Below are 55,240 nucleotides of genomic sequence, written 5' to 3'. Positions count from 1 at the left end.
GTGCGTTCCGCCTGGCGTTTGGCTCCGGCGACTTCCGCCGCGACACCGGCATGGCGAACACCCAGGAGGCCATGGCCTACCCGCGCGCCAAGCTCGTCGTGGCCAGCCGGGTGGGCAACCTGCCGGGCCCCATCGACGGGCCCACGGTCGGGACCAACCACCCGATCCTGCGCGAGCAGACCGGCGTCACGGTGATGATGGGCATGACCGGAAAGCTCTGCCTGGCTATCGACCAGACCAGCGTCATCAACGAGGTCATCAGCCCCACGCCGTCGGACGTCGCCTGGGCCACCGACTTCATGGCCGACTTCGAGGCCAACGGCCGCGTCATCCGCGACGGCTCCGACCTGCCCCGCCTCGGCCGCGCAGAGAAGATCATGAAGCTCGCGGTAGCGTTTGGCGTGCAGCCCGCGCTGTAGGTGCCATCAGCATTACCAGGGGCCCCGTGACCGATACCCGTTATCTGGTGCACGGGGTCTTTTGGGATGGACCGCCGGCCGTTTAGTGCCCACGCGGTCCGGGGCAGCCAGTGTGAGCCCTGCCAGCTGGCAGACGACACCCGGCTGATCCACGACTTCCCCGTGAGGGTGCCGTCATGACTGGGTAAACTGGCACGGTGCTGCACGAATTCTGGGTCACCGCACCCAAGTCCTATAAAATCCTGGTCTTCACCGCAATGGGCCTCATCGCCGCCGGCCTGATCCTCAACATCGTCGGCAACGTCACCGCCAACCAAGTGCTCATGATCGCGTCCCTGCCGGTGATCGGCCTGGGCCTTGTGCTGCACATGGTGGGTCTGGTGGTCCGCGGCCAGAGGGTCCGGAAGAACATCCCGAAATAGGGGACCTGCACGCCCGCCCCGATAGGCTTGAACCCATGACTATCAATCCGGACCTGCAGGGACGCAGCTACCCTGCCGCTGAGGTGTACGACGTTGGCCGCGAGAAAATCCGCGAGTTCGCCCGCGCCGTCAAGGCCACCCACCCCGCCCACTTCGATGTTGACGCCGCGCGGGGCCTGGGCCACCCCGACCTCGTGGCCCCGCCCACATTCGCGATCATCATCGCGCAGCGCGCCGACGCCCAGCTGATCGAGGATCCGGAGGCCGGCATCGACTTCTCCCGCGTTGTCCACGCGGACCAGCGTTTCACCCACCACCGCCCCATCTTTGCCGGCGACCGGCTCGTGGCGGAACTGCACGTCGACGGCGTGCGCGCCATGGGCGGCGGTGCCATGATCACCACGCGCAGCGAAATTTTCGCGCTCAAGGACGGGGACGGGCGCGAGCCGGTATCCACCACCAAGTCATCCATCCTGGTCCGCGGAGAGGGACAGTAGCCATGAGCCCCACATTCGAAGAACTCAGCGTCGGCCAGGACATCGGCAGCCGCAGCATCGAGGTTACCCGGCAGGACCTGGTCAAGTACGCCGGCGCATCGGGCGACTTCAACCCCATCCACTGGAACGAGGCCTTCGCCACGGGCGTGGAGCTTCCCGGCGTCATCGCCCACGGCATGTTCACCATGGGGGCCGCCGTGGAGCTGGTCAGCGACTGGGCCGGTGACCCGGCCGCCGTCGTCGACTACCAGACCCGCTTCACCAAGCCGGTGCTGGTTACCGACACCACGGGAACCGGCGACGCCGGTGCCGTGATCGACGTCAGCGGTGCCGTCGGCGCGCTGGATGCCGACGTGCGCACCGCACGCGTGGACCTCACCGTGGTGTTCGACGGGCAAAAGGTCCTGGTGAAGGCCCAGGCCCTCGTCCGGTTGGCGTGACGTGATGGTGACCCCTCCAATGCTCTCCGATCTGACCACGGCCGCCGTCGGCGGTCCCGCCGGCAAATACGTTGAGGCCCGCACCGAGGCTGAGATCATCGAGGCTGTGCGTGCCGCGGACGCCGCCGGTGAGCAGCTGCTGATCATCGGCGGCGGGTCCAACCTCCTGATTTCCGACGACGGGTTCCCCGGAACCGTCCTGAAAATCGCGTCGGAGGGGTTCACCGTCAACGCCGAGGACTCCTGCGGCGGTGTATCCGTGGTGGTGCAGGCCGGCCACAACTGGGATGCGCTGGTAAAGCACGCCGTGCTCCACGCCTGGTCCGGCATTGAAGCGCTGTCCGGGATCCCCGGCGCCACCGGGGCCACGCCCGTACAGAACGTCGGCGCGTACGGTGCGGACGTCTCGCAGACCATCGCCGCGGTCCGCACCTGGGACCGTGAGCGTAACGCCGTGAAGACCTTCACCAACTCGGAGCTGAAATTCGGGTACCGGGATTCGGTCCTCAAGCAGACCACCGTCAGCGGCTCTCCGCGTTACGTCGTGCTGACTGTCGAGTTTCAGCTGCCGCTGGGGCGCATGAGCGCGCCCATCCGCTATGCCGAGCTGGCGCGGGTTCTGGGCGTGGAGCAGGGCAAGCGCGCTTATTCGAACGACGTTCGCCGCGAGGTGCTGCGGCTGCGCGCCTCCAAGGGCATGGTGCTGGACCCGGCGGACCGCGACACCTACTCCACGGGCTCCTTCTTCACCAACCCGATCGTGCCGTCTTCCGTGGCGGACGGACTGCCCGAAAACGCTCCCCGGTACCCGGGCGGCTCCGACGGTGCGGTCAAACTGTCCGCGGCGTGGCTGATCGACAACGCCGGGTTCGGCAAGGGCTTCGGGCTGGAGGACGGGAGCGTCTCCGGCGGCCGGGCCTCGCTGTCCACGAAGCACACCCTGGCCATCACCAACCGCGGCTCGGCCAGCGCCACCGACATGGTGGCGATCGCGCGCGAGGTGCGTGCCGGCGTCGTCGGGCGTTTTGGCATCGAACTGCACCCCGAACCGCTCCTGATCGGACTCTCGCTCTAGTTCTGGCAGCGCCTGCTCCGGTACGGGCGCTCCATTAAGGGGAGCCCTAGGATGGGTGCATGGCAGCAGCGGTGAGGATCCGGGTTTCGCCCAGGGTGATGGGCCGGCTGAGGCTGGCGTCGCAGGGGCTGCTGGGACCCGGGTTCGACGGCGTGCCGGATGCCGTCCGGGCGATGACCGCGATGCAGGCGCAGGATCTCCAGTCAGCGCTGTGGGCCGTGGGTGTCCGGGTTCCCCGCGCAGGGCTGAGCGACGTCCGCCGGGCCCTGGAAGACGGTTCGGTGGTCCGGTCATGGCCCATGCGGGGCACGCTGCACCTGCTGGCGCCCGGGGATCTGCGCTGGATCCTGAACATCACCACGGCCCGGATGATCCAGGGCACGGCCGGTCGGCATCGGCAACTGGAAATCACCGGCAGCGACGTCGAGGCCTGCCGGGACGAAGCCCGCGGTCTGGTTGACGGCGGGAGGGCCGCCAGCCGGGAGGAACTGTTCGCGGCCTTCGAGGCGGCCGGGCAGCCCACCAAGGCGCAGCGCGGGATCCACCTGCTGTGGATGCTGTGCCAGAGCGCCTCACTGGTGCCCGGGCCGCTGGACGGCAACCAGCAGAAGTTCGTTGCGTTCGACCACTGGATCACAAAGTCCCGTGACCTGGGCCGTGAGGAGGGGATCGCCGAGCTGCTGCTGAGGTACCTGCGCGGCCACGGACCCGCCACGCTGCGTGACTTCGCGTGGTGGTCCAGCATTCCGCTGACCGAGGTGCGGCGGGCCCTGCCAGCGGTGAACAGGGAGTTGGTGGAGCTTGAGTACGATGGGGCTCAGTACTGGATGTCACCGGAGGTCGCGGCACTGCTGGACGAGGGCGTGCCGGGACAACGCTCGGTTCTTGCCCTGCCGGGATTCGACGAGTTCGTCCTCGGCTACACGGACCGGAGCATCGTGCTGCCGCCCGAGCATGCGCAGAAGATCGTTCCTGGCGGCAACGGCGTGTTCAAGAAGGCCGTCGTAGCCGGCGGCGAGGTGACCGGCACCTGGGCGAGGCTGGGGAGTGGGCGGAAGGCCGCCGTCGTACCCGTTCCCTTCGATGACTCGAAGCCCCTGGGGCCGGCGGCCCTGGCGGGTTTCCGCCGGGCAGCGGAACGGTATGAGCGCTTCCTCGTGTCCTGACAGGCTTCCGCCCCCTGGCCTCGACCGCCCGGGCCGAGACGCAAAACCGGCCCCGCTCCGCTTGAGTGGCCCGCGGGGAGCAGGGCCGGTCGTGCGGGGCGGGGCCGGTTGAGTGGCGCGAAGCTGGTTACAACGTGCCGGTGGCGATGTTGAGCATGCGGCGCAGCGGCTCGGCGGCACCCCAGAGGAGCTGGTCGCCAACGGTGAAGGCGCTGATGTACTGCGGGCCCATTTCGAGCTTGCGAATGCGTCCCACCGGAATGGTCAGGGTGCCCGAGGCAGCCACGGGAGTCAGGTCGGCCATCGAGGCTTCCTTGGAGTTGGGCACCACCTTGGCCCATTCGTTGTCCTCGTCGAGCAGCTTCTCGATCTCGGCGACGGAGAGGTCCTCGCGGAGCTTCAGGGTGAGCGCCTGCGAGTGGGAGCGCATGGCGCCGATCCGCACGCACAGGCCGTCCATGATCACGTGGTTGTCATCCGAGGTGCCGAGGATCTTGTTCGTCTCGACGCCTGCCTTCCACTCCTCCTTGGACTGGCCGTTGCCGAGGTCGGCGTCGATCCACGGGATAAGGGAACCAGCCAGCGGCACACCGAACTGGGTGGCGTCGATGTCGCTCCGCTGGTGGGCCAGCACCTTGCGGTCGATGTCCAGGATGGCCGACGCCGGGTCATCCAGTTCCGTGCTGACCTCGGCGTTGAGTGTGCCGAACTGGCTAAGCAGCTCGCGCATGTGCCGCGCGCCACCGCCGGAAGCCGCCTGGTAAGTCATGGACGTGCCCCACTCGACGAGGCCGTTCTTGAAGAGGCCGCCGAGGCCCATCAGCATGCAGGACACGGTGCAGTTGCCGCCGACGAAGTCCTTGGTGCCGTTGACGAGCCCCTTGTCGATGACGTCGCGGTTAATCGGGTCCAGGACGATGATGGAGTCGTCGTTCATGCGCAGGGTGGAGGCGGCGTCGATCCAGAGGCCGTCCCAGCCGCGGCTGCGCAGTTCGCCGTGGACCTGCTTGGTGTAATCCCCGCCCTGGGCGGTGACAATAATGGGCAGCTTCGCCAGCGTGTCGACGTCGAACGCGTCCTCGAGCTTGCCTGTGCCTTCAGCAAACGAAGGCGCGGCACCTCCTGCGTTTGAGGTGGAGAAAAATACGGGGTTGATGTTGGCGAAGTCGCCCTCTTCCTGCATGCGCTGCATCAGGACGGAGCCGACCATGCCACGCCAACCGACCAGTCCAACGGACGGAGTAGCTGCTGTAGTCATTGAGTCAGTTTATCTTTGGATTCGGCGGGCCGCAGTCGGTTACGTCACTGCCGCGACGGCAGCCGGCCCAAGGACCTCAGTGAAGCGGCCAGACGGACTCAGTCCCTCGCAGAGTTACGCCTGGTGGGCAGCTCGATGGTTTTGCCGCTCTGCGTTCGGAGGCGCGCTGCCTTGCGCTCTTTGAAGTAGTAGGCCCAGGCTGTGGGAACGATCCAGAGGCCGAAGGCAACAGCGAACACAATCTGGCCCCAATTGGGCTCCTCCGTGCCGTCGACGACCAACTTGACGAGGAGCACGGCTACCACGGTCATGATCAGCGTGATCAGGATGCTGAGGAAGAGCAGGCCGCCAGCCGAGTTAACGGGTTTGACAACACTGCCGACGTCCCCCTTGTAAACTCCGTACTCCTCGACGGTGAGACCTTGACGTGCTGCCTCGGCCTCCACTTGGCGTGCGTAGTAGCCCTTCCTGCGACCCCGTTGGCGCTGGTTTTCCGGCTGGCTCATGCCGTGGCCTCACCGCGGGTAGCGAGAATACGGCCCAACAGCCCTGCGCCATCCAATCCGGTGGTTTCGACCACATCCTGTGTGGGATCCGGAACTTTGCCAACTGCCCAGCCACCGGCGTCGGGCCTGATGAGAAGGTGATCCTCACCGTCGATCGTCCGCACTCGGATGAAGGCCGTCCCCTCCGGGTGGTTGCGGACGTGTTCTTCAATAATGGAAAGCTCGGCCTCGGCGCCGCGGACTGCCGGGTCCTGGGCGAACACAAACCAAGTCTCAAGCGTTCTCGGCTGGAGTAGCAGGGAGACATTGTCGGACTCGAGGTGGACCACCGTATCGGTGTATTCCGCGGTAATCAGGCTTATTTCCGTCCACCGGTCCGCTTTGGCCAGCGCGTACGCCACAGCAACAGCAGGTCCTTCCAGTTCGAGGTCTTCACCGATGCTGGCGAAGCCTCGGGCGAGCAGCGATGACGCGCCAGCCACGCAAAGGCGCTCAGTGGCTAATTCCCTTTCCAGCCGAAGCACCTCAGCCGACTTCTTGGCGGCCGGCGTCCCGAACATCCTGAGCATGTAGGCGATCTCGGCAAAGCCGAAGCCAATGGCTGAGTCGCTGGCCGTTTCCTCTTGCATTGTGGTGGTCATCCTTCAGCTCTCTTTGTCCCGCACTAGCCGATTCCGAGGAATTTGGCTGCGCTCTTGCCCATGTCGGCGAGGTTCTTGCCGGTTTGCACTGCAAACGCTGCGCTTTCGGTGGCCGTCTTGGCTACGACTTTGCCGGTGTCCTCCAAAGCGCCGTTTACGAAACTCTTGACGGCAGGTATTTCGTAGATCGCGATGCCCGCGCTTGCCACCTGGCAGACGGTTCCCGCGGGAGGCGGGAGGAAGCAGGCTACGCCCAAGGCGGTCTTCGTCCCTGACCAGATGGCGTCGCCGGTTTTGCCTTCCGCGATGTACCTGGCGGTGTCAAGGCCGTTGAGCCCAACGCCCAGCCACCCCACCCCGCGGCCGAGTCCACCCTTGCCCAAGGCCTCCAGGACAGGGCCTTTTCCTTTGAAAAGCAAGGGGGCCTCCTCGAAGAAACTCCTAAAATTACTGAGGGGCGGGAAGTACTTGAAGAGGTTCTTGGCGCCCAGGAGATCCGAGCCAGAGTCAAGGAGGTTGTAGGTGATACTTTGGCCCGGGAGGGCTTTCCATGCGGCAGCGTCCTTAAGGACCTCAGCTCCCTGGCGTCCCAGGACCGCGAGCCCAAAGACATTCTTCGGCAAGTCAAAGCCGGCCTTCAACTGGCTGCGAGCCCCCCAAAAGTCCCGGAACGGCGAACCCTTGGCCAGCCAGTCCGGCCCCCAGGGATTCTCCTTCGATCCGGATCCGGAACCGCCGGGCTCGCCCGCGCCGGTGCCTCCAGGAATTGGCCCACCGCCGGAGCCCGGGGCGGCGTCGCTGGCCTTCTCCTGCTCGTTGGCGTTGTCCAGTAGCTTGCGGGATTCGTCCTTGAGGGCGCGCACCGTCCGCTGGATAAGAGCCCTGTGGTTGCCGTTCCAGTCCGAACGGAACTGGGTGGCATCGTTGCCCTTCCAGGAAGGGTTGCTGTTGATCTGGTTGGTCAGTTGCAACGACGTCTGCATCAAATGGTCGGAGACATTCCCGAACTGCTGTGCGAGTGTGCGAAGTTGCGCGACGTCGGCGCCCCACAAATTACCTGTCACATCGTCCCCCAAAATCTGACCGTTCCAAACGGGCACGGTTGCTGCTAAGTCCAGCCATCACTCTAGTTCGCGCTTGAGTCCGCCGCGATGGGCAGCACTCCCCATCCGGACCCCGGACGCTACTGGCGGTCGGGCTCCTCCAGCAGCGCGCTCTTGCGGGCGCGCAGGGCAAAGAAGGCGCCGAAGGCAAACATCTGCGTCACCACCACCAGGACGATGATGCCGGCGATCTTGTTGCCGCCCAGGATCATCGTGAGCCCGACAATCGCGGACAGCAGGGCAAGCAGCGGCAGCAGCATGTAGCCGAGCACAAAGAGGGTTTCGGGTTTACGCAGCATGTTCTAACCTTCCGAGCGGTTCCACTTGGTGAACCGGTAGCGGGTGCCGTTGGCGCCCGTCAGCCAGCCGTCTGAGGGCACGGATGTGCCGGCCACCCAGTCGTCGCCGAGCTCCGGGGCGTACGTGTCGCCGTCGGCGTCCACATCGATGGTGGTGACCACAGCGACGTTGGCCAGGGCGGTGGACTCCTTGAAAATTTCACCGCCGCCGAGGATCCAGACCGCTTCGCAGCCTGGGGCGAACTGTGATTCCAGCAGGGCATCATCGAGGGATTTGACGACGACGGCGCCCTCCGCCTCGGGCGAGCTGCCCCAGTTCTCCTGCCGGGTGATGACGATGTTGGTTCGGTTGGGCAGCGGGCGGTACTTCGCCGGGAAAGACAGCCAGGTCTTGCGGCCCATGATGACGGGATGGCCCGTGGTGACCTTGGTGAAGTGTTTCAGGTCCTCGGGCAGGTTCCACGGCATGTCACCGTCTTTGCCGATGACACCGGCAGGCGTCTGGGCCCACACGAGTCCGATCCCGGACATCCCTGCGGCGATATCCTCGCTGAAAGCCTGCGCATCCATAGTGCCCCCCGTGCTCATACGGCGATCGGCGCCTTGATCGTGGGGTGGTGCCGGTAGCCCACCACTTCGAAGTCGTCCAGGGTGTAGTCGAAGATCGATTCCGGCTTGCGGGTGATCTTCAGCTGCGGGTACTCGTACGGTTCCCGTTCCAGCTGCTTCAGGACCTGGTCCATGTGGTTGTCGTAGATGTGCACATCGCCGCCGGTCCAGACGAATTCACCCGGTTCGAGACCAGCTTGCTGGGCCAGCATGCAGGTCAGCAGTGAGTAGGAAGCGATGTTGAACGGCACGCCCAGGAACATGTCCGCAGACCGCTGGTACAGCTGGCAGGAGAGCTTGCCGTCCGCGACGTAGAACTGGAAGAACGCGTGGCAGGGCGGCAGCGCCATGTCCTTGAGCTCACTCACGTTCCAGGCCGAGACGATGTGCCGGCGCGAGTCCGGGTTCGACTTCAGGCTCTCCACGAGCTCAGCGATCTGGTCGATGTGACCGCCGTCCGGCGTGGGCCAGCTGCGCCACTGGACGCCGTAGACCGGCCCGAGTTCGCCGTCGGCATCGGCCCACTCGTTCCAGATGGTCACGCCCTGGTCCTGCATCCACTTAACGTTGGAGTCGCCGCGGAGGAACCAGAGCAGCTCGACGGCAACGGACTTGAAGTGCACCCGCTTGGTGGTGATCAGCGGGAAGCTTTCGCCCAGATCAAAGCGAATTTGGCGGCCGAAAACGCTGCTGGTTCCGGTGCCGGTGCGGTCTGATTTGTGCGTGCCGTTGGCCATGACGTCGCGCAGAAGGTCTTCATAGGGCGTTGGGGTGCTCACCCGTCCAGTCTATTCGACTGGCCTATTCCAACGAGCCAGGGCCGGGGCGCCGCTGCAGACCAGCGCGCAGCAGCGCGAGAAGCTCCTCGTCGGGCAGTCCCGCCTTGGTTCCGGCCAGGATGAGACGCTCGACGGCGGCACCCAGTTCCGCTGCGGCCGCACCGGGGCCGGCGGTAATGGAATCGGCCCCTCCGGAGCCGGGCACACCGGTGTCCTGCCCACGGTATGTCGGGAGCCCGACGACGACGGTTCCGTTCCGGCGCCGGGTCTCGATCAGCCCGGCCTGTTCGAGTTCCTTGTACGCGCGGGCGACGGTCCCGGCGGCAAGCCCCAGGTCTGCCGCGAGGCTGCGGACTGCCGGCAGCCGCGTCCCGGCCATGAGCCCGCCCGCGGAGATCAGCGCGCTGATCTGCAGCCGGATCTGCTCGTATGGGGGAGTGGGGGAGCTCAGGTCCACCGAAATGCCCGCTGTCATCGCGCAGGTGCCACCGGTGCGTGCCGGGCGGCGGGTGCGCTCCTGGGGCCGAAAGCGGTCACGGGAATCAGGGAAAGCACCACGGCGGCTGCCACCAGCACGTACCCGGTGGCGGCCGCGGCTCCTTGCCACACTTCGGCCGGAACCGTCTGCGTTCCCAGCAGCGCACCCCATGCCCGGTGTGCCGCTATCAGCAGGCCACCCGCCTGTGCCAGCAGGAAGGCGGCCAGAATCCGCACGATCCTGTTGAGCGTGACGGCGCGCAGCGCCGCGTCCAGTCCGTCCTCCAAGGTGACGATGCCGCGGCGCCGGCGAACGGCTTGGATGGCGGGCACAGCCGTGACAGCGACGGCGGCAGTGGCCGCCGCCGTCGGTATCCAGCCCGGGATCACTGGCGTTCCGGACCGAAGTGCTGCTTCTCCGACGGCGGTCATCACCGTCACGACTGCCAGCAGCAGCAGGCCAATGATCGTGGCGGTGAGGAGGGCGGGCGCCACCGGCTGGACGGGCCAGCTCCGCACTGCAGAGGCGGCGCCGTAATTCCGTTCGAGGAGCAGCTCCCCGGCCAGGATGGCCAGCAGGACGCACCCGGCCATCACAGCCGAGATCACGGTGGCACGGGCCGGATTCGTGGAGCCCAGAAAGAACAGGACTGCCATCCCCGGCGCCACCGCGGCCAGTCCGAGGAGTGCGCCGAGCGACACGGTGAGCACTGCGGCCGGATGCTTCGCGCTACGGAGGTTCCGGACGCTCTTCCGGCCGGAAGACGAAGCCCGGCGGATTTGGGCTTTGCGGGGCCGGAGGCTTGCCAGCTGGGGCGGCTGCCACAGCCACATCACGAACAGCACCACGGGGGCCACCAGCCCGACGGGGTTGGTCCATGAGGTGGCAATTGCCGGCTCCGGACGGGACGCAAAGTTGCCGGCGATGGCCGCGAGCCCCGCGGCAATGGTGGAGACAGTCCGCAGCAGCCGGTTCATCGCGATCGTGCGGAGGAGGGCGTTGTCGCCGGCATCCAGGGCTTCCAGCTGCCGGCGGCGGGAAATCAGCCACAGCACCAGAACGGTACCGGCCGCGAGCAGAAGCAGCGCGGTAGCCAGGCAGGCGGCCAGTTCTGTGCCGGGAATCCGTCCGTCATCGAAGAAGCTGGGGCCGGTAGCGCCGTCCGGCGGAGTAGCAGGCGGCACCGGACGGTACGCCGGCTGCATGGCTGCCCATGTGACGGTTGCGGCGGAGGCGGCGAAAATGCCGAGCGTCGTCCAGGCGAGCTTCCAGGGCAGAAAGTCCCTGACCCGCCGGACGGAGAGGGTTGCCAGCCGGCGCGAACCACGTGGACCCGGATAGCTAAGCTGGCCCAGCGCATGGACACCGAGGCAACCGACTACCGGCCAGGCCAGCGCCTCCAGGATGTCCGCAGGCTGCTGGAGCGACGGCGTCTGCGGGCTGGAGGGGATGATGCCCGCGTTCGCTGCTCCCTGTAATGTGCTCGCCAGCCAGCCGATGACGCCCACCCAGAGCGCGTGGTCTGAAATGGACCTGGGCGAGGTGCCGCCGCCCGGCGCCCAGACAACCCAGCGCAATAACCCGTAAATCCCCATTGCAGCCAGCAGCGGTCCCAGCAGCGCCATGGGCGGCAGCTCAAACAGTATTGGCATCAGATCCCCCAATGATCCTCAAACGCCTGATCCCGAAACGCCTGATCCCGAAGCGCCTGATCCCGACCCGCTATCTTTGTATCAAGTATTTGATACAAAGATAGCGGGGTCAAGCGGGACACCTGGACGGCGGTGGAGACTCAGTCGTCAAAGGGTTTGAACTGCTCCACTGACACGATCCTGCTCTTACTGCCGTGCGCTACGTGACAGATGATCATTTCCCCCGGGGCGAGGTAGGGGTCCGCCACCGGCAGCAGGCCCTTAAGCCGCGGGGTCATGTAGCCGGCGAGCTGGCCCAGCACGGTGGGGAGGGCCGGCCGGTGCGTGCACAGCACCACTGCGCGCTGCTTGTCGAACAATGCGTCCACGACGGCAGCGGTCTTTTTGGGGTTGCGGGCATGCCGGTGCTCCGTCAGCGCATCCACGAGTTTCACCTTGGCGTCCGCTGACTTGACGTAGGGAGCGATGGTCGCCACGCAGCGCAGCCACGGGCTGCTGACTACCCGCATGGGCTTCCACGCCTTTAGCAGCCTGTGCACGGCCTGGGCCTGGCGGATGCCGGTGGCTGCCAGGGGCCGTTCGCCTTCTGCCTTGGTCCACGACGATCGCGGTTTGGCCTTGGCATGGCGCACGATGACGAGCGGCCAGGTCTGCAGTTCCTTGCGGGCGTGGGCCGCCGCCAAGTATTCCAGCGGCGCCCGGTCTGACGGGTTGGACAGCAGCGCGGCCGCACGCTCCGGTGCGCACCACATGACGCTGTCCACTTCCTTGCCGTCGGGCCGCAGGGAATTGCCGGTGACCTCAACGGCCCAGTAGTGCACAACCTTCAGCCCGGCGGAGACATGGTAGTGGATGGGCGGGAGGGGGATGCCCAGCGGCGCCACGAGGCCGATCTCCTCCTCCACCTCGCGGACCGCGCACTCGGGCACAGTTTCGCCGGGGTCGAGCTTGCCCTTGGGCCAGGACCAGTCGTCGTACCGGGGCCGGTGGATCAGGAGGACCTCCAGCTGGTCCTTCTTGACGCGCCAAGGCAGGGCGCCGGCGGCCGTGACGGCGACCGGCTCGCCCGGGTGGTCGGTCTGGTCCGCTATGGGTGAGTCGCTGCTCTTCAAAGGCCGGATTCCTACCGCCGGGCGACGGCGCGCTGCCGGGAGCGTGATGCCAGGAGCCAGGATTGGACGTCGTCCAGCTTCCTGCCGTCGTCGCCGATGTGGTGGCGGGTCCACTCGCCGTCGCTGTCCAGGTGCCAGCTGGACGTCTCGGGGTCCATGTACCGGCGCATCAGGTCCAGGACGTAGGCGGTATCTTCGCCCCCGGACAGCTGCACCAGCGCCTCCACCCGGCGGTCCAGGTTGCGGTGCATCATGTCCGCCGAGCCGATGTACACGACGGGGTCGCCTCCGTTGCTGAAGGCGAACACGCGCGAGTGTTCAAGGAAGCGGCCAAGGACGGAGCGGACCGTGATGTTCTCGCTCAGCCCGGGGATGCCGGGGCGCAGGGAGCAGATGCCGCGGACAATGACGTCCACCTTCACGCCTGCCTGGGAAGCGCGGTACAGGGAATCGATGATGGACTCATCCACCATGGAGTTCACCTTGATCTGCACCCGCGCGGGGATGCCGGCGCGGGCATTGCGGATTTCGGTTTCAATCCTGTCGATCAGTCCCGAACGCACGGACCGCGGGGCCACCAGGAGCCGCTTGAAGGTCGACTTGGGGGCGTACCCGGACAGCTGGTTGAACAGCTTGGACAGGTCCTCGCCCACCTGCTCGTTAGCGGTCAGGAGTCCGAGGTCCTCGTAGTAGCGCGCAGTCCGCGGGTGGTAGTTGCCGGTTCCTATGTGGCAGTAGCGGCGCAGCCCGTCCACCTCCTGGCGGACCACGAGGGAGAGCTTGCAGTGGGTCTTCAGGCCCACGATGCCGTAGACCACGTGGACGCCGGCCTGCTCCAGCTTGCGGGCCCATGAGATGTTCGCCTGCTCGTCGAAACGGGCCTTGATCTCCACGAGGGCCAGCACCTGCTTGCCCGCCTCGGCAGCATCGATCAGGGCGTCGACAATGGGGGAGTCGCCCGAGGTGCGGTACAGGGTCTGCTTGATAGCCTGCACCTTGGGGTCCGCCGCCGCCTGTTCCAGGAACGCCTGCACGGACGTGGAGAACGAATCATAGGGGTGGTGCAGCAGGATGTCGCGGCGGCGCATCGCGGCGAAGACGTTCGCGGCCTTGGACGTCTCGGACTCGTTCAGGTACCGCGAGGTGTGGGGCACGTGCTTGGGGTAATGCAGGTCCGCACGGTCGATGCCGCCGATCACGGACAAGCCGCGCAGGTCAAGAGGCGCCGGAACGGAGTAGACCTCGGACTCGTCCACGCCGAGCTCGCGGATCAGCAGTGCGCGGATGTTCGGGTTGATGTCGTTGGTGACCTCGAGCCGGACGGGCGGGCCGAACCGGCGGCGCAGCAGTTCCTTCTCAAGCGCCTGCAGGAGGTTCTCGGCGTCGTCCTCTTCCACCTCGACGTCCTCGTTGCGGGTCACACGGAAGGTGTGGTGCTCCAGGACCTCCATGCCGGCGAAAAGCTGGTCCAGGTGGACGGCGATGACTTCCTCGAGGGCGATGAACCGTGCCACGCGGCCGGGCACCGAGCCGGCCCGGGGGCCATCGATGGAGATCAGGCGGGGCAGCTGGTCCGGCACCTTGACGCGGGCGAACAGCTCCTTGTCACTGACCGGGTTCCGGACCACCACGGCCAGGTTCAGGGAAAGGCCCGAGATGTAGGGGAAGGGGTGGGCGGGGTCCACGGCCAGCGGGGTGAGGATCGGGAAGACCTTCTCCGCGAACATGGCGCTGAGCCGGTGCCGGGCTTCGTCGTCGAGCTCGTCCCAGTGCATGAGGTGGATGTGCTCATAGGCCAGGGCCGGCCGGATCTGCTCGGCGTAGACCTGGGCATGCCGCTGCTGCAGGCGGTGGGCTGCCTCGCCGATCTGTTCCAGGACCTGGACGGGGCTTAGCCCGGCCGGGGAGGGGACGGCCAGCCCGGTGGCGATGCGGCGCTTCAGGCCGGCCACGCGGACCATGAAGAATTCGTCGAGGTTGGAGGCGAAGATCGAGAGGAAGTTGACGCGCTCCAGCAGGTACAGATCGGGGTCTTCTGCCAATTCGAGAACCCGGGCGTTGAACGCTAGCCAGCTCAGCTCGCGGTCCAGGAACCGGTCCGGGCTGATCTCCCCGTCCGGCTCCAGGATGGCAGCGAACTCAGGGATATCGATCCGGTCCTGCGTGGCGCGGGAGGCCGGCACTTCGGAGGAGCCGAACCGGGCGCGCGCAGGGGCAGCCTTGATTTCGGTGGTGGCTGTTCCGGCGGATTCCGGTTGCATGCGCTCTCCTTGAGTACTGGCGGGTTTATTTTCAACCTTACAAGCATTCACGGGTCCGGGACCCGAAGATTTCGGGACGGCCGGACCAAGCGTCAAAGAGCCGGTTAACGCCCCTCAACCGGCCCGTACATCACGTCCATGTCCCAGCGTGTGAAGCCCAGTCGCCGGTACAGCGAGACAGCCGGAGTGTTGTCCGCATCCGTGTACAACATGACGGCGTGCAGGCCCTGCTGCTGGAGGTGCCGGATCCCGGCGATGGTCAGCGCCTTGCCCAGGCCCATGCCCTGGGCGGCCGGAGTAACGCCCACCACGTACACCTCGCCGATGGCAGGGTGTGTCCCGTGCCGTGGATGCACTTTGGTCCAGTGGTAGCCCAGGAGCCGCCCGTCCCGGCCCTCGGCCAGCAGGAAACCGGCGGGGTCGAACCAGGGTTCTTCCATCCGGGCCTGCAGGTCGGCCCTGGTCAGGGATCCTTGCTCCGGGTGGTGCGCGAACGCTTCACGGTTGGCCACGAGCCAGGCCTCTTCGTCCTGGCCCGGCACGAAGGCGCGGATCGAGACGCCGTCCGGAAGACCGACGTCGGGCAGGTCAGCGGCGGCGGTGGTGAGCCGCATCTTCCACAGTTCCCGAACCGGGCCATAGCCGTACCGGGCGGCCAGGTCCGCGGCGGCCTCATGGTTGCCGTGCGACCAGGCCCTGAGCCCGTCGAGACCGCGCGACGACTTGAGCGTGCTGGCCAGCCGGTCTGCCACGCCCTGGTTCCGATAGCTGGGGTGCACTGCGATTTCCAGCACGCCTGTCCCGTCCGGCTCCTCGACGACCACGGCGAAGCCGGCCAGGTCCTGTGCCGTGGCGGGGTCCGACCTCTCATCCGGGGCGTAGAGGGCAAGGGTCAGCAGCGTGTGCGGGCCTGTGTCAGCCGCGCGCATGGTCACGAGGGTCTGTTCGGAAATGGGCGGATTGCCGTCCGATTCCTCGGCGGCGGCGAGCAGGGCGCGGACATCCCGCAGCTGCTCTTCATCCACCCCGCCCTTGATGACAAGGACGGGCCAGTTCTCCGGGTGCGCAGGACTCATGCTGTAAGGCTATACGGACGCGACCCGCGCACGCCCGATTTGGAACAGGCCGTGGCGCCCCGTATAGTCGTTACCTCAGCCGGCATTCATGGCAGGTTGCGAGGGGGATCCACCACTGGGGTGGCCTCGATACGTTCGACCCGTATGTCCTCCACTCATAAGTAGAAACGCAGAATGGCCCGGCTCTGGTGAGCCGGGCCATTCTGTATTTCTGCTGAGGTTGTGCCGGGGTAGAGGCACTCTGCGGCCGCAGAGGGGGTCCGCCTGAGGCCTACGCCTCGGTGAGTTCGTCCTCCTGCTGGCGGATTAGCGTGAGCCGGTAGCCCACGTTGCGCACCGTGCTGATCAGGTTCTCGTGGTCGGCGCCCAGCTTGGCGCGCAGCCGCCGGACGTGGACGTCCACGGTCCGGGTGCCGCCGTAGTAGTCGTAGCCCCAGACTTCGGTGAGGAGCTGTTGCCGGGTGAATACCCGGCCGGGGTGCTGCGCCAGGTACTTCAGGAGTTCGAATTCTTTGAAGGTCAGGTTCAGTGCCGCACCGTTGACGCGCGCCGTGTAGCTCGCCTCGTCAATAACGACGCCGGCAGCCCGGATCTCGGAGGGAGCCTCGTCCTGCTCTGGTACAGCCCGGGCGACAGAGAGGCGGATTCGTGCCTCCACCTCGGCGGGGCCGGCCGAGTCGAGCACGATGTCATCGACGGCCCAGGCTGAGGAAACGGCCGCCATGCCGCCCTCGGTGAGGATCAGCACCAGAGGTGCGCTGAGTCCGGTGGCCTTCAGGAGTTGGGTCAGGGAGCGGGCGCCCACGAGGTCTTTGCGCGCGTCCAGGAGGACGATGTCGCAGGGATCTGTCTCGAGTAGGGCGGTGGGCTCGGCGGGAAGGATGTGCACCCGGTGGTTCAGGAGCTCCAGGGCAGGCAGAATGTCCACCGATGACCCGGTGCTGTTGGTCAGTAACAGGATGTGCGACATTATTCCTCCAAGGGGCTGTCCGCGCATCGTTGGGCGACTGAGCTGATGTCTGAGTATACCCAACGGCTCCCTGACGGACACGGATGAGGCGTACCCGCGCGCCTTGTTTACGACATATGGCGGTCACATAGGGCAGGATTGAAACCGTCAGGGGGCCGAGCCCCTGCCCGTCAACGGCACAGCCAGGATGAGGTCGCAGCAGATTTGAGTGCAGAGTCCGAGATGAGTACGCCACGGCCTGCCCCCGAGGTCAGCGCTCCTGTCGCTGCGGGCCGGACGCTCCAGTCATGGAGCATTGGAGTCGTTGGCCTGGCGGGCCTGGCCACGCTGGTGGCCAGCGTCTTCCGGACTCCGGACGTCCTCCTCGCGGTTGCCGTGCTTTTTGCCCTGGGGATCGGCGTCGGCTGGCCCCACTACCTGGGAATCCCGGCCAAGAAAACCCTCGCGGCCGTGATCGGACTGTCAGGGGCCGGCTCGGCCCTTGCTGCCACCTTCGCCGCCGCCCCGGGCTACCTCAACTGGACGCCCGGCTTCATTGCCCTGGGCGTCACCGCCGTGTTCCTTGTCCAGCTGGTCCGCGGCACCGGCCAGGCGCAGCGCCTCGAGTCGACACTCGGCTGCAGCGTGGGCGTCCTCCTCTCCTGCCTGGGCTCCGGATGGATCGCCAGCGCCCGGTTCAACGGTGTCAAGGAGATGGTGCTGGTGGCCGGCATCAGTGCCGCCGTCGCGCTGTTCGCCGGCCTCATCCGGTGGCCGGACCGGATCATTGCGCCCCTGGGCATCACCCTGGCCGGACTAGCCGGGCCGCTCGCCGGCCTGGTGTTCTCCGACATCGCCGTTTTGCCCGCGGCCGTGTTCGGTGTGGTGGTCGGGGCGGTCCTGGTCAGTTTCCGCCGGCTCGTGACTCTCCGGGGTGCTCCGCTGAACTTTCCGGCCGCTTTGGGAATGGGCCTGGCGCCGATTTCGGCGGTCGGATCGCTCGCCTACTTCATAGACAAACTACTCATCTCCTGACGGGTTAGGATGGCATCATGTCCGTACTTGCATTTGAAATCTTCTTCCTTGTCCTGCTCGGCGTTGCCAGCCTTTCCATGGCCTGGTTTGCCGGTTTTGTTGTCTACCGGCTGTTCAAAGGACAGCGGTAAACCCCTGCTCAGCAGTTTCGAGAGGTAGCGGCTGTGCCTATTGAAATTCCTACAGACCTGACCCCCGAACTGGTTCCCCTGTCCTGGCTCATCGGTGAGTGGGAGGGCCGTGGCCGGCTCGGGGCCGGTGATGAAAGTTCAGAGCACTTTCTGCAGCATGTTTCCTTCACCCACAACGGTCTGCCGTACCTGCAATACCGTGCGGAAAGCTGGCTGACCGACGAGGACGGCACCAAGCTCCGGCCGCTCACAGTTGAGACCGGATTTTGGGCCCTGGAGCGCAAACAGTTGGAGGCCGACAGCGGCCCCGGCCTGGTTCCCGGGGACATCGTGCCAGTGCTGAAAAGCGCCGACGAGGTTGAGGCCCTCCGCAACAAGGATGGCGGTTTCGACATCTCGGTGTCGATCAGCCACCCGGGTGGAATCTCGGAGCTGTACTACGGGCAGATCAAGGGTCCGCAGATCCAGCTCAGCACCGACATGGTGATGCGTGGCAGCCACTCCAAGGACTACAGTGCGGCCACCCGGATCTTCGGGCTGGTCGAGGGCAACCTGCTCTGGCGGTGGGACGTCGCTACCGGCAGCCCGTCGGGAAGCGCTGGGGCTGCGGAACCGGGCAATGGCCTGGAGGCACACGCCTCGGCGTTCCTTAATAAGGTCACCTGACCGCGGGGCCAACCCCGCTGCTCCGAAACCCTGTTCGGCGGCGCTCCTTTCGGCTACTTTGGCCTCAGGTCTCCATGCCTGAGTCCGCAGCAACCCGATGGAGTGTCCGATGGATGAGTCCCAGCCCCCGGCTGACTACAGCGACCTCAAAGCCCTGTACTTCAACGGCACGCTCAAGCGTTCGCCGGAGACGAGCAATACCGAGGGCCTGATCACAGTGAGCCGGCTGATCATGGAGAAGCAGGGCGTGGCCACCCGGGTCATCCGGACCGTCGACCACGACATCGCCAGCGGCGTGTACCCGGACATGCGCGAGCACGGCTGGGCAACCGATGAATGGCCGGAACTGTACCCGGCCGTCAGGGACGCGGACATCGTGGTGGTGGCCGGACCCATCTGGCTGGGGGACAACTCCTCGCAGACCAAGAAGCTCATCGAACGGCTCTACGCCCATTCGGGGCAGCTCAACGATAAGGGCCAGTGGGCCTTCTACCCGAAGGTGGGCGGCTGCCTGATCACCGGCAACGAGGACGGCATCAAGCACTGTTCCATGAACGTCCTCTACAGCCTGCAGCACATCGGCTTCAGCATCCCGCCGCAGGCCGACGCGGGCTGGATCGGCCCCGTCGGGCCGGGACCCAGCTACCTGGATGAGGGTTCGGGCGGTCCGGAGAGCGACTTTACGAACCGGAACACCACGTTCATGACGTGGAATCTCCTGCATCTGGCACGGACGCTCAAGGATGCCGGCGGAATTCCCGCCTATGGCAACCTTCCGGAAGAATGGAAGGCCGGAACCAAGTTTGGTTTCGAAAACCCGGAGTACCGCTAGGTGGCCGGAATACCCTCCCAGCCAAGGACGTTCCCCTTCATATGACTACCAAGAGCCCTCTGCTGTCGCGCCCTGGCGCCGTTGAAGCGGGCGGCGCCGACGCCGGCGTCGCGTCCCACTACGGCGAACCGCTGCGGGAGCAGCGCGCCCTCGCTGCCGGGACCGCCGTCGTCGATCTTTCCCACCGCGGCGTGGTGACGGTCACCGGACCGGACCGCCTGAGCTGGCTTAACACGCTGTCCTCCCAGCAGGTCACGAATCTCCAGCCCGGTGAGTCCAGCGAGCTGCTGCTCCTGAGTGTGCACGGCCGCATTGAATTCGACGCGCGCGTGGTGGACGACGGCGGGACCACCTGGCTGATCGTCGAGGCGGCCGAAGCGGGTCCCCTGGCCGAGTGGCTGACCAGGATGAAATTCATGCTCCGGGTCGAGGTGGCGGACGTGTCGGCCGGCTGGGCAGTGGTGGGATCCACCAAGGCCGTGCCTGAATGGGCTGGCCTGCAGGTGTGGCAGGACCCTTGGCCGCACGTCGGGGCGGGAGGGTACGCCTACTCCGTGGTCCCCGAGGACACGCACCCGGGCGCCGAACGCCCGTGGTTCGAATATCTGGTGCCCGCGGCGGAGCTCGAGCAGACGGTGGGGGACCGCAAGCTCGCGGGTGTCCTCTCCGCCGAAGCCCTGCGCGTGGCTGCCTGGCGTCCGCGGCTTGGCGCCGAAACGGACGACAAAACCATTCCGCATGAACTGGACCTGCTGCGCACCGCCGTGCACCTGGCCAAGGGCTGCTACAAAGGCCAGGAGACGATCGCGCGCGTGCACAACCTTGGCCACCCGCCGCGGCGCCTGGTGTTCCTGCAGCTCGACGGTTCCCAGCACACCTTGCCGGCCGCCGGCAGCGAGGTCCGGGTGGGGGAGCGCAAGGTTGGCGCCGTGACGTCTGTGGCGCAGCACTACGAGATGGGCCCCATCGCGCTGGCAGTCATCAAGCGTTCGGTCGCCCCGGATGAAATACTGACGGTAATGGACGGGGACGAACCGTACACAGCCGCGCAGGAAGTGATCGTGGCGCCCGACGCCGGCCAGGTGGTCGGAAGGCAGACAGGATTCCTGAGGGGGACCCACAAATGACAGACTCCACCGCGCCCGGGGACCAGGCTCCGCAGCAGCCGGATGAGGAAACCCTCGCCCTGGCGCATACCCTCTTCGATGCCGCCCGCAATGGCGAGACCGAGCTGCTGCGCAGCTACCTCAACGCCGGCGCGCCGGCCACGCTGACCAACTCCGCGGGCGACTCGCTGCTCATGCTCGCCGCGTACCACGGCTTTGCCGAGACCGTGCAACTGATCCTGCACCACGGCGGTGACGCCAACGCTGCCAACGACCGCGGGCAGACCCCGCTGGCCGGCGCCGTTTTCAAGGGCTACTCGGACGTCGCCCGGGTGCTGCTTGACGCGGGAGCAGATCCCGACGCCGGCACCCCCTCCGCGCGTGCCGCCGCCCAGATGTTCGCCCGCGCCGACATCCTGGAATTGCTGGGCTGAGCTTTTGGAGAACGTCAACAGGCCCTGGCCTGCACTCTGGTCCCTCGTCATCGGGTTCTTCATGATCCTGATCGACACCACGATCGTTTCGGTGGCAAACCCGCGCATCATGGAGGGGCTGGATACGGACATCAACGCCGTCATCTGGGTCACCAGCGCGTATCTGCTGGCCTATGCCGTGCCATTGCTGATCACCGGCAGGCTCGGCGACAGGTTCGGGCCCAAGCGGCTCTACCTGTCCGGGCTCGTCGTCTTCACGCTCGCGTCGCTCTGGTGCGGGCTCTCCGGCAACGTCCAGATGTTGATCGCTGCGCGCGTTCTCCAGGGACTCGGCGCAGCGCTGATGACCCCGCAGACCATGGCCGTGATCACGCGCATTTTCCCGCCGGACCGGCGCGGCGCTGCCATGGGGCTGTGGGGTGCCACTGCCGGCGTGGCCACGCTGGTGGGCCCGATCCTCGGTGGGGTGCTGGTGGACGGGTTTGGCTGGGAATGGATCTTCTTCATCAATGTCCCCATCGGGATCGTTGGCTTCATCCTCGCCTGGCGCCTGGTGCCGTCCCTGACCACCCACCCGCACAGGTTCGACATCCCCGGCGTGGTGCTGAGCGCCGTCGGGCTTTTCCTCCTCGTCTTTGGTCTTCAGGAAGGCGAAACCTACAACTGGGGAACCATAACCGGTCCGGTGACAGTCTGGGGCCTGATAATCAGCGGAATCGTAGTGCTGGCGCTATTCGTCGGTTGGCAGGCGGTTAATAAAGGTGAACCGCTGCTCCCGCTGGGTCTCTTCAAGGACCGCAATTTCTCGCTGGCCAACATCGGGATCACCACGGTGGGCTTCACGGTCACGGCCTTCGGCCTGCCGCTGATCTTCTACTACCAGATGGTACGCGGCATGACGCCGACGCAGTCGGCCCTCATGATGGTGCCGATGGCGCTGATTTCCGGCGGTCTGGCCCCCCTGGTGGGCAGGATCATCGATCGCGTGAACCCGAAATACATAACGTCCACCGGCCTGCTCCTCATGGCGGTGGCGCTGTTCTGGAATTCAGCACTCATGCATCCGGACACGCCGGTGTGGCTGTTCCTCCTGCCCAGCGCGGTGCTCGGCTTCGCGAACGCAGGCATCTGGGCGCCCCTGAGTTCAACGGCCACCCGCAACCTGCCGCCACGCCAGGCGGGTGCCGGCGCCGGCGTGTACAACACCACGCGGCAGATGGGTGCCGTCCTCGGCAGTGCCGCCATCGCCGTGCTGATGCAGGCCCGGCTTGCCGCGGAACTTCCGGCGGCACCGGGCGGGACGCCCGGGAGCGGTGGTGAAGCCGGCGGCCAGTTGCCTCCCGCCCTCCATGACGGCTTCTCGACGGCGATGGGCCAGTCGATCATGCTGCCCGCGGCGGTGATCGTGCTCGGCGCCGCGGTGGCCCTGTTCTTCGCCCGGCCCAAGGCGGTCCAGGGCTGGGGCGGGCAGCAGCCCGCCGCCGGTCAGGACGCGGAGGCGACAACGCGCTAGCGGCTTGGGGGCGGCTAGCCGAGCAGCACGCTGGTTTGGATGCCGCCGGTGGAAAAGCCCAGGCTGCGTGCCGTGGCCAGCGAGCCCTTGTTGCTGACGTCGGTGCGCCACTGCAGCGTCAGCCCCGCGGCCAGGGCTTCATGGGCGGCCACTGAGGCCGCGAGCGATCCCAGTCCGCGGCGGCGCCACTCCGGGGCAACGAGAACCCCCATGTTGGCCAGGATGCCTTCCCATTCGGAGTAGGCGCCGCAGGCAACCGGGGCGCGCTGCCCCTCGTCGTCGTGCATGAGGGTGTACCGGCTCTCGAGGTCGGAGAGGCCCACCTCGTTTACGTCATCCGGCGGGCAGAGGCCCTCAAGTTCGATGGCCTCAGGGTTGCCGTGCGACACCGTCAGCTCCTCCGCGGGCTGCAGCAGCGGCAGGTCGTCGGCGAAGAAGAGAGCCGCGGAGCCCTTGCCGTGGCCGCCGTGCCTGCGGGTGATGGTCAGCAGGGTGACGTGCTGGGCCATCTCCTCATCGGAAATGCCTGCCGCGGCATCCAATGCCCACTGCGGGCCCACCAGGGCCGAGCTGCCGAACAGCCGCACGAACTCGACCGAGTGCGCGGAGTCGTCAACCCTGGTGATCCGCTCGCCGGTTTCCAGCGCGCTGGCGAAAGCGCCGTCGTCGAGCCCCAGGCGGCGCGACCAGGCAAGCTGGATGATGGCGGCGGATCCGGGGTCAAGACTCATGATCCCAGCCTACCGATCCCTGCCGCCCATCAGGCGCGAACGTACAGTTGTGGCCCCTGACTCCGGAGAATCAGGGGCCACAACTGTACGTTCGCACTGAGAGAAGCAGCCGTGGTCCGGCTTAGCCGAAGAGGACCGCGGCCTCGTCATAGCGGTGCTGCGGAACGGTCTTGAGCTTGCCCAGTGCGGCTTCGAACGCCACGTGGTCAATGTCGGTGCCGCTCAGCGACACCATGGTGCCCCAGCGGCCTTCGACCACGGAGTCGACGGCGGCCATGCCCAGCCGGGTGGCCAGGACGCGGTCGAAAGCGGACGGGACGCCGCCGCGCTGGATGTGGCCCAGGATGGTGGCGCGGGTCTCGATGCCGGTCCTGGCTTCGATTTCCGGGGCCAGCTGGTCGGCGATCCCGCCCAGGCGCGGCCGGCCGAAGGTGTCCAGCCCGCGTTCGGAGTGCGGCGATTCCATGTGCTCCGGCACGAACCCCTCGGCTACCACCACCAGCGGCGCGCGGCCACGGTCATGGGCCTCGGTCACCCATTTGGTGATCTGCTCGATGCTGGTCTTCTGCTCCGGGATCAGGATGGCGTGTGCGCCCGAGGCCATGCCTGCGTGCAGGGCGATCCAGCCGACGTGGCGGCCCATGACCTCGGCGATCATGCAGCGGTGGTGGGATTCGCCGGTTGTCCGCAGCCGGTCGATGGCCTCGGTGGCAATCTGCACGGCCGTGTCGAAGCCGAAGGTGTAGTCCGTGGCGTCGAGGTCGTTGTCAACGGTCTTGGGGACGCCGACGATCTTCAGGCCGGCGTCGGTGAGGCGCTTGGCGGCCGCTAGGGTTCCTTCGCCGCCGATGGCGATGATGGCGTCGATCCCCAGCCGGTCCATGTGGGCTTTGATGACGTCCGGGCCGCCGCCGTTCTCGAACGGGTTGGTGCGGGACGTGCCCAGGATGGTGCCGCCCTGCTTGGCAATACCGCGGACAAGGGTACGGGGGATGGGGATGACGTCACCCTCAACCACTCCGCGCCAGCCGTCGAGGAACCCCACGAATTCGTGGCCGTGGATGGCAATGCCTTTGAGGACGGCGCCGCGGATAACCGCGTTAAGTCCGGGGCAGTCGCCGCCGCTGGTGAGGATTCCGATTTTCATTTTCTTGGCTCAAATCCTGGTTCGAAGGTTTTACGGGCAGAGCGCCACGCTGAGCTCAATTAGAGATTCTAGTGCGGAGTGTGGGGTAGGACACAAACGGTTACAGCCCCGGGGGTCCGGGGGCCGGGGCCCGGACACCGGGGCGGGTAAGGGCCGGGACGGCACAGTGCCCCCGTTCCGGTGGGAATGGGGGCACTGCATAAACGGACGACGGCGGCTGCTGGCGGGGCGTTCAATACCGGCCCGCGGTTGCTACCGGCCTGTGCCGCGCTTTTCGAGGAAGGACTCAAGCGCGATCGAGTTTTTCTGGTCCGGCAGGATCAGCCACGCCGCCAGGTAGAACACGACGGCCGGGCCCGGCAGCAGGCAAAAGATGAGGAAACCGATCCGGACGAATGCCACGTCCACGTTCAGCTTCTCGGCGATTCCGCCGCACACGCCGCCCAGCCAGCGCTGGGGTCCGCGCTTCAGGCCAATGCCCCTGACAATGCTGTAGAACTTTTCCATGGCTTAAGACTTCCCGTTTGTTGTGCTGTTGTCACGTTTCCGTGCCGAGAGCAGCCCGCCGATCACCAGCGCGGCCCCGGCCCCGATCATCAGGCCGATCAGCACATATGTCCCGTTCAGGACCACGATCCCCAGCTGGGAGACGGTGATCAGGACGGCCAGGGCGAGGACCACGAGTCCCCAGACGATGGTGCCCACCCGTGCGGGCGCTTCGGCGGGTTCATTGTTGCCCGCGGCGGGCGGTTTGGGTGCGGGGTTTGTTTGTGACGGATCAAAACTGCTCATGTCAGTTTCCTTCCTGGATGGTTACGTTGCTCACGGTGCCGTCGATCTGGAGGATCAGCCGGGCCCCGGGCTTGTCCGAGTTGTAGCTGCTTTGCCGGGAAGTGATGCCGCTTCGGCTGTCCGCGCCCTCGTTCAGGTTCCCCAGGGTCATGTCGGCCCGGACATCCACCGGCACGGTGCGCGGAATCACGACCGTCACATTGCTGGCTGTGGCGTCGAGGGGAATTACGACGTCGGTGCCCAGCGGCGGGTTGAGGTTCAGGCCGGTCAGGTCCGCAGTTCCGCGGCCTCCGGTGATCTGGAAGCCCTGGCGGGCCTGTTCGATGGTGGCCGGGTTCCAATCCGCATTCTGGAAGCGGAACCGGTCACCGTTGGGCACGGCGCTGAAGATGCCGCCGACTATGAGCGCCACCACGGCGAAGAACCCGAGAACACCCGAGGTCCTGCCGCGCATCCCAGCCAGCAGGATGCCCAGGCCAAGGACCGCTGCACCGGCTGCCCAGACCACGGCGTTGGCCGAGTCGCCGAGATCAATCAGGTTGCCGGCGTCGAGCGCCTTGAGCGTGCCGCCCGCCAGCAGCGCCAGTCCGGCGGTAATGGCCACTGCTGGCGCGCCCGGGCCGCTCGGCCGCGGCTTGGGTGCCGGCGTCGGGACCGGAGCGGGCCGGCGTGGCGGGATGCCGCCACCGTAACGGGCTGTGGAGCCGTACGGGGTTGCAGAGCTGTAGGACGGGATGGCGTCCGGAGTCGGCGGCACCGTGTAGGGCTGGGTGGGCGTATGGCTTCCGGCAGCGAAGGTGGACGCCTGGAACTGTGATGTGGAGGACGGAGATGCGGAGGATGCAGCCGCGGGTGCGCTGCCGGTGCCAGCGTAGCCGTAGGCCGACCGGCCGCCGGTGGTGCCGTTCATCGTTGCACCAGTGCGGTTCTTGTTGCGCTGGGTCAGGAAGTAGATGAGGTAGATGACGCCGCCGATCCAGAACAGCGCCCAGAAGAAGCCGAAGCCGTCGTGGCCCCATCCCCAGAAGCCGCCGCCCATGCCGGTGAGGCCGATGATCGAGGTGATGAGCGCCCCCGTCATGCCCGTGCTCCAGCGGCCGGCGCCCGCCTCCTGGGTGTGGATGCGGCCATCAGGCTCCGGCAGCAGAGCCCAGCCGAGGCCGTACAGGAGGACGCCGATCCCTGCGAACAGCGTCAGCACGATGAAGACGCCGCGCACGATCAGGGGATCGATGCCCATCCTTTCCGCGATGCCGCTCGAGACGCCGCCGATCCAGCGGTCACGTCCCCGGTGTATGCCGTGGCTTCGGATCCAGTCGAAGAAGTTCAGCGGCTGTGCGGCACGGCCGTAGCCGGGAGCGGAATACGCCGGAGCGCCGTTTGCGGGAGACGGGAAGAGCGGCTCCGTGGGATTCTCCGGCGCAGTGTGGCTTTCCGGTTCCGTGTTTTCCGCCGCGGTCTTTTCCGGCCCTGCGGGGAGTTCCGATTCCTGGCCGGTGCTGCCCTCGGACGGGGTGCCCGGCTGCTGGCCTTCATTGGGGTTGGGGTTCTGCGAGTTCATACTTCGATACTGCCGTTTATGCTGGTCAGTCCTCTATTGGGGAACACCCTGAGCTGTCCCTGACTTACCCCGGGTTCACCCTCACAACGGGACCCGGGAACCCTGATCCGTGTTTGGATTGATGCATGACCACAGCCCCTGTCCGCACACCTCTGGTCCGCAGCAGCGACCGCGTGATCGCCGGTGTCTGCTCCGGCCTGGCGGTCCATCTTGGCTGGCCGGTGCGCATGGTCCGGATCGGCATGGTGGTGGCTGCTTTCGCCGGCGGCGCAGGGCTCGCGTTCTACGCGTGGCTGTGGATCATGGTTCCCACCGCGGACGAGAACGCCAAGCGCAATGCCCGCCGGCCGGCGTCGCCCATTGCCCCCGCCGTGAGCCTGCCGCCCGTGAGCTTGCAGCCCGGACCGGCCGCCGCCGTCGTTCCTTTTCCTCCGTCCGTCCCTCCGCCCGTGGGGGAGTACGACGCCGGCACCGCCTCCCAGGCCCCCTCGCCTGCCGCCGCTCCCGGGTCCGGCACATGGTTCCGGATCCGGAGCATGCGCTACGGCAAGGAGATCCTCTTGGGCGCCGGGCTCCTGCTCGTCGCCGCGATCCTGATTGCCAGGCTGCTGGGCGTGGAGGTTCCCCTCGGCACACTGATCCCGGCGGCTGCGATACTCGGCGGTGCCGCAATCGCATGGATGCAGCTGGATGAAACCCGCCGGGCCGGACTGGTGGACAAGACCAAGGCGGACCAGGCCGGCGGCTGGGCCCGGCTGGCGGCGGGCCTCGCGCTGGTGGTGGCCGGGGTGCTGGTCATGGTCTCCGGGTCGGGCTCATGGCAGCAGACCTGGCTCGCGCTGCTTGCGTCTGTGGCCGTGCTGGGCGGGGTGGCGCTGGTGCTGCTGCCCTGGGGCCTGAAGTTCTGGCGGGACCTCGAGACCGAACGGGCCGGCCGCGTGCGGGAAACCGAGCGGGCCGAGATCGCCGCCCACCTGCACGACTCCGTGCTCCAGACCCTTGCCCTGATCCAGCGCCGGGCCGGCAACGAGCACGACGTCGTCCGTCTGGCCAGGGCGCAGGAGCGTGAGCTGCGGGGCTGGCTCTTCAAGGACCCAGCCCGAGACGCCGGCCAGCTCTCGGACCGGATCAAGGCCGCCGCCGCGGAGGTTGAGGACGGGCTCGGAAACGCCGTCGACGTCGTGACCGTGGGCGACACGGAGATGACCGAGGGCCATGAGGCGCTGGTCCAGGCAAGCCGCGAGGCCATGCTGAACGCTGCCCGTCACGGCGGTGGTCCCGTTTCCGTCTACCTCGAGGTGTCCGACGGCGGCGCGGAAGTCTTCGTCAAGGACCGCGGCCCGGGCTTCGAACTGAATTCGGTCCCGCACGACAGGCTGGGCGTCCGCGAATCCATCATTGGCCGCATGAAACGGCACGGCGGCAACGCCGCAATCAACAGCAGTCCGGACGGCACGGAGGTTCGGCTCAGGCTGCCGGCGGACGTCGCGGACAACGGGGAAGGAAAGTCATGAGTACATCAGCAGGGGCCGGCGCGGCGGGAAGAACCGTGCGGGTGGTGATCGTGGACGACCACGCAATTTTCAGGTCGGGCCTCAAAGCTGACTTGGACCCGAGCGTGGTGGTGGTCGGCGAGGCCGGCACCGTGGAGCAGGCCGTCGAAGTTATTGCCGCAGCACGGCCCGACGTCGTGCTGCTGGACGTGCACCTGCCGGGCGGGCGCGGCGGGGGAGGGCGGGAAGTCATCACCGGGTCCGCAGCGCTCCTGGGAACCACGCGTTTTCTTGCCCTGAGCGTCTCCGATGCGGCCGAGGACGTTGTGGCCGTCATCCGCGCCGGTGCCCGCGGCTATGTTACGAAGACCATTTCCGGTGCGGAGATCACCGACGCAGTATTCCGGGTTGCCGGCGGCGACGCTGTCTTCTCCCCGCGACTGGCAGGCTTCGTCCTGGACGCGTTCGGCACCGCCCCGGCCGACATTGCCGACGACGAACTGGACAGGCTCTCCGCCCGGGAACTCGAGGTGATGCGGCTGATCGCCCGCGGCTACAGCTACAAGGAAGTGGCCAAGGAGCTCTTCATTTCCATCAAGACCGTGGAAACCCACGTCTCGGCCGTGCTCCGGAAGCTGCAGCTGTCCAGCCGCCACGAACTGACCAAGTGGGCCGCCGAGCGCCGCCTCCTCTAGCCCAAACGCGTCCTCACGTCCTGCCGCCCAAAAGACAAACGCTCCCGCACCATTTTTGGTGCGGGAGCGTTTAAGGAATCTCTGCAGGATCTGATGGAGGGTTTGGGTTACTGCGCCTTGCCGAGGAAGTCCTGCAGGCGGCCGACGCCCGTGGCGAGGTCCTCGTCGCCCAGTGCGTAGGACAGGCGCAGGAAGCCGGACGGGCCGAACGCCTCACCGGGAACCACTGCGACTTCCACCTCATCCAGGATCAGTGCGGCCAGCGCGGCCGAGGTCTCCGGGCGGACCGTACCGTTCGCCGTCGGGAATTCCTTACCCAGCAGCGCGCGGACGTCCGCGTAGACGTAAAAGGCACCCTTCGGCGTCGGGCATTCAACGCCCTCAATCGCGTTAAGCCCGTCCACGATGGCCTTCCGGCGGCGGTCAAAGGCGACCTTCATCTCATCCACCGCGGTCAGCGGGCCGGAGACGGCTGCCAGGGCAGCGACCTGCGGGATGTTGGACACGTTGGAGGTGGCGTGCGACTGCAGGTTGGTGGCGGCCTTGATGACGTCGGCGGGCCCGATCATCCAGCCCACGCGCCAGCCGGTCATCGCGTAGGTCTTGGCCACTCCGTTGAGGATCACAACCTTGTCGCCCAGTTCAGGGGCGGCCGTGGCGATGGAGGTGAAGGGGACGCCGTCGTACGTCAGGTGCTCGTAGATCTCGTCGGTGACCACCCACAGGCCCTTGGCGGCGGCCCACTTCCCGATCTCGGCAACCTGCTCGGGTGAGTAGACGGAGCCGGTGGGGTTCGACGGCGACACGAACAGCAGGATCTTGGTTCGGTCCGTCACGGCTGCTTCGAGCTGATCCACGGTCACCAGGTAGTCCTGTTCCGGGCCGGCAAAGACCTCCACCGGGACGCCGCCGGCGAGGCGGATGGCCTCGGGATAGGTGGTCCAGAACGGTGTGGGCACGATCACTTCGTCGCCCGGATCCACGAGGGTGGCGAACGTGTTGTAGACGGCCTGCTTGCCGCCGTTGGTCACCAGCACCTGGGACGGGTCCGCCTTGTAGCCGGAGTCCCGGAACGTCTTTTCGGCGATTGCCTTCTTCAGCTCGGGAAGGCCGGCGGCGGGGGAGTAGCGGTGGTACTTCGGCTGGCTGGCGGCGTCGATGGCGGCCTGGACGATGTAGTCCGGAGTGGGGAAGTCGGGCTCGCCCGCACCGAAGCCAATCACCGGCCGGCCCGCCGCCTTCAGCGCCTTGGCCTTGGCGTCGACGGCCAGGGTGGCGGATTCGGCAATGGCGGAAATGCGTTGGGAAACGCGGGCGGCAGACATGGCGGGTCCGTTCTTCGCTTGCAGCTGGAGAGCTGAATGGTGGAATTCGACGGAATCTACTCTATGCTGTTCACCGGATCGTTCGAGGTGGAACGCGGATTTGTGACTGCGGTGCGGCGCGGATTCTGAAGCTGAAAAACGGTCCGAAATGAGGCTGGTTCGACGTAAGCGCAGTTGTTGCGTAGACTGGTTCTCCGGTGTTGAAAACACGGATGATGACTTGCGCCCCAGATGGCCTTGGGGAAGTGCGGCCTTCATCGGTTTTTGATCCATAGGGTAGTGGCGCAATTGGTAGCGCAGCGGTCTCCAAAACCGCAGGTTGCAGGTTCGAGTCCTGTCTGCCCTGCGCAGGCTGTTCCGGCGAAAAGCCGGAGCAAGCGCAGCAACCAAAGGTTCAGTTCAGAGCCGGGTAATCCGATTTGCGAGGATGAGTGAGGAACAGGTGACCGAAACAGCTGCAAGCAGCTCCAAGGGCCGCCCCGCAAAGAAGGCCGCCAAGGCCGGCTTCTTCGCTCGCATCGCACTCTTCGTCCGCCAGGTCATTGGCGAACTGAAGAAGGTCGTCGCCCCCACCCGCAAGGAACTGATCAATTACACGCTCGTGGTGCTCGTATTTGTGGTCATCATGATGGTGATCGTCACGCTGCTGGACCTCGCGTTCGGCACCGCGGTGGGCTGGGTCTTCGGCGGTACAGGCGCCCTAGACCGCTAAGGCGATCAGTCCGCAGACTGCGTGGACTCCCGGCCGGAATCGGCAAGGAGCTGCGGGGTGTGCGGAATTGAGCCATTTAACTAGGCAATTAAGCAATGAGGAAGCAGGAGACCAAGTGTCTGAGCAGGAGCTCGAGGTAACTGAGACTGAGCTGGATGAAACCCAGAACCCCGCGGCTGAGTCCGCTGAGGGCTCTGAGGTTGAGTCTGCTGCGCCCGATTCCGAAGGCGATGCCGAGTACGACGGCGACGTTGAGGCCGATGCTGACGCCGACGAGGAGACCGGCGCCGCTGACGCCGAGGCCGATACTGACGTCGACGACGAGACCGACGCTGACGACGTGACCGGAGAGGACGCCGAGGAAGGCGCCGAAGGGACCGACGTCTTGGCCGCTGCTGCCGCCCAGGCCACCGATCCCGCTGCAGAGTTCAAGTCCAAGCTGCGCCGCCAGGAGGGTGACTGGTACGTCATCCACTCCTACGCCGGCTACGAAAACCGCGTCAAGGCCAACCTTGAGACCCGCATCCAGACCCTGGACATGGAAGATTACATCTTCGAGATCCAGGTCCCGATGGAAGAAGTCGTTGAGATCAAGAACGCTCAGCGCAAGGTCATCAACCGCGTCCGCATCCCCGGCTACGTGCTGGTCCGCATGGACCTGACCGACGCCTCCTGGGGTGCCGTCCGCCACACCCCGGGCGTCACCGGCTTCGTGGGCAACGCCCACAACCCCGTGCCGCTGCGCCTCGATGAGGTCTTCTCCATGCTGGCGCCGGTGTTCGAAGAGGAGCAGGCAGAGAAGGGCAAGCCCGTCAAGCAGGCTGCCGCTCAGGTCGACGTCGACTTCGAGGTCGGCGAATCGGTCATCGTCAAGGAAGGCCCGTTCGAGACCCTTCCGGCCACCATCTCCGAGATCAAGGTGGATTCCCAGACCCTCGTGGTGCTGGTGTCCATCTTCGAACGCGAGACCCCGGTCACGCTGGCCTTCAACCAGGTCACCAAGATTTAACTGATCACCACAGATTTCGCTCCGGAACGGCCCGCTTTAGCAGTTCCGGAACGGCCGGCCGCCTCGCCATGGCGGTCAACCACCTGAGGCACGCTCCTGTGTCCCAGGACGCATTTGAGAGAAGGACCCTACATTGGCTCCCAAGAAGAAGGTCACCGGCCTCATCAAGCTGCAGATCCAGGCAGGTGCCGCTAACCCGGCTCCGCCGATCGGTCCTGCGCTTGGCCAGCACGGTGTCAACATCATGGAATTCTGCAAGGCGTACAACGCTGCGACGGAAGCCCAGCGCGGCAACGTTATTCCTGTTGAAATCACCGTCTACGAAGACCGTTCGTTCACGTTCATCACCAAGACCCCGCCGGCTGCAGAGCTCATCAAGAAGGCTGCAGGCGTTGCCAAGGGTTCGGCTACCCCGCACACCGTCAAGGTTGCCAAGCTGACCCAGGCACAGGTCAACGAGATCGCCACCACCAAGATGGAAGACCTCAACGCCACCAGCCTGGAAGGCGCAGCGAAGATCATCGCCGGCACCGCCCGTTCCATGGGTATCACCGTCGAGGGTTAATTCCCTCACCCGCCGGGAAACCGGCACCACTGAAACATTGAAATGTCAGCAGTCCATCCCGGACAGCTGACTGTGGCAGGGCCCAGCGCGGTCCGCAGACCACAACTGCACAAGGAGAAATAAGCAGCATGGCAAAGCGCAGCAAAGCATACGAGGCAGCCGCAGCCAAGATCGACGCGGAGAAGTTCTACGCGCCGTTCGAGGCAGTGACGCTCGCCAAGGACACCAACCCGTCCAAGTTCGACGCCACCGTTGAGGTTGCCTTCCGCCTGGGTGTTGACCCCCGTAAGGCTGACCAGATGGTCCGCGGCACCGTCAACCTGCCGCACGGCACCGGTAAGACCGCCCGCGTCCTCGTGTTCGCCACGGGCGAGAAGGCCGAAGCAGCAATCGCTGCTGGCGCCGACTTCGTTGGTTCCGACGACCTGATCGAAAAGATCGCCGGCGGCTGGACCGACTTCGACGCAGCCGTTGCCACCCCTGACCTCATGGGCAAGGTTGGCCGCCTCGGTAAGGTCCTGGGCCCGCGTAACCTGATGCCGAACCCGAAGACCGGCACCGTCACCCCCGATGTCACCAAGGCTGTCAACGACATCAAGGGCGGCAAGATCGACTTCCGCGTCGACAAGCACTCCAACCTGCACTTCATCATCGGCAAGGTTTCGTTTGACACCGTCAAGCTGGCCGAAAACTACGCCGCTGCCCTCGAAGAGGTGCTCCGCCTGAAGCCGTCCGCTTCCAAGGGCCGCTACATCCAGAAGGCAACTGTTGCCACCACGTTCGGTCCCGGCATCTCCGTTGACCCCAACGTCACCAAGGTTCTCATCGAGGCATAAGTCTCGCGAACCTTGGCCGGTTATCCGGCCAAAGCAGAAGGACCGTCCGGCGTTTGCCGGGCGGTCCTTTTTGCATTTGCGGGCCCCTTTTCGTTACCGCTGAAGTACGACGGCGGGACTCCGGTAAGCGCGCCGGCTCGCTCTTGGAGGGGCTCTGTCGGACTCAGGGCGTTGCGGCTAGGCTGATCCGGTGACGACGCCCTCCTACCGGATCGAGCCGCTGTTCCTGCCTGCGTCACTGGACGCGCCCGACGCCACGGACTTCCTCGAGTTCAGCGACCTCAGCGATGCCGTGGTGCTGGAGCTTTGGGGCAACCTGGACCGGGCAGCGCCGCCGAAGGCCAGGCTGGAAGCGTGGCGCGACGACGACTACGCGAAGCTGCGGCTCTTCTTCGTGCGGCTGGACGGCCGCATGGTGGCAAGGTGCTGGGTCAGGCTTACGCAAAAGGAAAACCTCCAGGATGCGTTCCTCAGGGTGGACGTCCTCAACGGGTTCAGCGGCCGCGGCATCGGACGGGCCCTCCTGCGGCACGCAGAGGCACTCGCCGGGGAAGACGGGCGCAGCACCCTGCAGTCCTTCACCGAGCACGCGCCAGGGTTCGACCTGGACGGCCCGGGGATCCTCAGGCCCGGAACGGGGACCGGCGGAGTCCCGGCCGCGGCGCGCGGCGTCCGTTTCGCCGTGGCGGCCGGTTACACCCTCGAGCAGGTGACGCGTTTCAGCGCACTGGACATGCCGCCGTCGGACGGTGTCCTGGACGCACTGGAACGCGAGGCCGCCGGCGTTGCCGGGGACCCGCATGAAATCCTCGGCTGGACGGACCGATGCCCGGATGAGTACGTGGAACAGATGGCCGCGCTCATGTCCAGGATGAGCACGGACTCCCCGGCAGGTGCGCTGCACTACGACGCCGAGGTGTGGGACGCCCAGCGCGTCCGGCATGTCGAGGACGAGTGGAAGCGGACGGGCCTGGAGTCGCTGGTGGCGGTGGCCCGGCACAAGGCGAGCGGCGAACTGGCAGCCTACTCGGTCCTGCAGCACTCGGACGAAAAACCGTGGCTGGCTGAGCAGGACGACACCCTCGTGGCCAAGGCGCACCGCGGGCACCGGCTGGGGATGCTGGTCAAGGTGCGCAACCTGCGGCGCCTGCAGCAGGATCATCCCGAAGTGGAACGGGTCCTGACATTCAACGCCGCAGAGAATGACCACATGCTGGCCATCAACGTGGCGCTGGGCTTCCGTCCGGCAGGGTACGACGGTGAGTGGCAGCGCCGGCGCTAACCGGCATATGCTGGCGACGGATACACCGCATGGACTCAAGCCCGCAGCCTTCATGGCAAGCGGCGGAACGGCTGGGGATGATGGCAATAGAGGTGCGGATCGAGCGGCTGTGGATTCCGGACTCAGTGGATGCTGCCGACGCAGCGGATTTCCTCGCCGCGGTGGAGGTGGGGCGCAAGGTCCGGATGGAGACCTGGGGGAGTGACGACCTCGCCTACACGCCGCTGGAAAAGCTCCTCGAACTGGAAGACCCGTACGAGCGCCAGGTCATCCTCGTGGCAAAGGTCGGCGACGACATCGTGGGCACCGTGGACATCGCCCTGCCCCTTGCCGACAACCTGGACCTCGCCGAATTCACCCTGGACATCCTCCCCGAGTACCAGCGACAGGGCGTGGGCAGGCAGTTGCTGGAAGCCGCCGAGCACTTCGCCCGGAACGAGGGCCGCACCATGATCCTGGTGGACACCAACCATCCGGGGGCGTCCCTGCACGAATTCGCGCCCGAGCAGCTGGTGCCCGGATCGGGCCAGGGCTATGTGCCCTTGGGCAGCCGCGAGGTGGAATTCGCGCAGCGCACCGGTTACACGCTTCAGCACATCGAACAGTTCAGCTCGTGCGCGCTGCCGCTGGACAGCAAGCTCGTAGCGGAGCTCGAGGCAGAGGCGCAGGAAGCCAACAACGGCCGCTACCGCCTGCACCACTGGACCGACCGCTGCCCGGAGCGCTGGCTGGAATCGGTGGCAGCCCTCGAAAACCAGGCGGGCGGCGACGCCGGACCCGTGGAGGGGACCGACGACATAGTCTTCGATGCCCGGATCCTGCGGGAAGCTGAGGAAGTCATGATCTCCCAGGGGCGGCGCACGGTGGTGACCGCCGTCGAACACATTGCCACCGGGACGCTCGTGGGGCTGACGACCATCAGCGTCCTGGCGCAGCGGCAGGACGTAGTCTTCCAGGACGACACGGTGGTGCTGCAGGCGCACCGCGGCAACAAGCTCGGCCTGCTCATCAAGGTGGCCAATATGGAACGCCTCACCGAGCAGTTCCCCGCTGCGCGGGTGATCTACACGTGGAACGCGCCGGAGAACCGGTACCTCCTCACGGTCAACCACCAGCTTGGGTTCACGACGGCGGGGGTCACCGGAATCTGGCAAAAGGAACTGCCGGATCTTGGGCCGAGGAGGAGTTAGGTCCTGGTGGCGCAGGAGCGGCCGATTTGGTAATGCACAGGGCCGTCCCCTAAGCTTGAACTACCAAAGACCGTCGGTTGTTGGATTCCCACTCTTTCGAGCTCAGCTCAACTCTGCAGCTGTGTGCGAAAGAGCCAGTGGGTTTCCGGACGAAGGACCCTGAACATAGGGCGGCCGGCGCAGGTGAACGAAGCAAAGTTCCGCTGGTTGAACAGCGTTGAGCCAAGCCCCGTGCATCTGCGCGGGGCGTTTTTAGTTTTAGCTCATCTGAGCGGGGACCCGGAATACCGGCACTATCCCCGGAAGGAGGGTTATGGCAACGCCTACCAAGGTTTCAGCAGTAGCTGAGATCACTAACGATTTCAAGGAATCGAACGCCGCTGTCCTGACCGAATACCGTGGGCTCACCGTTGCACAGCTCAAGCAGCTGCGTGTTTCTCTCGGCCAGGACACCAAGTTCGCGGTCGTCAAGAACACCCTGACCGCCATTGCAGCCAAGGAAGCTGGTGTCGAAGCATTCGACGGCCAGCTCGCCGGCCCCACTGCAATCGCGTTCATCAAGGGTGACGCAGTTGCAGCTGCCAAGAGCCTGACGGATTTTGCCAAGGCTAACAAGCAGCTGGTCATCAAGACCGGTTACTTCGAAGGCAAGGCACTGAACGCCAGCGAAGTTGCTGCCCTGGCAGCACTCGAGTCCCGCGAGCTGCAGCTCGCCAAGGTTGCAGGCATCCTCAAGGCCCCTGCTGCCGCTGCTGCACGCATCATCGACGCACTGCGCCTCAAGCTTGAAGAAGAGAACGGTGCTCCGGCTGAAGCCGAAGCTCCCGCCGCTGACGAAGCTCCTGCCGCAGAGGCTGACGCAGAAGCCGCAGCTGAGGCTCCGGCCGAAGCCGCCGCCGAAGAGAACTAATTCTCTCTCCCAAAAAGACTCCGGTGGATCGGAACGGCATCAAGCCCCCGGCCGCCTTTATAGGAAGGACGCCACACCATGGCGAAGCTCAGCAACGAAGAGCTCATTGAAGCTTTCAAGGAACTGACCATCATCGAGCTCTCCGAGTTCGTCAAGCTCTTCGAAGAGACCTTCGAAGTTACCGCTGCTGCTGTAGCTGTTGCCGGCCCCGCCGGTGGCGGTGCCGCTGAGGAAGCCGAAGAGAAGACTGACTTCGACGTCATCCTCGAAGCTGCTGGCGACAAGAAGATCGCAGTGATCAAGGAAGTTCGCGCCATCACCTCCCTGGGCCTCAAGGAAGCCAAGGACCTGGTTGACAGCGCTCCCAAGGCTGTTCTCGAAGGCGCCACCAAGGAAGCTGCCGAGAAGGCAAAGGCTCAGCTCGAAGAAGCTGGCGCCACCGTTACCCTCAAGTAACACTGCTTGTTCAGGAATCCCCGTCCACTCCGGTGGGCGGGGATTCCTGCGTTTAACAGCAACGAGGGGTCATTTAGCGCCCAATCCAGACGTCGAATTGGGCGCTAAGTGACCCTCCCCACCCGCACCCTAGCCTCGCAAGCTCGGCCCGGGGACCCTGCGGGTGTGGGCCCCCGTTGCTTTGAGGCGCGTCAGTTGGGTTCGCTGATGTCCGCGAGCACCGCGCCTAGGGCCGAGACCAGGGCGTCGGCGTCGACGAAGGCGCTGTAGCCGTGCTGGCCCGCGCCCATGGAAATCCGCTTGCCGGCGATGGTCCGGTCCGCATAGACAGGCCATGCCGTGGTGCTGCCCAGCGGTGTGATGGTGCCGCGCTCGTAGCCGGTCGCCTCCAGGGCCACATCCGCCGCCGGCAGCGAGAGCTTGTTGACGCCCACCAGGCTGCGCAGCTTGGGCCATGAGATCTGGCGGTCGCCCGGAATAAGGGCGAAGAGGAAGCTGCCGTCCTTGTGCTTCACCACGAGGGACTTCACAATGTCCGCCGGGCTGATGCCAAGGATCGCGGCCGCCTCCTCGAGGCTGTGGGCGGCCAGCCGTTCGACGAGCTGGACGTCCAGGCCCCGCGCGGCGGCGTCGGCAAGGAACCGCTCCCTGCCGTCCACCAGTCGCGTCATCAGTCGCGGTACAGCAGGAGGGCCTCGCCCTGGCCGCCGCCTCCACAGAGCGAGACGGCAGCCTTGCCCTGGCCGCGCCGCTTCAGTTCATGCGCCGCGTGGAGTGCCAGCCGCGCACCGGAGGCACCGATCGGGTGTCCCAGCGCAATGGCACCGCCATGGATGTTGCACTGCTCCAGCGGGTAGTCCAGATCCTTGAGGGACTGCACGGCCACCGAACCGAATGCCTCGTTGATCTCGATGAAGTCGAGGTCGGAAGTGCTCCAGCCGGCACGGTCCAAGGCTTGCCCGATCGCGTTGGAGGGCTGCGAGTGCAGGGAGTTGTCCGGCCCCGCCACCTGCCCGGGCTTGCCTACCACGGCCAGGTACTCCAGGCCGTTCTCCTCCGCGAACTTCCGCGAGGTCAGGACCAGGGCGGAGGCGCCGTCGGACAGGGGAGAGGAGTTGCCGGCCGTGATGGTGCCGTCGGTGACGAAGGCGGCCCGCAGCCCGGCCAAGGACTCAACGGTGGTGTCCGGCCGGACGCCCTCATCGGTGGAGACCACCACGGGATCACCCTTGCGCTGCTTGACGCTGATCGGTGAGATCTCGTCGTCGAACACCCCGTTCTTCGAGGCGATCGCTGCGCGCTGGTGTGAACTGGCGGCCACGTTGTCCTGCGCGGTCCGGTCAATGCCCAGCGTAAGGTTCTTGGCTTCAGTGGAAAGGCCCATCGAGTGGCCGTCGAACGCATCGGTCAGGCCGTCGTGTGCCGCAACGTCCAGCACCTGGACGGTGCCGTAATTCCAGCCCTGGCGTGAACCGGGAAGGACATGGGGCGCCCGCGTCATTGATTCCTGGCCGCCCGCGACGACGACGGTGGCGTCGCCGGCACGGATCATCCGCGCCGCGTCGATCACCGCGGTAAGCCCGGAGAGGCAGACCTTGTTGATGGTCACCGTGGGCACGTTCCAGCCGATGCCCGCGCCGATGGCGCTCTGGCGTGCCGGGTTCTGGCCCGCGCCGGCTTGCAGGACCTGGCCCATGATGACGGCGTCCACCCGATCGGCTTCCAGTCCGCTGGCCGCGATGGCCGCCTTAATGGCGTGTGCCCCGAGCTCGACGGCGGTGAAGCTCGCCAGCTGCCCGTTCAGCCGGCCCTGCGGGGTGCGCGCGCCGGACAGGATGACAACATCGCCGTTGTCCGCGGAATTGCTCATGGTTGTTCTCTTCCGATCTTTGGTCGATGGTTGGCCTAAGGGTACCGTGAGCCCAGTCACCTATCCATTTAAACGCTGGGGAGGCGGGGCGCATTCCGGTTAGGTGCCCGTGGCAACGGTGCTTGCATTCTGCTGGCAAGTGGGGTAGACACGCGTGGGGTTTTGCCGTATCGTAGATATTTGCGTCTTCCCTGTTTACCTTCAGCCTTCATATAGCGGTGGGCTTAGCCTGTTAGCTGCTCCATCAATGTGCCGTGAACAACGTCACCAGCATGGGCAGAACCAGGTCCCGGGTCATATAGCGGAACCGGATGGTAGCACTGCGAAGTCACTTCGCAGGGTGAAAAGCGGGGGAGATCTGAAAACGCCTGAAGGTCTGTGGAAGGATCCCTCTTGGTCGCCTCGAGCACCTCTAATAACGAAACCGCTAATACGGCAAGCACCGATGGTGCGACTCGCCGGCTCTCATTCGCAAAGATTCACGAACCTCTTGACGTTCCGAATCTGCTTGCCCTGCAGACGGACAGCTTCGACTGGCTGGTCGGAAATGAACGCTGGCAGGCCCGCGTTGCGAAGGCCGTCGAAGAAGGCGACCTGAGCGTCGCCACCACCTCCGGTCTTTCCGACATCTTCGAAGAGATCTCCCCGATTGAGGACTTCCAGGGCACCATGTCCCTGAGCTTCTCCGATCCGGAGTTCGCTGATCCGAAGTACACCATGGCTGAATGCAAGGACCGGGACGCCACGTACTCGGCACCGCTGTACGTCAAGGCCGAATTCATGAACAACAACACGGGCGAAATCAAGCAGCAGACCGTGTTCATGGGTGACTTCCCGCTGATGACCGAGAAGGGCACCTTCGTCGTCAACGGCACCGAGCGTGTCGTCGTTTCCCAGCTGGTCCGGTCCCCGGGCGCCTACTTCGAGCGCGCCGCTGACAAGACCAGCGACAAGGACATCTTTACCGCGAAGATCATCCCGTCCCGCGGCGCCTGGTTTGAGCTCGAGATCGACAAGCGCGACCAGGTCGGTGTGCGCCTCGACCGCAAGCGCAAGCAGTCGGTCACGGTGCTGCTGAAGGCCCTCGGCTGGACCGAAGGCCAGATCCTCGAGGAGTTCGGCCAGTACGACTCCATGCGTGCAACGCTGGAGAAGGACGCCACCGAAACCCGCGAAGACGCCCTGCTGGACATCTACCGCAAGCTGCGTCCGGGCGAGCCGCCCACAGTCGAGGCTGCCCAGTCCCTGCTGGACAACCTGTACTTCAACTCCAAGCGCTACGATCTGGCCAAGGTTGGCCGCTACAAGATCAACCGCAAGCTTGGCATCGACCGCTCCCTTGGTGACAAGGAAGCTTCGGTCCTGCACGTTGAAGACATCGTCGCCATGATCAAGTTCCTCGTCGCGCTGCACGCCGGCGAGAAGACCCTCATGGGCAAGCGCGACGGCGAAGACCACGAGCTGCGCGTCGAGATCGACGACATCGACCACTTCGGCAACCGCCGCATCCGCGCCGTCGGCGAGCTCATCGAGAACCAGGTCCGCACCGGCCTGTCCCGCATGGAGCGCGTCGTCCGCGAACGCATGACCACGCAGGACGTCGAGGCCATCACGCCGCAGACCCTGATCAACATCCGTCCCGTTGTGGCAGCCATCAAGGAGTTCTTCGGAACCTCCCAGCTGTCCCAGTTCATGGACCAGAACAACCCGCTCTCGGGTCTGACCCACAAGCGCCGCCTGTCGGCGCTGGGCCCGGGCGGTCTGTCCCGTGACCGTGCAGGCATGGAAGTCCGAGACGTTCACCCGTCCCACTACGGACGTATGTGCCCCATCGAAACCCCTGAAGGCCCGAACATTGGTCTGATCGGTTCGCTGGCGTCCTACGGCCGCATCAACCCGTTCGGCTTCATCGAGACGCCGTACCGCCTGGTCAAGGACGGCGTCGTTTCTGACGACGTCCAGTACCTGACGGCCGACGACGAGGCAGAGGTCCTGATCGCACAGGCCAACGCTCCGCTCGACGAGAACAAGAGCTTCGCTGAAGAAACCGTCCTGGTCCGTGCCCGCGGTGGTGGAGGCGAGCCCGTGCTCGTTCCCGCCGCTGACGTGCAGTTCATGGACGTCTCCCCGCGCCAGATGGTGTCCGTGGCAACCGCCCTGATCCCGTTCCTTGAGCACGACGACGCCAACCGTGCACTCATGGGTGCCAACATGCAGCGCCAGGCTGTGCCGCTGGTCCGTTCCGAGGCCCCGTTCGTGGGTACCGGCATGGAGCGTGCAGCAGCCGTCGACGCCGGTGACGTCACCATCGCCAAGAAGGCCGGTGTGGTAACCGAGGTCTCCGCCGAGCTCGTCATCATGCTCAACGACGACGGCACGGAAACCAACTACCGCATCAACAAGTTCGCCCGCTCCAACCAGGGCAACTGCTACAACAACCGCGTCCTGGTGAACGAAGGCCAGCGCCTGGAAGTTGGCGGCATCATCGCCGACGGCCCGGCAACGGACCAGGGCGAGCTCGCCCTCGGTAAGAACCTCCTCGTGGCATTCATGTCATGGGAAGGCCACAACTTCGAGGACGCCATCATCCTCTCGCAGCGCATCGTTGCCGAGGACGTCCTTTCCTCCATCCACATCGAGGAGCACGAGATCGATGCCCGCGACACCAAGCTTGGTGCCGAGGAAATCACGCGTGACATCCCCAACGTGTCAGAGGAAGTCCTGGCAGGCCTGGACGAGCGCGGCATCATCCACATCGGTGCCGAGGTTGAAGCCGGCGACATCCTGGTCGGAAAGGTCACCCCGAAGGGTGAAACCGAGCTGACCCCGGAAGAGCGCCTGCTCCGCGCGATCTTCGGCGAGAAGTCCCGCGAAGTGCGCGACACGTCCCTGAAGGTTCCGCACGGCGAGTCCGGCACCGTCATCGGCGTCCGCGTCTTCGACCGCGACAACGACGACGAACTGCCCCCGGGCGTCAACCAGCTGGTCCGCGTCTACGTGGCTGCCAAGCGCAAGATCACCGACGGCGACAAGCTCGCCGGCCGTCACGGCAACAAGGGTGTTATCTCCAAGATCCTGCCGATCGAGGACATGCCCTTCCTTGCCGACGGTACCCCCGTTGATATCGTCCTGAACCCGCTGGGTGTTCCGGGCCGTATGAACGTCGGCCAGGTGCTGGAAACTCACCTCGGCTGGGTCGCCAAGACAGGCTGGAAGATCGAAGGCGAGCCGGAGTGGGTCAAGCAGCTGCCGAACCTGCCGCGCGAGAGTGGCCAGACCACTGTTGCAACGCCGGTCTTCGACGGCGCCCGCGAAGAGGAAATCACGGGCCTGCTCGACTCCACCAACGTGACCCGCGACGGTGACCGCCTGATCGACTCCTCGGGCAAGACGCGCCTGTTCGACGGCCGCTCCGGCGAGCCGTTCCCGGATCCGATCTCGGTCGGCTACATGTACATCCTGAAGCTCCACCACCTGGTGGACGACAAGATCCACGCCCGCTCCACCGGCCCGTACTCCATGATCACGCAGCAGCCGCTGGGTGGTAAGGCACAGTTCGGTGGCCAGCGCTTCGGTGAAATGGAAGTGTGGGCGCTCGAAGCCTATGGCGCCGCCTACACGCTCCAGGAACTCCTCACGATCAAGTCCGATGACATTCACGGTCGCGTGAAGGTCTACGAGGCGATCGTCAAGGGCGAGAACATCCCTGAGCCGGGTGTTCCCGAATCCTTCAAGGTGTTGATCAAGGAAATGCAGTCGCTGTGCCTGAACGTGGAAGTGCTTTCCACCGACGGAACCACAATTGAAATGCGTGACTCTGATGACGCAGTCTTCACGGCTGCGGAAGAACTGGGCATCGATCTGTCTCGTGCAGAGCCCAGCTCCGTAGAAGAGGTCTAAGGAGTCCGACGACGGCGGGCGGGCCGTCCGCCGTCGTCCTCCTCCCTCTTCCCGCAAGCAAGACTTCAGAATTTAGAGAACAAGAGAGAACAGGGACCATATGTCCAGCGAATCCTCCTTCGGCCTCATGCAGATCGGCCTCGCCACCGCGGAAGACATCCGCGGCTGGTCGTACGGCGAGGTTAAGAAGCCGGAAACCATCAACTACCGCACGCTCAAGCCCGAGAAGGACGGCCTCTTCTGCGAGAAGATCTTCGGCCCGTCCCGTGACTGGGAATGCTACTGCGGCAAGTACAAGCGCGTGCGCTTCAAGGGCATCATCTGTGAGCGGTGTGGCGTTGAGGTCACCCGTGCCAAGGTGCGCCGTGAGCGCATGGGCCACATCGAACTGGCTGCTCCCGTCACCCACATCTGGTACTTCAAGGGTGTTCCGTCCCGCCTGGGATACCTCCTTGACCTGGCTCCGAAGGACCTCGAAAAGGTCATCTACTTCGCTGCCTACATGATCACCAGCGTCGACGAAGAAAACCGCCACGCGGAACTGCCCAACCTGCAGGTTGAGCATGACGTCGAGAAGAAGCAGCTGATCGACAACCGCGACTCGGACATTGCCGCGATCGCCCGCGACCTTGAGAACGAGCTTGCCCGGCTCGAGGGTGAGGGTGCCAAGGCTGCCGACAAGAAGAAGGCACGCGACTCCGCTGACCGCCAGATGGCGAACGTCCGCAAGCGCGCCGACGCCGAGATCGAACGCCTCGAGCAGGTCTGGGACCGCTTCAAGAACCTGAAGGTCGCTGACCTCGAAGGTGACGAGGGCCTGTACCGCGAGCTGCGTGACCGCTACGGCATGTACTTCGAGGGCTCCATGGGTGCCGAGGCCATCAAGAAGCGTCTTGAGAACTTCGACATGCAGGCTGAGTCCGACAACCTGCGCGACATCATCGCCAACGGCAAGGGCCAGCGCAAGACCCGCGCCCTGAAGCGCCTGAAGGTGGTCAACGCGTTCCTGACCACCAACAACAGCCCGCTCGGCATGGTGCTGGACGCCGTCCCGGTGATCCCGCCGGAACTGCGCCCGATGGTCCAGCTGGACGGTGGCCGCTTCGCGACCTCCGACCTCAACGACCTCTACCGCCGCGTGATCAACCGCAACAACCGACTCAAGCGACTGCTTGACCTGGGTGCTCCGGAGATCATCGTCAACAACGAGAAGCGCATGCTTCAGGAAGCCGTTGACAGCCTCTTCGACAACGGCCGCCGCGGCCGTCCGGTCACCGGACCGGGCAACCGTCCGCTGAAGTCCCTGAGCGACATGCTCAAGGGCAAGCAGGGCCGTTTCCGCCAGAACCTCCTCGGCAAGCGCGTCGACTACTCCGGCCGTTCGGTCATCGTCGTCGGCCCGCAGCTGAAGCTGCACCAGTGTGGCCTGCCCAAGCAGATGGCACTGGAGCTCTTCAAGCCGTTCGTGATGAAGCGCCTGGTTGACCTCAACCACGCGCAGAACATCAAGTCGGCCAAGCGCATGGTCGAGCGTTACCGTCCGCAGGTCTGGGACGTGCTGGAAGAGATCATCACCGAACACCCGGTGCTGCTCAACCGTGCACCTACCCTGCACCGCCTCGGCATCCAGGCATTCGAGCCGCAGCTTGTTGAAGGCAAGGCCATCCAGCTCCACCCGCTGGTTTGTGGCGCGTTCAACGCTGACTTCGACGGCGACCAGATGGCAGTCCACCTGCCGCTGAGCCCCGAAGCCCAGGCTGAGGCACGCATCCTGATGCTGTCGTCGAACAACATCCTGAAGCCGTCCGACGGCCGTCCGGTGACCCTGCCTTCGCAGGATATGATCATCGGCCTCTACCACCTGACCACCAAGCGTGTGGGTTCAGCCGGTGAAGGCCGGATCTTCGGCTCGGTTTCGGAGGCCATCATGGCCTACGACCTGCACGAGCTGCACCTGAACTCCCAGGTCAAGATCCGTCTTGACGGCTTTGTTCCTTACGCGGGCTGGGAAGCTCCGGAGGGCTGGGAGCCGGGTCAGACCGCGCTGGTCGAGACGTCCCTGGGCCAGGTCCTCTTCAACGAGACCCTGCCCGAGGACTACCCGTGGGTTGAGGCTGTTGCCGACAAGGGCGAACTTTCCCGGATCGTCAACGACCTCGCGGAGCGCTACCCGAAGGTTGTCACGGCCGCAACGCTGGACAACCTCAAGGATGCCGGTTTCTACTGGGCCACCCGCTCGGGCGTCACCGTCGCCATCTCCGACATCGAGGTTCCGGTGGAGAAGCCGGCCATCCTTGCCGGTTACGAGGAGCGCGCCGCCAAGATCCAGGGCCAGTACGACAAGGGCCTGATCGACGACGACGAGCGTCGCCAGGAACTGATCGAGATCTGGAACAAGGCAACCAACGAGATCGCCCAGGTCATGCGCGACAGCCTGTCGCCGATGAACACCATCAACCGCATGGTGTCCTCCGGTGCACGTGGTAACTGGATGCAGGTCCGCCAGATCGCGGGTATCCGTGGCCTCGTGGCCAACCCGAAGGGTGAAATCATCCCGCGTCCGATCAAGTCCTCCTACCGTGAGGGCCTGTCGGTGCTGGAATACTTCATCGCGACGCACGGTGCACGTAAGGGTCTTGCCGACACCGCGCTGCGTACCGCCAACTCGGGTTACCTGACCCGTCGTCTGGTGGACGTCTCGCAGGACGTCATTGTCCGTGAAGAGGACTGCGGCACTGAGCGCGGCCTTGTCACGCCGATCGCCGTGGCTGACGCCAACGGCGAGCTGGTACTGGACGAGAACGTCGAGAACAGCGCCTACGCCCGTACGCTGGCCGTGGACGTCGTTGACTCCAAGGGCAACGTCCTGGCTGCCGGCGGTACCGACTGCGGCGACGTCGTGATCGCTGAGCTGTTCGCAGCCGGCATCACCGAGGTCAAGGTCCGCTCTGTGCTCACCTGTGAGTCCAGCGTCGGCACCTGCGCCCTGTGCTACGGCCGTTCGCTGGCCACCGGCAAGACCGTGGACATCGGAGAGGCTGTTGGCATCATCGCCGCACAGTCCATCGGTGAGCCCGGTACCCAGCTGACCATGCGTACGTTCCACACCGGTGGTGCTGTTTCCGCCAGCGGTGGCGATGACATCACCCAGGGTCTGCCCCGTATCCAGGAGCTCTTCGAAGCCCGGACCCCGAAGGGTGTGGCGCCGATTGCGGAAGCAGCCGGCCGCATCACCATCGAGGAATCCGAGCGCCAGATGCGCCTGGTGATCACTCCGGACGACGGTTCCGAAGAGATCGCCTACCCGGTCCTGCGCCGGTCGCGCCTCCTGATCGAAGACGGCCAGCACGTCACGGTGGGCCAGAAGCTCATCAACGGTCCGGTCGACCCGAAGCAGGTCCTGCGCATCATGGGCCCGCGTGCCGCACAGAAGTTCCTCGTGGACGAAGTGCAGGGCGTGTACCGCAGCCAGGGCATTGGCATCCACGACAAGCACGTGGAAGTCATCGTCCGCCAGATGCTGCGCCGCGTCACGGTCATCGAATCCGGCGACTCCGACCTGCTCCCCGGTGAGCTGGCCGAGCGCAGCCGGTTCGAGGACGCCAACCGCCGCGTTGTATCCGAGGGCAAGACTCCGGCTTCCGGACGTCCCGAGCTCATGGGTATCACCAAGGCGTCGCTGGCCACCGAGTCCTGGCTGTCCGCAGCTTCCTTCCAGGAGACCACCCGCGTCCTGACGCAGGCGGCCATGGAAGGCAAGAGCGACCCGCTGCTCGGCCTCAAGGAGAACGTCATCATCGGTAAGCTGATCCCGGCTGGCACGGGCCTCCCGCGCTACACCGAGATCACGGTGGAACCGACTGAAGAAGCAAAGGCCAACCTGTTCACCGGCCCGAGCGCATTCAGCGATTTCTCCTACGACACGCTGGGCGGCGACGGAGCTCCTGAGTTCCACGCCATCCCGCTGGATGACTACGACCTCGGAAACGACTTCCGCTAGAGTCCAGTCGCAATGCAAAGGAAGGGCCCCGCACTCAGTGAGTGCGGGGCCCTTCCCCGTTTGCGCCATACACCCGATTAAGGCTCCAGATCAAGCCATGCTAGACTTTGTGTAATTGTTCTGTGTGGCAGTGGATGAAGGCCGCCGCAGCATCATTTCGGTTTTGTTCTCATGATGCTGGGTGGAGCCTGTTTCCGGGTTGCGGGCTACGTGCGCAACGAATGCCGCACTTTTGCACGCCCACGGACCCTTTCGGATCCGAAGCCGCAGGGACAACGCCAAAGCTCTCACGCAACACAGGCTGTCGCCTGGCGCGGGGCAGAGATCAACCAACGGAGAACACGAAAGTGCCTACGATTAACCAGCTGGTCCGCAAGGGCCGCACGCCTAAGGTCAAAAAGACCAAGGCTCCCGCGCTGAACGGCAGCCCGATGCGCCGCGGTGTTTGCACCCGCGTTTACACCACCACCCCGAAGAAGCCGAACTCGGCTCTGCGTAAGGTTGCACGTGTGCGCCTCAACGGTGGTATCGAAGTTACCGCCTACATCCCCGGTGTTGGCCACAACCTCCAGGAGCACTCCATTGTGCTCGTTCGTGGTGGTCGTGTGAAGGACCTTCCCGGTGTCCGCTACAAGATCGTCCGTGGTGCCCTCGATACCCAGGGTGTGAAGAACCGTAAGCAGGCGCGCAGCCGCTACGGCGCAAAGATGGAGAAGAAGTAATATGCCTCGCAAGGGTCCGGCCCCGAAGCGGCCGCTCGTATCAGATCCCGTCTACGGCTCCCCGCTGGTCACCCAGCTGATCAACAAGGTGCTGGTTGACGGCAAGAAGTCCACCGCGGAGCGCATCGTTTACGGTGCCCTCGAAGGTGCCCGCGCGAAGTCCGGCGGCGACCCCGTTGCAGCCCTCAAGAAGGCGATGGACAACGTCAAGCCTTCCCTCGAGGTCCGCTCCCGCCGTGTCGGTGGCGCCACCTACCAGGTTCCGGTTGAGGTCAAGCCGGGCCGCTCCACCGCACTCGCCCTGCGTTGGCTGGTCGGCTACTCCAAGGCCCGCCGCGAAAAGACGATGACCGAGCGCCTCCAGAACGAAATCCTGGATGCCTCCAACGGTCTCGGTGCCGCTGTGAAGCGTCGCGAAGACACCCACAAGATGGCCGAGTCCAACAAGGCCTTCGCCCACTACCGCTGGTAAAACTTCCCGTACGCCGCCGGCTCAGACGAGCCGGCGGCGAACGCGTAGTCCATCCGAAAGGGAGACACCGTGGCACAGGACGTGCTTACAGACCTTAGTAAGGTCCGCAACATCGGCATCATGGCCCACATCGATGCCGGCAAGACCACCACCACCGAGCGCATCCTGTTCTACACAGGTGTGAACCACAAGATCGGCGAAACGCACGACGGCGCTTCGACCACTGACTGGATGGAACAGGAGAAGGAACGCGGCATCACCATCACGTCTGCCGCCGTGACCTGCTTCTGGGAAAACAACCAGATCAACATCATTGACACCCCCGGCCACGTGGACTTCACGGTTGAGGTTGAGCGCTCCCTGCGCGTCCTCGACGGTGCAGTTGCCGTCTTCGATGGCAAGGAAGGCGTTGAGCCGCAGTCTGAGACCGTTTGGCGCCAGGCTGACAAGTACAACGTTCCGCGTATCTGCTTCGTCAACAAGATGGACAAGCTGGGCGCTGACTTCTACTTCACTGTGGACACCATCATCAGCCGCCTCGGTGCCAAGCCGCTGGTCATGCAGCTGCCGATCGGTGCCGAGAACGACTTCATCGGCGTCGTCGACCTGCTGTACATGCGTTCGCTCGTATGGCCTGGCGATGCCAAGGGTGACGTCACCATGGGCGCCAAGTACGAAATCCGCGAGATCCCGGAAGACCTCAAGGCCAAGGCCGAGGAATACCGCGCAAACCTCGTGGAAGCCGTCGCAGAGTCCTCCGAAGAACTCATGGAGAAGTACCTCGAAGGTGAAGAAATCACCATCGATGAACTCAAGGCCGGCATCCGCAAGATGACGATCAACTCCGAGATCTACCCGGTGTTCTGCGGTTCCGCGTTCAAGAACCGTGGCGTTCAGCCGATGCTCGATGCTGTTGTCGACTACCTGCCGAACCCGCTCGACGTCCCGCCGATGATCGGTCACGATCCCCGCGACGAAGAGAAGGAACTGACCCGCAAGCCTTCCTCCGAAGAGCCGTTCTCCGCTCTGGCGTTCAAGATTGCTGCGCACCCGTTCTTCGGCCAGCTCACCTTCATCCGCGTGTACTCCGGTCACGTGGAAGCAGGCGCACAGGTGGTCAACTCCACCAAGGGCAAGAAGGAGCGCATCGGCAAGCTGTTCCAGATGCACGCCAACAAGGAAATGCCTGTTGAGGGCGCTACTGCCGGCCACATCTACGCAGCGATCGGTCTGAAGGACACCACCACGGGCGACACCCTGTGCGACTCCAGCAACCAGATCGTCCTCGAGTCCATGAGCTTCCCGGAGCCCGTGATCTCGGTTGCCATCGAGCCCAACACCAAGGGTGACCAGGAGAAGCTCTCCACGGCCATCCAGAAGCTCTCCGCTGAGGACCCGACCTTCCAGGTTTCCCTCAACGAAGACACCGGCCAGACCATCATCGCCGGCATGGGCGAGCTCCACCTGGACATCCTGGTGGACCGCATGCGTCGCGAGTTCAAGGTCGAGGCCAACGTTGGCAAGCCGCAGGTTGCTTACCGCGAAACCATCAAGCGTGCTGTTGAGCGTCACGACTACACGCACAAGAAGCAGACCGGTGGTTCCGGCCAGTTCGCAAAGATCCAGATTGCGATCGAGCCGATGGACACCTCCGAAGGCGAGCTGTACGAGTTCGAGAACAAGGTCACCGGTGGCCGCGTTCCGCGCGAGTACATCCCCTCGGTTGACGCCGGTATCCAGGATGCACTGAACGACGGCGTCCTGGCCGGTTACCCGGTTGTTGGCATCAAGGCCACGCTGATTGACGGCGCCTACCACGATGTTGACTCCTCGGAAATGGCGTTCAAGATCGCCGGCCGTATGGCTTTCAAGGAAGCTGCACGCAAGGCGAACCCTGTTCTGCTCGAACCGCTGATGGATGTCGAGGTCCGCACCCCTGAGGAATACATGGGTGAAGTTATCGGTGACCTCAACTCCCGCCGTGGCCAGATGCAGTCCATGGAGGATGCCCAGGGCGTCAAGGTTGTCCGCGCGCACGTACCGCTGTCCGGCATGTTCGGCTACATCGGTGACCTGCGTTCAAAGACCCAGGGCCGTGCTGTGTACTCCATGACGTTCAACAGCTACGCCGAGGTCCCGAAGGCAGTTGCCGACGAGATCATCCAGAAGTCCCGCGGCGAGTAGTCCTTAGGACTGTCCACGCGACAAGCTGCGAAAAACCGGGTGGGTTTCCCCTGCGGAACACACCTAGTGCGGATGGCCGGAACACTGGTTCCGTCCTGGTTCCGGCCATCAGCACGAACAGGCTCTAGGCACTAGTATTAGTTCCTGAATCTGAAATTTCACCAATCCAAAGCCCCCAAGTAGACTTACTGGAGTTTCTGCCGCGATAAGCGCGGTCGAAGGTAAGCCATTTGAAAAACGTTCTAGGAGGAACCTGTGGCAAAGGCAAAGTTCGAGCGGACTAAGCCGCACGTTAACATCGGTACCATTGGTCACGTTGACCACGGTAAGACGACGTTGACGGCCGCCATTTCCAAGGTGCTGTACGACAAGTACCCGACTCTCAACGAGAAGCGTGACTTCGCGTCGATCGACTCTGCTCCCGAAGAGCGTCAGCGCGGCATTACCATCAACATCTCCCACGTTGAGTACCAGACCGAGAAGCGCCACTACGCACACGTAGACGCTCCGGGTCACGCTGACTACATCAAGAACATGATCACCGGTGCTGCTCAGATGGACGGCGCAATCCTCGTGGTTGCCGCTACTGACGGTCCGATGGCACAGACCCGCGAGCACGTTCTGCTCGCCCGCCAGGTTGGTGTTCCCTACCTGCTGGTCGCGCTGAACAAGGCAGACATGGTTGACGACGAGGAACTCCTCGACCTCGTCGAAATGGAAGTTCGTGAGCTCCTGAGCTCGCAGGGCTTCGATGGCGACGAAGCACCGGTTGTCCGCGTTTCCGGCCTGAAGGCTCTGGAAGGCGACCCGGAGTGGGTCAAGTCCGTTGAGGACCTGATGGCTGCTGTCGACGAGTCCGTTCCGGACCCCGTACGTGACCGTGACAAGCCGTTCCTGATGCCGATCGAAGATGTCTTCACCATCACCGGTCGCGGCACCGTTGTGACGGGCCGCGCCGAGCGCGGTACCCTCGCCATCAACTCTGAGGTCGAGATCGTCGGCATCCGTCCGGTCCAGAAGACCACGGTTACCGGTATCGAGATGTTCCACAAGCAGCTCGACGAAGCATGGGCCGGCGAGAACTGTGGCCTGCTGCTCCGCGGTCTGAAGCGCGACGACGTCGAGCGTGGCCAGGTTGTCGTCAAGCCGGGTTCCATCACCCCGCACACCGACTTCGAGGCCAACGTCTACATCCTCTCCAAGGACGAAGGCGGACGTCACAACCCGTTCTACTCGAACTACCGCCCGCAGTTCTACTTCCGTACCACGGACGTAACCGGCGTCATCACCCTGCCGGAAGGCACGGAAATGGTTATGCCCGGCGACAACACTGAGATGACCGTTGCGCTCATCCAGCCGATCGCTATGGAAGAGGGCCTCGGCTTCGCTATCCGCGAAGGCGGCCGCACCGTTGGTTCGGGACGTGTCACCAAGATCAACAAGTAACTCTTGCTGATTGCGGATCGAAGGGCCGGCTAACGGCCTGACGTGATGTTCGAAAACAGCCCCGCTGCTACTCGCAGCGGGGCTGTTTTTGTATCCGCAGTTCCCTCCACTGGGCAGCGGGGCAGCCTGATAGGGTTAGTGCTCGCGAGAGAGAGGAACATCATGGGTTGGCTTATTTTCCTGCTGGTGGTTGCCGCCGTAGTGGTGGGCGTTGTTTGGGCGAAGAAGCACTTCCGCCACGAAATTGAACGCGCCAAGCGGATCAACAGGTCCAACAAGAACCAGTAGCCGCGCCGCGCGCACAAGGGGAGTGTCCCGGTGGTAGAGCGTGGCCATGGGGGAGATTCCCGCGGCCAGCAGCAGGTCCACGAGCCTGCCGTAAAGTCCAGTCCCCGCGGGTTGGCTGATGTGGCCGGAATCGGCGTCCCAGCCTGACGACCCGGGGCCGATTCGCTTCCTCGGACAAATTCCGGCATACTAGATGAGTTGTTCAAGTGCTTCTTCGCGTCCCGATCCGGATAATGCCGGGTGTCAGGGTCCAGGCTGAAGCCCAAACATAACCCACCCCCCAAGGAAATGCGGGCTCGTGCGTTTTGCAAAGCGCGACACGCCCGACCGCGGGGGTCGGTTACGTCGGCAGGTTGAGGAACCCGGATTCATCCGGATTCAGCTTGTGCGGCGGGTGGTAGTTACGACTTCAAATGCTTCGGCAGCCACATGCAACACGCAAGTAAACAGAGCAGCACTTACTGAAAGAGAGTCAGGCGACATGGCGGGACAAAAAATCCGCATCCGGCTGAAGTCATACGACCACGAGGTCATTGACGTTTCAGCACGGAAGATCGTTGAGACGGTCACGCGCGCAGGCGCAACGGTAGTCGGCCCCGTGCCGCTGCCCACGGAGAAGAACGTGTACTGCGTTATCCGCTCTCCCCACAAGTACAAGGACAGCCGCGAGCACTTTGAAATGCGCACGCACAAGCGTCTGATCGACATTATCGACCCCACGCCCAAGGCTGTTGACTCGCTCATGCGTCTCGACCTGCCGGCCGACGTGAACATCGAAATCAAGCTGTAGGGAGGTGCTGAGAGACTATGACCGCAACCCGTAACGTAAAGGGCCTGCTGGGCACGAAGCTCGGCATGACCCAGGTCTGGGACGAGAACAACAAGCTCATCCCCGTCACTGTTGTCCAGGCTGACTCGAACGTCATCACCCAGCTGCGCAACGCAGAAGTTGATGGCTACGTCGCCGTTCAGATCGGCTACGGCCAGATCGATCCCCGCAAGGTCACCAAGCCGCTGGCTGGTCACTTTGAAAAGGCAGGCGTCACGCCTCGCCGTCACGTCGTCGAACTCCGTACCGCAGATGCTGCTGAGTACGAGCTGGGCCAGGAGCTCTCTGTAGAGGTCTTCGAAGCCGGCCAGAAGATCGACGTCGTTGGCACCACCAAGGGTAAGGGCTTCGCCGGTGTTATGAAGCGTCACGGCTTCCACGGCGTTGGAGCTTCCCACGGTGCCCACAAGAACCACCGTAAGCCCGGTTCAATCGGTGGCGCATCCACCCCGAGCCGCGTCTTCAAGGGCATGAAAATGGCCGGCCGCATGGGCGCCGTTCGTCACACCACGCTGAACCTCACTGTTCACGCGGTTGACGTCGAGAAGTCGCTGCTCCTGATCAAGGGTGCCGTCCCCGGCGCCCGCGGCCAGGTCGTACTCGTACGCACCGCCGTGAAGGGAGCCTAGTTAAATGACTAGCACTGTCAAGGTTGACCTGCCTGCAGAGATCTTCGACGTTCAGACCAACGTGCCGCTGCTGCACCAGGTCGTCGTTGCACAGCTCGCTGCTGCTCGCCAGGGTACCCACAAGACCAAGACCCGCGCCGAAGTTTCCGGTGCAGGCCGCAAGCCGTTCAAGCAGAAGGGTACCGGCCGCGCCCGTCAGGGCTCGATCCGTGCTCCTCACATGACCGGTGGTGGCGTTGTCCACGGTCCCACCCCGCGTGACTACAGCCAGCGCACCCCCAAGAAGATGATTGCTGCTGCACTGCGCGGCGCACTGTCTGACCGCGCCCGTAACGGACGCATCCACGTTATTGCTGACCTGGTTGCCGGCGACAAGCCGTCCTCCAAGGAAGCACTGGCAACGCTGCGCGGCGTCTCCGAGCGCAAGAACCTGCTCGTTGTCATTGAGCGCGCCAACGATGTTGCTGCACTGTCCGTGCGCAACCTCGAGGAAGTTCACGTTCTGTACGCAGACCAGCTGAACACCTACGACGTTCTCGTTTCTGACGACGTAGTCTTCACCAAGGCTGCCTACGAAGCATTCGTTGCTGACAAGGCTGCAAAGAACGAGGAGGATGCCAAGTGAGCGCAGCCACCATCAAAGACCCGCGCGACGTCGTGCTTGCACCCGTCGTCTCGGAAAAGAGCTACGGCCTGATCGACGAGGGCAAGTACACCTTCCTGGTGGACCCCCGCTCGAACAAGACCGAGATCAAGCTGGCCGTGGAGAAGATCTTCTCCGTCAAGGTCGAATCGATCAACACCATCAACCGTGCCGGTAAGCGCAAGCGCACCAAATTCGGATGGGGTACCCGCAAGAACACCAAGCGTGCCATTGTGACCCTCAAAGAAGGCACTATCGACATCTTCGGCGGTCCGCTCGCGTAGCGGAGACCACTTTAACGAGGAAATAAATTATGGGAATCCGTAAATACAAGCCGACTACGCCGGGCCGTCGCGGCTCGAGCGTAGCTGACTTCACCGAAATCACGCGGTCGACGCCGGAAAAGTCGTTGGTACGTCCGCTGCCCAAAAAGGGCGGCCGTAACAACACCGGTAAGATCACCACCCGTCACAAGGGTGGTGGACACAAGCGCCAGTACCGTCTGATCGACTTCCGTCGCCACGACAAGGACGGCGTCAACGCCCGCGTTGCCGAAATCGAGTACGATCCGAACCGCACGGCTCGCATCGCCCTCCTGCACTACGTTGATGGCACCAAGCGTTACATCATCGCCCCGAACAAGCTCTCCCAGGGCGACTTCGTGGAAGCCGGCGCCAACGCTGACATCAAGCCTGGCAACAACCTGCCCCTGCGCAACATCCCCGTGGGTACCGTTATCCACGCGGTTGAGCTGCGCCCGGGCGGCGGTGCCAAGATGGCCCGTTCCGCCGGTGCTTCTGTTCAGCTCGTCGCCAAGGAAGGCCGTTTCGCCCAGCTGCGTCTGCCCTCCGGCGAAATCCGCAACGTTGACGTGCGCTGCCGCGCCACGATCGGCGAGGTCGGCAACGCCGAGCAGTCGAACATCAACTGGGGCAAGGCCGGCCGTATGCGGTGGAAGGGCGTTCGCCCGACCGTCCGTGGTGTCGCCATGAACCCGGTTGACCACCCGCACGGTGGTGGTGAAGGTAAGACCTCCGGTGGTCGTCACCCGGTCAACCCGAACGGTAAGCCTGAAGGCCGTACCCGCCGCCCCA

Annotated in this window: 54 protein-coding genes, 1 tRNA gene and 2 pseudogenes (1 of these 57 cut by a window edge); 35 read left to right on the top strand and 22 right to left on the bottom strand. The window is 64.9% G+C overall.

Going from position 1 to position 55,240, the window contains the following annotated elements:
• The 6 genes and pseudogenes from CXZ05_RS17145 to CXZ05_RS17120 form a co-directional block, all read left to right on the top strand.
• Positions 1–419: pseudogene (locus CXZ05_RS17145) on the top strand (CoA ester lyase); the annotation flags it as partial.
• A 197-nt stretch (positions 420–616) separates the two neighbouring features.
• Entirely contained in the window at positions 617–841 is a 225-nt protein-coding gene (locus tag CXZ05_RS17140) for a DUF3188 domain-containing protein (RefSeq protein WP_102973730.1), read from the top strand.
• Between the two features lie 35 nt (positions 842–876).
• Entirely contained in the window at positions 877–1,338 is a 462-nt protein-coding gene (locus CXZ05_RS17135; RefSeq protein ID WP_102973729.1) for a MaoC family dehydratase N-terminal domain-containing protein, read from the top strand.
• Positions 1,339–1,340: 2 nt separating this feature from the next.
• Positions 1,341–1,778 (top strand): MaoC family dehydratase, encoded by a 438-nt coding sequence (locus tag CXZ05_RS17130; protein WP_102973728.1) that lies wholly within the window; start codon positions 1,341–1,343, stop codon positions 1,776–1,778.
• Between the two features lie 7 nt (positions 1,779–1,785).
• Positions 1,786–2,853, top strand: coding sequence for a UDP-N-acetylmuramate dehydrogenase (locus CXZ05_RS17125; protein WP_102973734.1), 1,068 nt, complete (start codon positions 1,786–1,788; stop codon positions 2,851–2,853).
• A gap of 59 nt (positions 2,854–2,912) precedes the next feature.
• Positions 2,913–4,019 carry a winged helix DNA-binding domain-containing protein gene (locus tag CXZ05_RS17120; protein WP_102973727.1) on the top strand — a complete coding sequence of 369 codons (1,107 nt, stop codon included), beginning with the start codon at positions 2,913–2,915 and terminating at the stop codon, positions 4,017–4,019.
• A 127-nt stretch (positions 4,020–4,146) separates the two neighbouring features.
• Here CXZ05_RS17120 and asd read toward each other — a convergent pair whose 3' ends face one another.
• The 13 genes from asd to CXZ05_RS17055 all read right to left on the bottom strand — a co-directional run bounded on the left by asd (position 4,147) and on the right by CXZ05_RS17055 (position 16,763).
• Positions 4,147–5,277: an aspartate-semialdehyde dehydrogenase gene (asd, locus tag CXZ05_RS17115; RefSeq protein WP_102973726.1), complete on the bottom strand. Its 1,131-nt coding sequence runs from the start codon at positions 5,275–5,277 to the stop codon at positions 4,147–4,149.
• A 98-nt stretch (positions 5,278–5,375) separates the two neighbouring features.
• A complete protein-coding gene (locus CXZ05_RS17110) occupies positions 5,376–5,783 on the bottom strand; it encodes a hypothetical protein (protein ID WP_146033108.1) in 408 nt (135 codons plus the stop codon).
• Positions 5,780–6,424 carry a hypothetical protein gene (locus CXZ05_RS17105; protein WP_146033107.1) on the bottom strand — a complete coding sequence of 215 codons (645 nt, stop codon included), beginning with the start codon at positions 6,422–6,424 and terminating at the stop codon, positions 5,780–5,782. Before CXZ05_RS17105 ends, CXZ05_RS17110 begins: the two co-directional genes overlap by 4 nt.
• 23 nt (positions 6,425–6,447) lie before the next feature.
• Positions 6,448–7,488 (bottom strand): WXG100 family type VII secretion target, encoded by a 1,041-nt coding sequence (locus CXZ05_RS17100; RefSeq protein WP_180987436.1) that lies wholly within the window; start codon positions 7,486–7,488, stop codon positions 6,448–6,450.
• Between the two features lie 119 nt (positions 7,489–7,607).
• A complete protein-coding gene (locus CXZ05_RS17095) occupies positions 7,608–7,826 on the bottom strand; it encodes an NF038396 family protein (RefSeq protein WP_102973722.1) in 219 nt (72 codons plus the stop codon).
• 3 nt (positions 7,827–7,829) lie between these two features.
• On the bottom strand, positions 7,830–8,414 hold the full coding sequence (locus tag CXZ05_RS17090; protein WP_102973721.1) for a dihydrofolate reductase: 585 nt from the start codon (positions 8,412–8,414) through the stop codon (positions 7,830–7,832).
• Entirely contained in the window at positions 8,411–9,214 is an 804-nt protein-coding gene (locus tag CXZ05_RS17085; RefSeq protein WP_102973720.1) for a thymidylate synthase, read from the bottom strand. The genes CXZ05_RS17090 and CXZ05_RS17085 overlap by 4 nt, the downstream gene beginning before the upstream one ends.
• 22 nt (positions 9,215–9,236) lie before the next feature.
• On the bottom strand, positions 9,237–9,689 hold the full coding sequence (locus CXZ05_RS17080) for a GntR family transcriptional regulator (RefSeq protein ID WP_102973719.1): 453 nt from the start codon (positions 9,687–9,689) through the stop codon (positions 9,237–9,239).
• A complete protein-coding gene (locus tag CXZ05_RS17075; protein WP_180987435.1) occupies positions 9,686–11,344 on the bottom strand; it encodes a hypothetical protein in 1,659 nt (552 codons plus the stop codon). Before CXZ05_RS17075 ends, CXZ05_RS17080 begins: the two co-directional genes overlap by 4 nt.
• Positions 11,345–11,484: 140 nt before the next feature.
• Positions 11,485–12,456 (bottom strand): NUDIX hydrolase, encoded by a 972-nt coding sequence (locus tag CXZ05_RS17070; protein WP_102973718.1) that lies wholly within the window; start codon positions 12,454–12,456, stop codon positions 11,485–11,487.
• Positions 12,457–12,467: 11 nt separating this feature from the next.
• Positions 12,468–14,717, bottom strand: a complete 2,250-nt coding sequence (locus CXZ05_RS17065) for an RNA degradosome polyphosphate kinase (protein ID WP_102973717.1) — start codon at positions 14,715–14,717, stop codon at positions 12,468–12,470.
• Between the two features lie 104 nt (positions 14,718–14,821).
• Positions 14,822–15,793 (bottom strand): mycothiol synthase, encoded by a 972-nt coding sequence (gene mshD, locus CXZ05_RS17060; RefSeq protein WP_102973716.1) that lies wholly within the window; start codon positions 15,791–15,793, stop codon positions 14,822–14,824.
• Between the two features lie 271 nt (positions 15,794–16,064).
• Complete coding sequence (locus CXZ05_RS17055) at positions 16,065–16,763, bottom strand: response regulator transcription factor (protein ID WP_003803880.1); 699 nt, start codon at positions 16,761–16,763, stop codon at positions 16,065–16,067.
• Between the two features lie 222 nt (positions 16,764–16,985).
• Between CXZ05_RS17055 and CXZ05_RS17050 the strand changes: the two genes are divergently transcribed.
• The 6 genes from CXZ05_RS17050 (at position 16,986) to CXZ05_RS17025 (ending at position 22,459) form a co-directional block, all read left to right on the top strand.
• Positions 16,986–17,777 (top strand): permease, encoded by a 792-nt coding sequence (locus CXZ05_RS17050; protein ID WP_102973715.1) that lies wholly within the window; start codon positions 16,986–16,988, stop codon positions 17,775–17,777.
• Positions 17,778–17,941: 164 nt separating this feature from the next.
• Positions 17,942–18,574, top strand: a complete 633-nt coding sequence (locus CXZ05_RS17045) for an FABP family protein (RefSeq protein WP_102973714.1) — start codon at positions 17,942–17,944, stop codon at positions 18,572–18,574.
• Between the two features lie 109 nt (positions 18,575–18,683).
• Positions 18,684–19,406: a flavodoxin family protein gene (locus CXZ05_RS17040; RefSeq protein WP_374754669.1), complete on the top strand. Its 723-nt coding sequence runs from the start codon at positions 18,684–18,686 to the stop codon at positions 19,404–19,406.
• 41 nt (positions 19,407–19,447) lie between these two features.
• Positions 19,448–20,533, top strand: a complete 1,086-nt coding sequence (locus CXZ05_RS17035; protein ID WP_102973712.1) for a folate-binding protein YgfZ — start codon at positions 19,448–19,450, stop codon at positions 20,531–20,533.
• On the top strand, positions 20,530–20,946 hold the full coding sequence (locus CXZ05_RS17030; protein WP_102973711.1) for an ankyrin repeat domain-containing protein: 417 nt from the start codon (positions 20,530–20,532) through the stop codon (positions 20,944–20,946). Before CXZ05_RS17035 ends, CXZ05_RS17030 begins: the two co-directional genes overlap by 4 nt.
• 4 nt (positions 20,947–20,950) lie before the next feature.
• Positions 20,951–22,459 (top strand): DHA2 family efflux MFS transporter permease subunit, encoded by a 1,509-nt coding sequence (locus CXZ05_RS17025; RefSeq protein ID WP_102973710.1) that lies wholly within the window; start codon positions 20,951–20,953, stop codon positions 22,457–22,459.
• A 14-nt stretch (positions 22,460–22,473) separates the two neighbouring features.
• Here the strand turns inward: CXZ05_RS17025 and CXZ05_RS17020 are convergent, their stop codons facing one another.
• The 5 genes from CXZ05_RS17020 to CXZ05_RS17000 form a co-directional block, all read right to left on the bottom strand.
• Positions 22,474–23,190, bottom strand: coding sequence for a GNAT family N-acetyltransferase (locus CXZ05_RS17020; protein ID WP_102973709.1), 717 nt, complete (start codon positions 23,188–23,190; stop codon positions 22,474–22,476).
• Between the two features lie 121 nt (positions 23,191–23,311).
• Entirely contained in the window at positions 23,312–24,337 is a 1,026-nt protein-coding gene (locus CXZ05_RS17015) for a 6-phosphofructokinase (protein ID WP_102973708.1), read from the bottom strand.
• Between the two features lie 252 nt (positions 24,338–24,589).
• Positions 24,590–24,844 carry a PspC domain-containing protein gene (locus CXZ05_RS17010; protein ID WP_102973707.1) on the bottom strand — a complete coding sequence of 85 codons (255 nt, stop codon included), beginning with the start codon at positions 24,842–24,844 and terminating at the stop codon, positions 24,590–24,592.
• Positions 24,845–24,847: 3 nt separating this feature from the next.
• Entirely contained in the window at positions 24,848–25,129 is a 282-nt protein-coding gene (locus CXZ05_RS17005; RefSeq protein WP_102973706.1) for a hypothetical protein, read from the bottom strand.
• Between the two features lies 1 nt (position 25,130).
• Positions 25,131–26,690 carry a PspC domain-containing protein gene (locus tag CXZ05_RS17000; protein WP_102973705.1) on the bottom strand — a complete coding sequence of 520 codons (1,560 nt, stop codon included), beginning with the start codon at positions 26,688–26,690 and terminating at the stop codon, positions 25,131–25,133.
• A gap of 125 nt (positions 26,691–26,815) precedes the next feature.
• Here CXZ05_RS17000 and CXZ05_RS16995 point away from each other — a divergent pair, with 125 nt between their 5' ends.
• Together CXZ05_RS16995 and CXZ05_RS16990 are read left to right on the top strand one after the other, a co-directional pair.
• Entirely contained in the window at positions 26,816–28,204 is a 1,389-nt protein-coding gene (locus tag CXZ05_RS16995) for an ATP-binding protein (RefSeq protein WP_102973704.1), read from the top strand.
• Positions 28,201–28,878 (top strand): response regulator transcription factor, encoded by a 678-nt coding sequence (locus CXZ05_RS16990; protein ID WP_102973703.1) that lies wholly within the window; start codon positions 28,201–28,203, stop codon positions 28,876–28,878. Before CXZ05_RS16995 ends, CXZ05_RS16990 begins: the two co-directional genes overlap by 4 nt.
• A gap of 107 nt (positions 28,879–28,985) precedes the next feature.
• On the opposite strand, the gene CXZ05_RS16985 is transcribed toward CXZ05_RS16990, so the two are convergent.
• Complete coding sequence (locus CXZ05_RS16985) at positions 28,986–30,203, bottom strand: pyridoxal phosphate-dependent aminotransferase (protein ID WP_180987434.1); 1,218 nt, start codon at positions 30,201–30,203, stop codon at positions 28,986–28,988.
• 273 nt (positions 30,204–30,476) lie between these two features.
• Between CXZ05_RS16985 and CXZ05_RS16980 the strand changes: the two genes are divergently transcribed.
• The 9 genes from CXZ05_RS16980 (at position 30,477) to rplL (ending at position 37,163) form a co-directional block, all read left to right on the top strand.
• A tRNA-Trp gene (locus CXZ05_RS16980) sits at positions 30,477–30,549 on the top strand.
• Between the two features lie 81 nt (positions 30,550–30,630).
• Positions 30,631–30,915 carry a preprotein translocase subunit SecE gene (secE, locus tag CXZ05_RS16975; protein ID WP_102973701.1) on the top strand — a complete coding sequence of 95 codons (285 nt, stop codon included), beginning with the start codon at positions 30,631–30,633 and terminating at the stop codon, positions 30,913–30,915.
• A 115-nt stretch (positions 30,916–31,030) separates the two neighbouring features.
• Positions 31,031–31,924, top strand: coding sequence for a transcription termination/antitermination protein NusG (gene nusG / locus CXZ05_RS16970; protein ID WP_102973700.1), 894 nt, complete (start codon positions 31,031–31,033; stop codon positions 31,922–31,924).
• A gap of 133 nt (positions 31,925–32,057) precedes the next feature.
• Complete coding sequence (rplK, locus tag CXZ05_RS16965; RefSeq protein WP_018773647.1) at positions 32,058–32,489, top strand: 50S ribosomal protein L11; 432 nt, start codon at positions 32,058–32,060, stop codon at positions 32,487–32,489.
• A gap of 128 nt (positions 32,490–32,617) precedes the next feature.
• Entirely contained in the window at positions 32,618–33,325 is a 708-nt protein-coding gene (gene rplA / locus CXZ05_RS16960) for a 50S ribosomal protein L1 (protein WP_102973699.1), read from the top strand.
• A 190-nt stretch (positions 33,326–33,515) separates the two neighbouring features.
• A complete protein-coding gene (locus CXZ05_RS16955; protein ID WP_102973698.1) occupies positions 33,516–34,607 on the top strand; it encodes a GNAT family N-acetyltransferase in 1,092 nt (363 codons plus the stop codon).
• A gap of 80 nt (positions 34,608–34,687) precedes the next feature.
• Positions 34,688–35,797 carry a GNAT family N-acetyltransferase gene (locus CXZ05_RS16950; protein ID WP_102973733.1) on the top strand — a complete coding sequence of 370 codons (1,110 nt, stop codon included), beginning with the start codon at positions 34,688–34,690 and terminating at the stop codon, positions 35,795–35,797.
• 313 nt (positions 35,798–36,110) lie between these two features.
• Positions 36,111–36,707 (top strand): 50S ribosomal protein L10, encoded by a 597-nt coding sequence (rplJ, locus tag CXZ05_RS16945; protein WP_102973697.1) that lies wholly within the window; start codon positions 36,111–36,113, stop codon positions 36,705–36,707.
• 78 nt (positions 36,708–36,785) lie between these two features.
• Complete coding sequence (gene rplL, locus CXZ05_RS16940; protein ID WP_102973696.1) at positions 36,786–37,163, top strand: 50S ribosomal protein L7/L12; 378 nt, start codon at positions 36,786–36,788, stop codon at positions 37,161–37,163.
• A 191-nt stretch (positions 37,164–37,354) separates the two neighbouring features.
• On the opposite strand, the gene CXZ05_RS16935 is transcribed toward rplL, so the two are convergent.
• Entirely contained in the window at positions 37,355–37,834 is a 480-nt protein-coding gene (locus tag CXZ05_RS16935; RefSeq protein ID WP_102973695.1) for an aminoacyl-tRNA deacylase, read from the bottom strand.
• Positions 37,834–39,033 (bottom strand): acetyl-CoA C-acetyltransferase, encoded by a 1,200-nt coding sequence (locus CXZ05_RS16930; RefSeq protein ID WP_102973694.1) that lies wholly within the window; start codon positions 39,031–39,033, stop codon positions 37,834–37,836. Before CXZ05_RS16930 ends, CXZ05_RS16935 begins: the two co-directional genes overlap by 1 nt.
• A 393-nt stretch (positions 39,034–39,426) precedes the next feature.
• Between CXZ05_RS16930 and rpoB the strand changes: the two genes are divergently transcribed.
• The 7 genes from rpoB (at position 39,427) to CXZ05_RS23490 (ending at position 52,045) form a co-directional block, all read left to right on the top strand.
• Positions 39,427–42,933, top strand: coding sequence for a DNA-directed RNA polymerase subunit beta (rpoB, locus tag CXZ05_RS16925; protein ID WP_102973693.1), 3,507 nt, complete (start codon positions 39,427–39,429; stop codon positions 42,931–42,933).
• A gap of 100 nt (positions 42,934–43,033) precedes the next feature.
• Positions 43,034–46,933 carry a DNA-directed RNA polymerase subunit beta' gene (locus tag CXZ05_RS16920; RefSeq protein WP_102973692.1) on the top strand — a complete coding sequence of 1,300 codons (3,900 nt, stop codon included), beginning with the start codon at positions 43,034–43,036 and terminating at the stop codon, positions 46,931–46,933.
• 347 nt (positions 46,934–47,280) lie between these two features.
• On the top strand, positions 47,281–47,655 hold the full coding sequence (gene rpsL, locus CXZ05_RS16915; RefSeq protein ID WP_018773658.1) for a 30S ribosomal protein S12: 375 nt from the start codon (positions 47,281–47,283) through the stop codon (positions 47,653–47,655).
• A 1-nt stretch (position 47,656) separates the two neighbouring features.
• Complete coding sequence (gene rpsG / locus CXZ05_RS16910) at positions 47,657–48,127, top strand: 30S ribosomal protein S7 (protein WP_003803829.1); 471 nt, start codon at positions 47,657–47,659, stop codon at positions 48,125–48,127.
• A 69-nt stretch (positions 48,128–48,196) separates the two neighbouring features.
• Positions 48,197–50,311: an elongation factor G gene (gene fusA, locus CXZ05_RS16905; RefSeq protein WP_102973691.1), complete on the top strand. Its 2,115-nt coding sequence runs from the start codon at positions 48,197–48,199 to the stop codon at positions 50,309–50,311.
• 255 nt (positions 50,312–50,566) lie between these two features.
• Positions 50,567–51,757: an elongation factor Tu gene (gene tuf / locus CXZ05_RS16900; RefSeq protein WP_102973690.1), complete on the top strand. Its 1,191-nt coding sequence runs from the start codon at positions 50,567–50,569 to the stop codon at positions 51,755–51,757.
• 162 nt (positions 51,758–51,919) lie between these two features.
• Positions 51,920–52,045, top strand: coding sequence for a hypothetical protein (locus CXZ05_RS23490; protein WP_258006624.1), 126 nt, complete (start codon positions 51,920–51,922; stop codon positions 52,043–52,045).
• Positions 52,046–52,060: 15 nt separating this feature from the next.
• Here the strand turns inward: CXZ05_RS23490 and CXZ05_RS22875 are convergent.
• A pseudogene (locus CXZ05_RS22875) lies at positions 52,061–52,210 on the bottom strand (family 1 glycosylhydrolase); the annotation flags it as partial.
• Positions 52,211–52,526: 316 nt separating this feature from the next.
• Here CXZ05_RS22875 and rpsJ point away from each other — a divergent pair.
• The 5 genes in view from rpsJ to rplB are tightly spaced (at most 29 nt apart) and all read left to right on the top strand, a layout consistent with a single transcriptional unit that may run on beyond the window.
• Complete coding sequence (rpsJ, locus tag CXZ05_RS16895; RefSeq protein ID WP_003803825.1) at positions 52,527–52,835, top strand: 30S ribosomal protein S10; 309 nt, start codon at positions 52,527–52,529, stop codon at positions 52,833–52,835.
• A 17-nt stretch (positions 52,836–52,852) separates the two neighbouring features.
• The gene (gene rplC, locus CXZ05_RS16890) at positions 52,853–53,503 is read left to right on the top strand and encodes a 50S ribosomal protein L3 (RefSeq protein WP_102973689.1); all 651 of its coding nucleotides are present in this window, start codon (positions 52,853–52,855) and stop codon (positions 53,501–53,503) included.
• 4 nt (positions 53,504–53,507) lie between these two features.
• Complete coding sequence (rplD, locus tag CXZ05_RS16885) at positions 53,508–54,128, top strand: 50S ribosomal protein L4 (protein ID WP_056626641.1); 621 nt, start codon at positions 53,508–53,510, stop codon at positions 54,126–54,128.
• A complete protein-coding gene (gene rplW / locus CXZ05_RS16880; RefSeq protein WP_011692807.1) occupies positions 54,125–54,430 on the top strand; it encodes a 50S ribosomal protein L23 in 306 nt (101 codons plus the stop codon). Before rplD ends, rplW begins: the two co-directional genes overlap by 4 nt.
• A 29-nt stretch (positions 54,431–54,459) precedes the next feature.
• A protein-coding gene (rplB, locus tag CXZ05_RS16875) for a 50S ribosomal protein L2 (RefSeq protein ID WP_003803804.1) crosses the window boundary here: on the top strand, positions 54,460–55,240 show its 5' portion. It continues 59 nt past the right edge of the window; 781 of the gene's 840 nt are visible here — the first part of the coding sequence; it begins with the start codon at positions 54,460–54,462; its stop codon lies off the right edge, out of view.

The sequence above is a fragment of the Arthrobacter sp. AFG20 genome (genome assembly GCF_002892795.1).
Taxonomy (GTDB): Bacteria; Actinomycetota; Actinomycetes; order Actinomycetales; family Micrococcaceae; genus Arthrobacter.
Note: the sequence above shows the minus strand (reverse complement) of the source record. Positions and strands in the feature narration are given on the sequence as shown.

Excerpts from the sequence above, each read along its gene's own strand:
- rplA (WP_102973699.1), top strand. The coding sequence starts at position 32,618 with ATGGCAAAGCGCAGCAAAGCATACGAGGCAGCCGCAGCCAAGATCGAC.
- CXZ05_RS17020 (WP_102973709.1), bottom strand. The coding sequence starts at position 23,190 with ATGAGTCTTGACCCCGGATCCGCCGCCATCATCCAGCTTGCCTGGTCG.
- CXZ05_RS17000 (WP_102973705.1), bottom strand. The coding sequence starts at position 26,690 with ATGAACTCGCAGAACCCCAACCCCAATGAAGGCCAGCAGCCGGGCACC.
- CXZ05_RS17105 (WP_146033107.1), bottom strand. The coding sequence starts at position 6,424 with ATGACCACCACAATGCAAGAGGAAACGGCCAGCGACTCAGCCATTGGC.
- CXZ05_RS17065 (WP_102973717.1), bottom strand. The coding sequence starts at position 14,717 with ATGCAACCGGAATCCGCCGGAACAGCCACCACCGAAATCAAGGCTGCC.
- CXZ05_RS17110 (WP_146033108.1), bottom strand. The coding sequence starts at position 5,783 with ATGAGCCAGCCGGAAAACCAGCGCCAACGGGGTCGCAGGAAGGGCTAC.
- rplL (WP_102973696.1), top strand. The coding sequence starts at position 36,786 with ATGGCGAAGCTCAGCAACGAAGAGCTCATTGAAGCTTTCAAGGAACTG.
- CXZ05_RS17120 (WP_102973727.1), top strand. The coding sequence starts at position 2,913 with ATGGCAGCAGCGGTGAGGATCCGGGTTTCGCCCAGGGTGATGGGCCGG.
- CXZ05_RS16990 (WP_102973703.1), top strand. The coding sequence starts at position 28,201 with ATGAGTACATCAGCAGGGGCCGGCGCGGCGGGAAGAACCGTGCGGGTG.
- CXZ05_RS17035 (WP_102973712.1), top strand. The coding sequence starts at position 19,448 with ATGACTACCAAGAGCCCTCTGCTGTCGCGCCCTGGCGCCGTTGAAGCG.
- CXZ05_RS17005 (WP_102973706.1), bottom strand. The coding sequence starts at position 25,129 with ATGAGCAGTTTTGATCCGTCACAAACAAACCCCGCACCCAAACCGCCC.
- CXZ05_RS17015 (WP_102973708.1), bottom strand. The coding sequence starts at position 24,337 with ATGAAAATCGGAATCCTCACCAGCGGCGGCGACTGCCCCGGACTTAAC.
- CXZ05_RS17055 (WP_003803880.1), bottom strand. The coding sequence starts at position 16,763 with ATGTCGCACATCCTGTTACTGACCAACAGCACCGGGTCATCGGTGGAC.
- asd (WP_102973726.1), bottom strand. The coding sequence starts at position 5,277 with ATGACTACAGCAGCTACTCCGTCCGTTGGACTGGTCGGTTGGCGTGGC.
- CXZ05_RS16985 (WP_180987434.1), bottom strand. The coding sequence starts at position 30,203 with ATGTCTGCCGCCCGCGTTTCCCAACGCATTTCCGCCATTGCCGAATCC.
- CXZ05_RS17080 (WP_102973719.1), bottom strand. The coding sequence starts at position 9,689 with ATGACAGCGGGCATTTCGGTGGACCTGAGCTCCCCCACTCCCCCATAC.
- CXZ05_RS16920 (WP_102973692.1), top strand. The coding sequence starts at position 43,034 with ATGTCCAGCGAATCCTCCTTCGGCCTCATGCAGATCGGCCTCGCCACC.
- CXZ05_RS16995 (WP_102973704.1), top strand. The coding sequence starts at position 26,816 with ATGACCACAGCCCCTGTCCGCACACCTCTGGTCCGCAGCAGCGACCGC.
- CXZ05_RS17010 (WP_102973707.1), bottom strand. The coding sequence starts at position 24,844 with ATGGAAAAGTTCTACAGCATTGTCAGGGGCATTGGCCTGAAGCGCGGA.
- CXZ05_RS16950 (WP_102973733.1), top strand. The coding sequence starts at position 34,688 with ATGGCAATAGAGGTGCGGATCGAGCGGCTGTGGATTCCGGACTCAGTG.
- CXZ05_RS17090 (WP_102973721.1), bottom strand. The coding sequence starts at position 8,414 with ATGAGCACGGGGGGCACTATGGATGCGCAGGCTTTCAGCGAGGATATC.
- CXZ05_RS17095 (WP_102973722.1), bottom strand. The coding sequence starts at position 7,826 with ATGCTGCGTAAACCCGAAACCCTCTTTGTGCTCGGCTACATGCTGCTG.
- CXZ05_RS17050 (WP_102973715.1), top strand. The coding sequence starts at position 16,986 with ATGAGTACGCCACGGCCTGCCCCCGAGGTCAGCGCTCCTGTCGCTGCG.
- CXZ05_RS23490 (WP_258006624.1), top strand. The coding sequence starts at position 51,920 with ATGGGTTGGCTTATTTTCCTGCTGGTGGTTGCCGCCGTAGTGGTGGGC.
- CXZ05_RS16930 (WP_102973694.1), bottom strand. The coding sequence starts at position 39,033 with ATGAGCAATTCCGCGGACAACGGCGATGTTGTCATCCTGTCCGGCGCG.
- secE (WP_102973701.1), top strand. The coding sequence starts at position 30,631 with ATGAGTGAGGAACAGGTGACCGAAACAGCTGCAAGCAGCTCCAAGGGC.
- CXZ05_RS17040 (WP_374754669.1), top strand. The coding sequence starts at position 18,684 with ATGGATGAGTCCCAGCCCCCGGCTGACTACAGCGACCTCAAAGCCCTG.
- CXZ05_RS17030 (WP_102973711.1), top strand. The coding sequence starts at position 20,530 with ATGACAGACTCCACCGCGCCCGGGGACCAGGCTCCGCAGCAGCCGGAT.
- rpsJ (WP_003803825.1), top strand. The coding sequence starts at position 52,527 with ATGGCGGGACAAAAAATCCGCATCCGGCTGAAGTCATACGACCACGAG.
- rplC (WP_102973689.1), top strand. The coding sequence starts at position 52,853 with ATGACCGCAACCCGTAACGTAAAGGGCCTGCTGGGCACGAAGCTCGGC.
- mshD (WP_102973716.1), bottom strand. The coding sequence starts at position 15,793 with ATGAGTCCTGCGCACCCGGAGAACTGGCCCGTCCTTGTCATCAAGGGC.
- CXZ05_RS17130 (WP_102973728.1), top strand. The coding sequence starts at position 1,341 with ATGAGCCCCACATTCGAAGAACTCAGCGTCGGCCAGGACATCGGCAGC.
- rplD (WP_056626641.1), top strand. The coding sequence starts at position 53,508 with ATGACTAGCACTGTCAAGGTTGACCTGCCTGCAGAGATCTTCGACGTT.
- CXZ05_RS16935 (WP_102973695.1), bottom strand. The coding sequence starts at position 37,834 with ATGACGCGACTGGTGGACGGCAGGGAGCGGTTCCTTGCCGACGCCGCC.
- CXZ05_RS17135 (WP_102973729.1), top strand. The coding sequence starts at position 877 with ATGACTATCAATCCGGACCTGCAGGGACGCAGCTACCCTGCCGCTGAG.
- CXZ05_RS17075 (WP_180987435.1), bottom strand. The coding sequence starts at position 11,344 with ATGCCAATACTGTTTGAGCTGCCGCCCATGGCGCTGCTGGGACCGCTG.
- rpsG (WP_003803829.1), top strand. The coding sequence starts at position 47,657 with ATGCCTCGCAAGGGTCCGGCCCCGAAGCGGCCGCTCGTATCAGATCCC.
- rplJ (WP_102973697.1), top strand. The coding sequence starts at position 36,111 with ATGGCAACGCCTACCAAGGTTTCAGCAGTAGCTGAGATCACTAACGAT.